This window comes from Candidatus Dormiibacterota bacterium, assembly GCA_035635555.1.
Taxonomy (GTDB): Bacteria; Acidobacteriota; Polarisedimenticolia; order Gp22-AA2; family Gp22-AA2; genus Gp22-AA3.
The window spans coordinates 113931-162632 of sequence record DASQAT010000006.1 but is presented as its reverse complement, the minus strand read 5'-3'; the positions used below and the strand labels follow the sequence as shown (position 1 = coordinate 162632).

Sequence of the window (48702 nt, the reverse complement as noted above, 5' to 3'; positions counted from 1 at the left end):
CTGACGCGGCCGATGTGGCACGCCGTCTTCCTTCGCGCCCGCGAACTGGTCGGGTCCGCGCCGGCGCGACCGCGGTAGAATGATCGACGATCGACGACGAGGTGACCCATGAATCCGGAAAGGATCGACGTGCGCCAGGCGCACGAATTGATGGACAAGGAGAAGGACGCCGTCTATCTCGACGTCCGCACCGAGGACGAGTTCGCCGAGGGGCACCCCGCGGGGGCGATCAACGTCCCGATCGGCACTCCCAACCCCGCGATGCAGCGGATCGACCCGAACCCCGACTTCCTGGACGTCGTGCGCGCCGCGGTGCCCGAGCACGTGCCACTCATCGTCGGATGCAAGACCGGCCCGCGCGCCGAGCTGGCCGCCAACCTCCTGTCCCAGAGCGGCTACCCGAAAGTCCGCTGGGTGCTCGGCGGCTTCCATGGAATGACCGACGCCCTGGGAAACATCGTCGCCCCCGGCTGGCGGCATCTCGGCTTCCCCGAGGGTCGCGGGCCCCGGGCGGACGCTTCGTACGGCGCGCTCAGGAAGAAGGCCGGCAAGACCTGAGGGGCGCGTGATCCTCGCGGGCGACATCGGGGCGACGAACACACGGCTGGCGCTGTTCGACGGCACACCCGAACGATCCTACCCGATCGCCGAGCAGATCTACGCCAGCCACGATTATCCCGGTCTCGAGGCGATCGCTTCGCAGTTCGTCCGGGGGGCGAACGCCTCGATCACCAGCGCCTGCTTCGGAGTGGCCGGTCCCGTCAAGGACGGGCGCTCCTCGACCACCAACCTGGCGTGGATCGTCGACTCCCGCGATCTGGCGCGGGATCTGCGCCTGTCCTTCGTGGCGCTCCTGAACGATCTGGAGGCGAGCGCTCACGGTCTTCCCTGGCTGCGCCCCGACGAGATCGTCGTCCTGCAGGAGGGGGCTCCCGACGCGGCCGGTCACAGGGCGCTCATCGCGGCCGGCACCGGTCTCGGCGAGGCCGGGCTCTACTGGGACGGCCGGCGCCACCGTCCCTTCGCGACAGAAGGGGAACACGCGAGCTTCGCCCCGTCTGACGAGATCGAGATCGACCTCCTGCGGCACCTCATCCGGCGCTACGAGCAGGTGAGCTGGGAGCGGGTCCTCTCGGGCCCCGGGCTCGTCAACATCTACTCGTTCCTGCGCGACTCGGGGCGGGGGGAGGAGCCGTCCTGGCTTGCGGATGAGATCTCGTCGGGCGAGCCGGCCGCGGTCATCTCGACCGTGGCGCTCGCCGGACGCTCGCGCCTCTGCTCGGACGCCCTCGATCTGTTCGTGACGCTCTACGGCGCCGAAACCGGCAATCTCGCCTTGAAGGTCATGGCGACCGGCGGCGTGTACGTCGGCGGCGGCATCGCCCCCAAGATCCTGACGAGGCTGCGCGGCCCGGCCTTCGTCAAGGCCTTCGTTGCGAAAGGCCGCATGCGGCCGCTCCTCGAGGCGATGCCGTTACGCGTCGTCCTCAACGATTCCCTCGCGCTGCTCGGAGCGGCGCGTTACGCGGCTTCGGAGGCGCCAGCCGACTGATCGGAGGGCGGTTCAGCCCTTGAGGTGCCCGGCGAGCGCGGCGCGCCAGGCGGCGCGCGCGGGGGGGATCTCGCAGTCGACGACGCGGCCGCCGCCGGCCTTGATGGTCAGGCGGTCGCCGCCGACCTTGCCGAGCAGGCGGATCGGCACCGAGGCCGTGTTCGCCATCTGCTCCAGCCGGGCGCGCGCATCCGGAGGAGCGGAGACGACGACGCGTGTCGGAGCCTCGCCGAACAGGAGCTCGTCGAGACGTCCCGGAGCCTCCAGCGCGAGGTCGGCGCCGACGGCGGAGACGGGCGAGGTGATGCAGCACTCCAGGAGGGCGAAGGCGAGCCCCCCCTCGGCGCAGTCGTGCGCGGAGAGGATCAATCCGGCGTCGCGCGCGGCGCGCAGCAGGTTGTGCAGCCTCTTCTCGCGTCCGAGATCGACCGGGTGCGGGCGGCCCGCCTCGCGGCCGTGCAGGAGCGCCAGGTACTCGCTCCCCGAAAGACTCCCCGCGGCGTCGCCGAGCAGGAACACCCGGTCCCCCTCCTTCTTGAACCACTGGGTGACCGCCCCCTTCACGTCGTCCAGGAACCCGACCATGGCGATGGTGGGCGTGGGGTGGATCCCCTTCCCCTCGGTCTCGTTGTAGAACGACACGTTGCCGCCGACGATCGGCGCCTCGAGCGCGCGGCAGGCGTCGGCGATCCCGTCGATCGCCTGCTCGAACTGCCACATCACCTCCGGCTTCTCCGGGTTGCCGAAGTTCAGGCAGTCGGTCGTGCCGATCGGCACGGCCCCCGAGCAGGCCAGGTTGCGCGCCGCCTCCGCCACCGCCAGACGCGCCCCTTCGGCCGGGTCGAGCCAGCAGTAGCGGGCGTTGCAGTCGACCGTCAGCGCCAGGGCGAACCGGGTCCCCTTCAGCCGGATGACCGCGGCGTCCGACCCTGGCCGGACGACCGTGTTGCTGCGCACCATGTGGTCGTACTCGGTATAGACGTCCTCCCGGCTGCAGAGATTGAGGGAGGTCGAGAGGGCCAGAAGCGCCTTCGTGCCGTCCGAGATGTCGGCCAAAGCGCTGGTCGCCAGGCTCGCGACGGCGTCCTGCCACGACGGCCTGGCGCTCGGACGGCGGTAACGGGGCGCGTCGTCGACCAGGGCCTTTGCGGGAACGTCGGCGACCTGCTTCCCCTTGAACGACACGCGCACCCGGCCGGTGTCGGTGACCCGGCCGACGATCGAGGCGTCGAGGTCCCACTTCTCGAACACCTCGCGCACGCGCCTCTGGCTCTGGGGCGTCGCGACCAGGAGCATCCGCTCCTGCGACTCCGACAGCATGATCTCGTAGGGGGTCATCCCCTCCTCGCGCAGCGGCACCTTGTCGAGATCGATCTCCATGCCGGTTCCGGCGCGCGCCGCCATCTCGACCGTCGAGCAGGTGAGACCGGCCGCCCCCATGTCCTGGATGCCGACGACGACGCCCGGCGACTTCATGACCTCGAGACACGCCTCGAGCAGCTGCTTCTCGGTGAACGGATCCCCCACCTGGACGGTCGGCCGTTTCGACTCCGAGGTGGCGTCGAATTCCGACGACGCCAGGAGCGACGCGCCGTGGATACCGTCGCGCCCCGTCTTCGACCCGACGTAGATCACCGGGTTTCCGGGCCCCGAGGCGGTCCCCTTGTGGATCTTGTCGAGCCGCGCGATCCCGAGGCTGAAGACGTTGACCAGGATGTTGCCGTTGTAGGAGGGATGGAAGTAGATCTCCCCGCCGACGGTCGGCACGCCGATGCTGTTGCCGTACGAGGCGATGCCGGAGACGACGCCCCCGACGAGGTACCGCATGCGCGGCTCCGCGAGCGATCCGAACCGCAGCGAGTTCAGCGAGGCGATGGGACGCGCCCCCATCGTGAAGATGTCGCGCAGAATGCCGCCGACCCCGGTCGCCGCCCCCTGGAACGGCTCGACGTAGGAGGGATGGTTGTGGCTCTCCATCTTGAAGACCGCGGCGATCCCCTCACCGATCTCGACGATCCCGGCGTTCTCGCCGGGCCCCTGCACCAGACGCGGCCCCTCGGTCGGGAGCCGCTTCAGATGGACGCGGCTGCTCTTGTAGGAGCAATGCTCGGACCACATCACGGAGACGATCCCGAGCTCCGTGTAGGTCGGCGGCCGGCCGAGGGCCTTGACCGCCAGGTCGTATTCCTCGGCGGTCATGCCGTGCTGCAGGGCCAGCTCGCGTGTGACTTGAGGCTCCATCTCACCCCTTGTTCGAGCCGAACAGCTTGGCGTCGCGGTCCGCCCGCGCCTTCTTCTCGGCCTTGTCGATGCAGCAGTTCTTGAACTTCTCGCCGCTCTTGCAGGGACACGGATCGTTCCGGCCCACGTTCGAGTAGTCGACGCGCGGTCCGCCCTGGATCAGCTTCTTCAGAGCCTTCAGCACCATGTCTCCCTCCTGGCCCGGCCGCCGCGGCCCTAGATCCGGTTGCGGCGCGCCAGCTCCCAGGCGTAGACGATCGAATCGAAGATGCGCCGTCCCTGGGCGTTCCCCAGGACGTCCTCGGCGCAGCGATCGGGATGGGGCATCATCCCGAGCACGTTCCCCCTGGCATTGCAGATCCCCGCGATGGCGCGCAGGGACCCGTTCGGGTTGGAGCCCGCCGTCACCTGCCCGCCCTCGTCGCAGTAGCGGAACACCACCTGCCGCTTCTCCTCCAGCTCCTTCAGGACCTCCTCCGGCGCGAAGTAGCACCCCTCGCCGTGGCCCACCGGGATCCTGAGGATCGTCCCCTGCTTGATGCGCGAGGTGTAGGCGGTGTCCTGGCGCTCGACCCGCAGATGCACGTCCCGGCAGATGTATTTCAGGCCGGCGTTGCGCATCAGCGCCCCCGGCAGGAGACCGGCCTCGGTCAGCACCTGGAAACCGTTGCAGATGCCGAACACGAGCCCGCCGCGCCCGGCGAACGCCTCCACCGCCTTCATGATCGGCGAGAACCGCGCGATGGCACCGGTCCTGAGATAATCGCCGTGGGCGAACCCGCCCGGCAGCACGACGCAGTCCACGCCAGCGAAGGTGGTGTCCTTGTGCCACAGGAAGGCCGCCTCGTGGCCGAGGACGTGCTTGGCCACGTGGTACACATCGTGGTCGCAATTGGAGCCCGGGAAGACGACGATGCCGAACTTCACCCGGTCCCCTCACTCCTCATAGATTTCGAAGCGATAGTCCTCGATCACGGTGTTCGCAAGGAGCTTTTCGCACATCAGTTTGAGGCGCTGCTCCGCCTCCCGGCGCGGCAGCCCTCCGAGCGTGACGTCCATGTACTTGCCGACCCGCACGTCGGTGACTTCCCGGTATCCCAGCTGGTGCAGCGACGCGCAGACCGTCTTGCCCTGGGGATCGAGCACGCCCCGCTTGAGGGTGACGAAGACGCGAGCCTTCAAGAAGTGGCCTCCGGGCTGCGGAATCCATTCGAAGAATATCACAACGCGCGCGGCGGCGCGGCATCAGCGTCGGCTTCGTGCTGAATACCAGCCCAACACTCGAATCGAGTGGACGAGACCCCTCGGGACCGCCGGGCTCATTGCATCGCCTCCAGGTAGGGCAGGACGATGCGCTCCACGCGGCAGAGCCGCGCCGCGCGCAGGACCGCGGCCGGCGTCAGCTTCCGCGTGGCGAGGCCGGTGCGCAGCGCCTCGAGCGCGACATCGATGCCGAGGCGGTTGCGGAACCGGAAACAGTCGGCCACCGTCTTCGCCGGCTCATAGACCCGCAGACGAATGCCGTCCCGGCCGTGGCTCTCGATGCCCGAAGTGAACATCGCGCCGGAGAACCAGTAGACGCGTAGCGGCGGCCAGTCGAGACGCGGGCGCGAGGTCCCCTGCGGAAGGGCGATGCTCACTTCGTGGGGGATTTCGGTCGTGAGCCCCTGATAATGCAGCGCCGATACGAGGGCGATCACGGCCTTCGGGATGCGCGCGGTGACCGTGAAGAGATCCGGGTCGGCGAGCGGCGGCAGATCGGCCAGGCGGTGGATCCCGCGGCTGACGCGTTCGAGGACACCGGCGTCGCGAAGGGCATACAGATCGCGAGGATGGACGCCGGCGCGGAGGGCCTCCGTCGTGCGGAGGACGCCTCCGGCGCGACGGAAGACACCGCGTACTCTCGTGTGCTGCTGGCGCTCACGCATGACGGATAACATCTACATTACTTACTGATAAGTGTCACGCTTATTATCCTGCGATGCTCCCCAAACCCACGAGAAATCTCGGGCGGGGCGCGCGGGGGGAGTCCGACCGGTGAGGCCGCGGGGGCCGGCCGGGGACACGGGACGTCGCGGCGGCTGCTCAACGATGCGTGATCACTCCCCTTCCACAAGGGCCATGAGCTTCGTCATCGTGGAAATATTCCGGGCGGTGCCCGAACGACCGAGCGCGCGGTCGACCGCCGACCAGAGGCGGCTGTCCGCGACGCCTCGCGCGCACCAGAGGTAGGCGGCGCGCCGGCCGATCGCCAGCCTCTCCGGCGCCCATCGCTCCTCGAGAAGCGGCCTCAGCCGCTCGCGATCCGACGGCTTCGCCGGCACGATGACGAGCAGCCATGACGGATTGACCGCGACGCCGGCCAGGGGATTGTCCTGCACCGCGGCGGCCACTTCCCTCCTGGACAGCACGATCACGCGCGAGTCGAGACCCAGTCGTGCGGCGAGCGCCTTCTCGATGCGGCCGCGCACGTCGCCCCGCCTGTTGTCCGGCACCGAGAAGACGACGTTGCCGCTGTTGAGCACCGTGCGCACATCACGGAATCCGAGACGCTCGAACAGGACCCGGAGGTCCGCCATCGCCACGCGGGTCGACTTTCCAGCGTTGTTGACGCCGCGCAGGAGCGCAACGTGTCTCGATGTCATCGGGCGTGCCGGGCTACGATGCTTTGCGGCGCTGTTGTCGGGCGATGATTGTCAGCGCCCGGAGCGCCTGGTTGACGGAGCGGGAGTCTCGGAAGACCTTGGCTACGTCCGGCTCCAAGACGACGATGTTAGTGCCGGCCGCATAACGCCGGGCATATTTCCCCCGAACGCCCCGCGAAGAGTCATACTCCTTGCGTACCGCTCGTTCCTCGTCCGTGAATCCGCTTTGCGTGCCCTTCTTTGGGCTCATAGAAGCCTCCCCCGCCGTCAGGTGCAGCGGATTGTCAGCCACCCACCCGGTGAACCTGCCCAGGCTTCACGCTCGGGAGTGCGAGGCGCAGTTCAGGGAGCAGACGTAGCAGGAACTCGATCTTGTTCCGGCGGGCGACAAGCACCACCAGAGCGATCGCGAATTTGGAAACGGCCTGCTGATAGCTGATGCGCTGGTCGGTGGTCAGAAAAACGTCGAACTTGCCTTCAGCCAGAGCCAGGAGAGCTCCGTTCTCCTGCGACGCCCAGCCCATCTCCGGAACCGTCCGAACCTCGTGCCCGACGAGCTCCTGGCCCAGCCGGGCCGGAACACACTCGTCAAGCAGAATTCGCATGCGCCAGCACCGACTCCTTGGCCAGCTCGAGAACAGCCACCGCGTGCTCACGACTGACCGTGGGGAAGTCCTTGAGAAAGCTATCGAGCGTATCGCCTTCCTCGAGATAGTCGAGGAGGGTCTGGACGGGCACCCGAGTGCCGGCGAAGACCACCGCCCCGCTCATCACCGCGTCGGACCGCGTGATCAGGGGCTTCGGAAGGGTCATGTCTGCCTCACTGTCAGAATGGGCACAGTATAGCGAAATGGCTTCTTGTGTGTCTAACGCTCCGCGCGCCGCCAGATGTTAAGCGTCTCGTCGACTTTGCCAGATTTCTGGATCGCGATGGCCGTGAATGCAGGCCAGCACAACGATGTCCTGACCGCCTCAGCGGCGGGCGTAAGGCGGAGAGTCACTTCTTGCGCGCCAGCGAGTCGCGGACCTGCGACCAGGGCCGCGCCGCCTGCGGATCCTTCAAGTGGTCAGCGAGGCGACGATCGAGCTCCTTGCGTTGAGCCTCGGTCACGGGGAGCGACTCGGGATGTTGAGCGATGCTATCCCATACGGCTTCAACGAGTTGAATGCGCTCCTCGACGCTCACACTGAGAATCTCTTCAAGCTGGGTTGGACTCATGGTTAAAAGTTTACGCCGGTACCCGTCCCGATGCAATCTGTACGCATAACGCTCAACATCAGCCGCGGCGTGAAGCGCCTTCGGCTGCATGCCGTTGTCGGGCGGCATGATGACGATCAGTGACCCAACGACCTCCTGAGACGAGCCTCCTGTTCGGCGCGGTATTCGGCGATTCGACTCCGGTCGGCTTCGGCGAGCGCGCGCCTGAGAGCAGCGGCTTCGAGATCGCGGCAGTAAGCCGGCGTTCCGGGCTGCTGGCGCCAGGAGTCGTCCAAAGCTCCACCGTCGACAGGGTCGAAGCCAAGATCGTCGACGAGGCGGAGCACTCCTGCCCTGGCGCCCGGCGAATCGCCGTAGACGGAGAGAGCAATCCGCCCGGTCGCTCCCCTCGAAACTCCCTTCTCGAGAAGGCTCCTGGCGAAGATGTTGTTGAACGCCTTGATCACGGGATGCCCGATCTGCTGCGCGACCCACTGGCTGTCAGGCATGCCCCGGTCTATCGCATCGACGCGGCCATCGCGAAGCTCGGGATGATAGTTGCCGATATCGATGACGACGACGCTGCCCGGCACGCCGGCAAACAGCCCCCGCGGAAGATCGGCGACGGCCTTCGTCGGGATCGCAAGGATGACGACTTCTGCGGCTTGGGCGGCGTCGACAACGGAAGCGGGCGTCGCGCCGAGCTCGGCCGCCAACGCGGTCAGGCTCTCAGGTCCTCTCGAGCTCGCAATCGAGACGCGATGGCCGAGCCTGGCGAGGTGGCGACCAAGTATTCCTCCCATGCTTCCAGCGCCTATGACTCCGATTCTCACGTCGACTCTCCTTGCGTGATCGTGACAGGCCCGCGCGCCGAGTCCTCGCGATCCTCACGTCTTCGTCTCTTCATATTGTGTTCTCTCGCGCCTCGTCGCTCGTGGCGCGCTGATGAGCTGGATGCGCTCTTTGCGCTCCGTGTGGACAAGCACCAGGATGTGCCCCCGATCGGACGTTGGGCCAGCCGCGATGTTGATGATGGAAGGCGTCGAGCATCCTCCAGGTTGTCCAGCCAACCCATCGCCTCCACGGAGTGGGAGGCGGAGGAGCATCGAACGTAATGAAAAGGGGACCACCAAACCCTGTCGGGCGGCGCGCCGACGTGTGCCGGCGCGCGGTTGACAGGCCCGCCACCGGGAGACGGGCCACCGAATACAGGCGTCGGCCAGGAGTGGCAGACGGCGCAGGCGTGAATGGAGCGATGACCAGTTGCGGGCTCGATGCGCCACCATGCTGACCGACATTCAAGGTATATCCCGTCGTAGGATGGAAGCATACTCACACGGCTCGCCTGGCCTGCTTTCTCTTTCCTCTGTGTACGACGATATTGATATAATGTAAGTTGTTGACTGGCTGAGTCTTGTGGATTTCATTTCTGTCCACTTAGATAAGGCTGTCTCCGGACCTATTAACATAGAGAGGCGTCTATGGAAGGAACGCGTGTTGAACGCACACTCCTACACAGGGCCTTTGGTGTCTTCAGGTACTCTGAGGAGCTGGACAAGAATGGAGTTTCGAGCCCATCAGAGCAGATCACAGCGATTGGCTTGTTCATAGAGAAGGTCCTGGCCCACGCTAGGTCGTTGCCTCCTCTCACTGACGAGCGACGAGTCACCGAGTGGATGCAAAGTGCAATCGCTAGCTTCGTTGCCAATTCTCGGGTTACACCCATCAAACCAGAGACGCTGCAGTCCCTTCTGCTACGGACTACCCCTCTGGTGGTTTGGGATCCTTACGAGGACTTTGCAGAGCTGTTGAACATCAAGTGCGGAGTGACTGCCTACTCCTTGGCTGCACAACACCTCAGGCGGCGCGGATTCACTGTGGACCTCTCTGCGTTGCACGGTTTGGCCGATCACTTCCTCAACGCTCGTTTGCCCGCGGCCGTTCGCAGCTTTGACCCTGTTCGCGGGTTCGGTCACGAAGTCGGGTGGCTTTCCAGAGTCTTCTATCGCTTTGCTCTCAACGTCATTGTTTCCGATGAGATCAATCGAAATCACATCGAAGCTCTCGGCCTCGAAAGACCAGTCCGTGCAACACCCGAGGACGCTCTCGTCGATAGCTCGCGTGCGGAGCTCTTGGAATCATTGCCCGAGGCGATCGAGAGTCTTGACCCAGGTCCGCGTCAAGCCCTGGAGCTTTATTTCGGTGTCGGACAAAGGGAGCACACTCTGGGTGAAGTCGCCAGGTCCCTTCACGTGAGTGAGTTTCGCGCCCGCGGACTTGTCATTCGGGCGCTCCAGGAATTGACGGTCGGTCTCGGCGTGCAAGGACTGCTCGAGAGCACTGAGTATGAACTCCTGCGCCTGGCCTTTGGCGAGGGGGTGCCCGTAGGGGCGGCAGCCAATAAGCTCGGAATCAGCCAGAAGGAAGCACGAGGGCTGATGAGACGTATCGGGTCCAAGTTCGAACAAAGCCTGCGACCCCGTACTGTCGTCCCTCCGCACGTTCGACAAGGAACAGATCCTTTGGAGGTTGACATGGTTAAGAACTTGAGGCCCGACAGCATCTCGATTCTGGAGTCAATCAAGCGTCTACGTGATGAACCGGTACTGCGGCGCGATCCATTAACCAGGAGGCTCCACGTAGAGCTTCCATCTGGTCGTGTGCCGCTCAGTCGAGTACGTGCGATCGTCACCGACCCTGATGTGTACCCGATCCTGGAGGCGGAGGGTGTGTCACTTGACTGGGTGGCGATTCCTGAGGATGAGAGAGCCGACTTGCCGGAGGACGCACCTGAAATTGATCAGGCGGTCCAAGAGCTCAGCTCGCGTGCGTGGGTTATTGCCGAGGCTCTCTACCACCATTGGCAAGAAGCGGCTGATGAACAGCACATCGATCTGCTCAACGAACGAAAAGAACACACGGTTGAACGCATCCGAAGGTCCCTCGCTGGAGCAACCCATATCATTGAGAGTCAGCTTCCGCGGGCTCTTCGTAGGAATGGAATGGCAATCTTCGAGATCGACAGCGAGCGCGGCCTGGGCAAGTGGGAAGGAGACCCCGCAGGCGTCTCGTTCGATATCCGTATCCTCGTTGCAGACCGCGCGGTGGCACTTGGAGAGATTCAATCCGATCATGCCGAGCTCCTCGGAGCCGTATTCCTTGAAGAGCTCGTTGCTGAAGGCGTGACGTTTCCAGGCTTCCACCCGGAGGAGCACTCCACTCCCAAGACAATTCGACTTCGATGGATCAGTCCCACTCTGGAGGCGGAGCTTTCCGAGGCGACTCGCTCTCGCTAGCCTACCTTGAATTGAAGGCATGGCTGGTTTGCCTTTCGCACGAAACGCGACCCGTTCCAGATGTATCGCCAGGTGGACCACAACGCCACCGATCCATCGACGACAACACGATGAACGAGGAATCCGTTCTTTCCCTGAGCAGCCGGCCCCTGGAAGGTCGAGGCCGACCGCAACTCGTGCACTTCGGCGTGCGGAAGGCTCTGGTCACGACGCGTAAAGAGCTGGAAATCAAAGTCGTGCGTATGTCCGGTGAGCACAGCGCCAATGCTGTGGTCCCACGCAAAGGTAATAAGGTCAGCCCTCGATTGCGAGTCAAGTTCTGTGGCGTGCGTTAGCTTCGAGCCGACGTACGACAATGAGTGATGGATGACCATTGCCCGGACACGAATGCATCCTGCTGGAGGCGCCTTCCGATCACTTTCATCGACGAGCGCTTCGAGCTGCTGCATCTCCTGAGACGACACTCTCCCCTTTGCCCGAAGATTCGAAAGCTGATTCTGCAGACCGGAGTTTGAATCCACGCCGTAAAGCTCCAGCTCGAGTGTCCCTCCCGGGCTCCGCCACACCTTTCTCCACGGACAGGGACGGAACTGCAGTGGAAACACGCGCGGATTGTATGCAGGTGGTGGCCGTCTCCTCCCGTCCCAGTGATCGTGATTCCCCGGTATGCAGGCCACCCTCTCGCTTTCCGCCCCAAGACCGACCAGATACAAATGTGGGCTCTTGCCTGCCCAAACAATCCCGGGAAGCTCTCTCCCGAGACACCATCGCGATCTGACGTATGAGTGGGCAACTCCGTACTCCTTCGGAGTGCCCGATGTGGTGAGATCGCCACTAATGATGATGCGGTACTCCTCTTGATCTTCGAGATGCAGGTGGGCTCTGACATCCTCGGTGGCTGTCATCAGTGCTTGACAGAGCATGGATTCATGCGCCGCGAAGCCCCGGAGTGGCCGAAATGGAAATTGATTGTTCAGGAGAACCTCACCGAAGTGGAGGTCCGAGAGATGCAGCAGCACTGCCTGATCGGCCATTCCCCCCTCCCCCGGCATGCCTGGTCCACCCTCTCAGATGGCCAACCGCGCCGGGCACCCTGGACACTGCGAATGGCGGCTCGGTTGGCCTCGTCTAGCCTGAACCGAGATAGAGAAACCCAGCCACACACACCTCGGAAGGGTACAGACGTACACAATTTCCCCTCTCTGTACCCTCAAACGGCTGTCCGGTCAATAGAGGTCCGTACCTCAATTTGCGGAGAGGGTAGACCCTGCGACTCGTAGTGAAGAGAATCCCTGTCACACTCGAGGCTGTGCCAACCCAGCGTGACGACCTCGAGCCGCTCGCCGCCCATGGACTTCACGGGATACCGGAAGATCACCTCCACGTGTCCGATTTCTGTGGGCATGCTCGTTACAACGACCTCCTGAGACGAGCCTCCTGTTCGGCGCGGCATTCGGCGATTCGGCTCCGGTCGGCTTCGGCGAGCGCGCGACGGAGAGCAGCGGCTTCGAGATCGCGGCAGTACGGGGATGCCCGATCTGCTGCGCGACCCACTGGCTGTCAGGCATGCCCCGGTCTATCGCATCGATGTGGCCATCGCGAAGCTCGGGATGATAGTTGCCGATATCGATGACGACGACGCTGCCCGGCACGCCGGCAAACAGCCCCCGCGGAAGATCGGTGACAGCCTTCGTCGGGATCGCAAGGATGACGACTTCTGCGCCTTTGGCGGCGCCGACAACGGAAGCGGGCGTCGCGCCGAGCTCGGCCGCCAACGCGGTCAGGCTCTCAGGTCCTCTCGAGCTCGGAATCGAGACGTGATGGCCGAGCCTGGCGAGGTGGCGCGCAAGTATCCCTCCCATGCTTCCAGCGCCTATGACGCCGATTCTCACGTCGACTCCCCTTTCGTGATCGTGACAGGCCCGCGTCTCGCGATCCCCAGGTGCCTGACGCTCCGGCGGGCTGTCATGTGGCGCAACTCTATTGGGTAGCCTGCCGGTTCCCCTTTACGGTCTGTTCAAGCGGTCCCTAATTGGCTCGTATCACAAGTTGAGCACCAAGCATCTTCTGGCTTAGCTCGACGACACTGCCTTCCTGTACAACAATCGAGGGAATGACTTCATGTTCCGCGACACCATTCTCCGGCTCATCAAGGCCAATTCGGTTAGTTATCAAAAGCTCATTGCCTGATTTCACTCTCTCTGGTTAGGCACTTCTCTCTTACAGCCTTTAGCGCCGCAACAGTCCTGGCGATTATTTCCATTGTTGTTGGTTGAGATAGACAGGCATCAAGGGCCATGGTCTCGAATTGCAACTCCTTGGCCTTGTCTCTCAAGACAATGATGTTGGGTAGGCGGTCATCCGAAAAGGACTTGACAATTTGCGGCTCAGTGAGCGGCGGGCTTTCCCTCAACTCTTGAGTCCGCATAATATCCGCAATGCTTCTTCTGCGCTCAATTGTTGGCGCGGGTTTCGCGTTGAGCCTATGGACCAATTTGCCGACGTCCTCTACCTCGACTTCTATTTGTCTGGCCAATAGCCGAAACGGCTCTGCCGCAACATCCTTGGCGTTCCACTGTTGCATGCTCGCATGCCATTCGATAGCTTCAGCATGGTCCGCACAGCGCTTATCTGCGTAAGCGGCATACTCGTTCAACTCATTGCGCTCCTTTTTCAGCAAGTCTAGTTCACTGACGATGGCACCCTCGACAACCCTATTGGTTCTTCGCTGAATTGGTGAAGCAAACTGAAAACGACTTCTTCTCCATAATTTCTTGACCCACAGAACTATGGGTCGCACAAGCAGGAGTAACCCGATACAGAAGCCAACGTAGGCGATATCAATTACCCACGGCGTGTCCTTCCAGATGAAGTAGGCCGCGCCTGAGATCAACTCGACTCCCAACCCGATTCCGGCCGTGCCTCGATGATCTTCCATACGCTCAGGCTACGCCACTTTGCATCAAGTCTACAATCCCGGAACTCTCTTCGAGAAGTTGTGATGCGAGGCGACGATCACGGTGATGCTCAAACCATAAGAGGTGCTTCGCAGAGTTGCATCACAAGACACAGTCTTAGCTCACGTATCTATCGGAGCAAGTGGTCCTGACGAAGTTGCTGGCAGTGCACAGGCGCCGCCTTCTACAACCCTGAAGCGCGTATCGGCGCGATCTGCTATCGTTCCTGGTATAGATCCAGGATGCGCTCGATGACAGCCACCTGACCTCCCCGAACGAGGACCCCCAGCTCGAGGTTGCGACCCGCGAGGCCTGCCCCTGTGATGTTTGCGCTCCCGATATATGCGGCCTGTCCATCAACGACCATCACTTTGAGATGCGAGAATGGAGCGTTTCGCAGCGCTCGAACCAAGCGTAATCTCGCAGGGTCTCCGTTTTCTGCGACGGTCTCCTTCAGTCTCCTGAACGCCGCTCGTGCCGGATCGCTCGACACCGGATCCAATAGATCGACAAGGACCCCTCGGCTGGTTGCGGCCGTAATCGAGTCCGCCAAGAAACCGATCCCGGGTTCGTCCACGTACGGGGCTACCAATCGAATCCGCTGCCGCGCTGTCGAGGTCAGTCCAATCATCGTCTCGCCGGTTGTCCGACGAAGTCCCTGAGGGAGAGTACCCCCTTTTGCTGGAAGACTTGCGACCACCTCCCAAGTTTCCTCAATTCGAGTGGACCGTCGACCCAAGACCCAGGCCGCGCCGCTTGCACACGCAATTTCGATCGCGCGCCGATCAGCTGGAAGCTTGCGCTTCAGCGATTCGACCAGTACCGGCTCAAACCCAGTGGCGCGAGCTCGTGCCGGGTCGAGACGATCGGAGGTGAGTAGCTCGAGGAGAGCCCTACCCGCCGTTACGGGATCGTCCACGTCGAAAAGGACGCCGCCAACGAGCTCAGACTCGTGCACGGTTGGGTCTCAGGAAACCGCGGGGGCCGAAGATTACCGCTCTGTCGAGGAACCTGTTGAACCAGCGGCACGACGGCTCACCGAGATGCAGACAGGCCATGCAGGCGCCGCCACCGGTTCGGCATCCCGGATCGAGTGGACATCGTGCCTCGCCGTACACGAAATCATCGAGGAGACTATTGAGCCTCGTCTCGAACATCGCTTGCAGCGCGCCAAGCACGAACTGACCGCGGGCAGACGCGTATACGACGATCGAGAGGTGATGCGGCAGGAGGTACTCCGCCAGTCCGTCACGCTCCACACCAGCCGTGACTGCAAGCAAGCGAATGAGCCGGTGTGCATAAGAGTGCAACAGCGTGAGAGCGACCGCTCCCATGCGATGAGGCTGCTGCTCGGTGGGCCGTGGGATCTCGATCGCGCGCAGTATCGACAATCTCGCTTCGCGAGCCTCAGTGGTCTCCGGAAGATCGAAGCCCTCCTGGCGCAACCACCGTAGCACGGCGACTGGATCTAGCTGAAAAAGGATCGCTTCCGTCTTGGTCAGCATCCCATAGGCACGCAGGCCACCTCGCTCGCGGAAGGCACGCAGCGTAGTGTCGACGGGGTCCGAGCCGCCGCGGGTGAAGCCGAAGGCGAGTGTCGCGACCGGAAAGCTCGTTAGAAGCTCGACGTTGGTCATTGCCGCGTTGGCGATGCCGTCGCGATACGATGTCTCGTAAAGCGTGCGCAGCGGCGGGGTCGTGTTCTCGACCATTTCGTCGATCCGTACTCGACCCTGGTCAAGCGCCGAGGCCAAACTGAGGGCCTCTTCTTGGGCACGATCTCGCACAGCTCGGGGCAGGTCAATCCCGCCCTGGACGACGCCTCGCGCAACCTCTCCGCGTGCATGCGCTTGGTTCGCCAACTCGCGAGCTGTTTCCAACGTGAGCCCCGATTGCAAGAGCGTCTCGATCAAGCCTTCGACGGTCTGCGCGCCTTCGCCGGGCATCGTCGGCCCCAATCCAGCGAGAACCCATTCCAAAGCTCGTGCGCCGCCTCCGCCGGCCCGCAACCGAGCCGCGGCGGCCGGGTCCGGAGGATTCACCAGCACGGCGAATTGTGGGGAGAACACCGTGCCAGCTCTGTGCACGTTGCGCATCATCCCCTCTCGAGCACCGCAAGCGCAGGGCTGGAATGGGAAGCCGTGTGGCGAGAGCGGCCGCCGACACTCCGGGCAGAAGAAGTACATTTCCCTCGCGGCCGCCGTCCCAGGGAGCCGGACCGCAACGCTGTGGTGCGTCTGGCATCGCGGAAGCTGTGGCTCCTGGAGAGCACCACAGGAGTGGTACGCGACGTGCTGCATCTGCGCAATGCTAGACGACCCGCATCGGCAATTCTGGACTCGGTCTGTCGTCAATCGACCGCAGATCCTGCATCGCCACTGCTTGGGGAATGTCTCCACGACCACTCCACGATCTTCATTGACGGCGACCACCTCCACGGGCGTCTGTCCGCGCAATTCGGCGTCTAGACCGCCATCGTGCCCGTGGATCGCCCACGGGGCGACTGCCTCCAGAAGAGCGGTCCGCACCGAAGTCTGGTCGAGTGGTAGGCGTACGGGGTCTCCCCAATGCGTAACGCGCCACACGGCCCCCTCAAGGTCAACCGTTTGGGTCGGAAGCATGCCGAATAGAACCTGCGATGCACCCCGCTCGACTCTCATTGACCGCCTCGCGAATAGACAGGGACCTGGACCTCGACATCCCTTAGTGACCGCATCGGCTCGCCCGTGGGGAAGAGATCCGAGACCCATTGCGCGGTGCTTGCCGTATCGTTTAGCGCGAGGTAGAACCGTCGTACATATTCGGTCAGGTCCCGGCGCAAGTTCTCGTCGAGAGGACCGATGAAGCCCAAGAGTTCGATGATGGCATGGAGCTCGTCTGGCTCCAGGACGGGAAGCCTCGTAAACGCCCGCTGCACAGCCCGAGGGAGGGTAAGCTGCCGCAGCCCTTGGGAGAGCGCCGCGGGCTCGTGGATCCCATACAACCGACCCTGCTCGATGCCTGCGTATGTCAACTCCAGCACGCGGCGACTCTTTGCCGTGATCGGCACAGGGTCGACGAGCCTGTCCATGTGCTCGATGAAAGAGGGAAAGACGCGAAAGACGGCGGCATCGCGCTCCCGGCCGATCTTGTGTAGAACGATTACCAGTCCCGGATATCGTCGGCCGACTCGCGCGGTCGTCTGGATGAATTCCGAGGTGGACAGTGGCAAGCCGAGCATCACCATGATATTCAGGCGATCGATGTCGACTCCGTGCGACAGCATGGATGAAGCTGCGATCAGGTGAATACGGTCGACGAAGTCGCGTTCCGGGTTGGTGAGCCGCTCTAGTGTCGATCGCACCTCCTCGAGCGGCGTCCTGCCGGTGAGTGTTCCCGAGTTCAGAGGCTCGATCGGGACTTGAGAATCCGCCGACCGGGCTGCTGCCTCGACGTCCTTCAGCGTCGATCCGTACACGACATCGACGCCGTAGGCCCAGATAAGGTCCGACAGCACGTCCTCAGGTACCCCAACCTCCGTAGCCACCGCGCCAGGCTCGACGAGCGCTCGGCGGACTGACTTCTGGAGCACCTCGGTTAGTTGATCGTTCGCGTACTCAAGCGTGAGCCCGCGGGGTGACAGCGCCACGTACCGTCGCGCGAGCCGCTCGGAGTCCCGTGACCAAAATGACCGGCCTGCCCAAGGCCCCGGCACTGGGAACATCCGTCCTTCCCGTCGGTACAAGGCTCGCACCTGTTGGTCGTGTCCTGCCAGAGTTGCCGACGAGGCGATAAGCTTCGGTTCGCTTCCCCAGTGACGCTGCAGCGCATCGAGAAGCGCTTCGTAATGAGCATCGACTGATCCCAGCGTATCCCGCAGCAGGTGCAGCTCGTCCTGCATCCGAATCGTAGGTCCGAACAATGAAGCGTCTTGGCCCAAGGGCCCCACCTGGGCGGTGCAACGAGGGAAGAGGCAACCATTCGGGTTTCGGTTACGGTCAGGATTGTTGCGCGGCGCGTAGGTGAACCCGTGGCCGCGGGTTGAACAGGTGGCCGACGGCGGCCCGTAGAACCCACGCATAGCCGCCTGCAACGAAATGCTCGCTGCCTTGTCCAACGTCCCGAGGACCACCGTCGGCAAGAAGCGATAGATTTCATCGTCGACAATACGGAACGGGAGTGGCCGACCCCGCCAGGGGCACGCTGCGGCGTCGCACACGTGATCGAGTGCCCATCGCTGCTGGTCGAATCGCATGTGCAGATCGGTCGAACGGCAGAAAGGACACCGGATCAAGATTCGGTATCGGGCCGGCATCTGTGGCTCGCGGTGATCAGGCTGGCCTGGTCTGGGAGCGATCGGGATTACGTTAGGGCTCCCAGCCTCCCCTACGAGGAATCCGAGCGCGAACTCATCTCCCTCGATCCTTTCCCGACTACGAATTAGCTCCGCGGCCGCGAGAACGTCCGCGAACCGCTGAGTTTGCTGGAGTGACAGCATCCGTAAGGGGAAGCGGCCCCACGACGTGATGCCGTGGTGCTTGCCGCGCATCCGGTCGTAGAACGCCGCGGTCAACGTGAATAGGAGGTAGGTCTCCGTCTTCCCTCCGCCAGTGGCGAACCACAGCGTGTCCACGATGGCTCGCTCGCCATCTCGTGCGCCGTCAGGCAATGAAGGAAGGTTCGCCAAGATGAATCCAAGCTGGAACGCGCGCCAAGTGGCATGGCCGATACCCGGCGACTCGGCAAAGGAGCGATTCGCGAGGGCGAAGGCTCGTCGCAGTTGTCGATCCTGGTCAAGCAGCCCAACACCTCGGTTCACGCGTTCCACCTCACCCCGGGCAACCTGGGCCTCGTTCCGAGCATGGTTGAGCATGGCGTCATCCCAACCCTCCGCTGCCTGGCGGCGTGCGAGCGCCTCCTCCGACCAGAAGGTATCGGTCCATTCGCGAAGCCGTCTTGCCAGTTCTCCAACTGCTCTGCCTGGATCCTCGGCGAGCGCGGCGATTGACAGGTTGGGCAGAGCGCCGGCTCCCTCCTCATCCCAATAGTCCGGTCGTAGTCTGTCGAAACTCGCGAAGTCCGTGGTTACGAAAACATCCCTGCCCTGCAGGTTAACCCCGCCATTGATGCCATATGCAGGGACGTCTCGCTTGTATCTGAACGAGTCCGGAAGGTTATCCAGAAGGAAGGGGCCGGTAGGCCCAATCTCGGCCTCTAGCTCAGTTTCGTACAAGTTCCTGTCGAGATTCGGCACTTCATCGGGCGACACATTCACCAGAGTGAGCGCGAGTTGTGGTCCATCCTTACCGGACTCGATTTCTGCATGAACCTCTGCGGCTAGCCCGTGAGCACCGACGGCACTGAGCGCCTGTGCGATCTCGTTACGCCCGGCGGCTGTCAAGTCTCCCACTTGGCGTGGCATGTCAACGACGACGATCACGTCGATTTTCTCCGTCTTCTGCCACTTCTCGGCGTCAGGGTCGTCGCTCGCGTTCGCGATCTGGCGCCAGGCCGCCAATCGCACGCGGCACGCAATGCGCCGACCATCTAACGCACTGGGTCGAACTCGGAAGCCCACCTCGCAAGGTTCGAGGCGTTCCGCGCGTTCGCCAAGGCGGCTCGCCTGGACCCGCACCTCTGGCGCGAGCCGCCCGAGCCAGAAGCGCCCCTCGGGCGCGACCTTGAGGCGTTGCTCCCGAGTGCCCCGTGCCTCAGCGACTGCTTGCTCGAGTAGCCACGCGACGAAACGTTCGGAATGCTCCTGATCGATCTCCACTTTCTCCCCCTCAGCCCTCGCGGAGGTAACCAATCTCGGACAACGGAACGGGTTTTGGGCACTCTCGCACGTCGAGCACCTCGGCTTCTAGCACCAGCTCTTGGAGGTCGGCAATGGAAAGGCCCGTCTCTTGGTCGACGCGCGTTGCTTCGGATGCGACGATAGAACCCCGCGACGCCGCCACGAGTGCCTTCCCTGTGGCACGCCTGAAAGCGCGCCAGCGGCGAACGCCAGCAAACGCTTCTCGAATGCGCTGATCCGATATCCCCAGCCTCAAGGCTTCGTTCAGGCGCTGCAAATCCACCAAGTCACGCGGCGCTAACGGGCCGTCGTCGTCGACATAGCTTCGTGCGGCGTAGTAAGTCTTCTCGAATCCGAGAGAACAAAGACGCTTGTACAATTCCATGGGCGTCATCCGCGACGCGACGAACCCGCGTCTCACCGTTCGCTGCAGGTCTGCGATCAACAGGTTCGCGGCAAGGAGATCCGGCCTCTCTTTCTTGAGGCGGTCGGCAACCGCTTCTAGGAGGCCGATCCGACCGCCGCGTCGATCGACCAATAAGACCATCCCAGGGCGAAGCGCGGCAGCGCGGCACTCGATGATTTCTTCGTCCGCTCTCACGTCGACGAAGCGATCTCGGGCGAGTAGGAAGGCCCCGCCATCCGTCACAACCTCCACGGCCTCGACGGCGCCGCGCCACTCGCCATCGGCCAACTCTTCGCCAACTGCGTCCTCTACACCTTCGTCGCCCACTGCGAGTGGCACTGAAGACAGGAGCGGTTGGAATGCGTCGAACGGATCCACCTGTGGCTCCGATTCCAACGCATCGACGACGACAATCTCCGCGCGAACCTCTGGCAAGATCCTCGCCGGCGGCGGTTCACGCCCTATGAGCTCCCGCCAGGCTCGCTGCCGAGTCTCAGGGCTTCCCCAGCGAGATCTTGCACGGTGGAGTGCGTCAACGGCCGCTCGTCCGAGGCGGGCATCCAGATCGCCAAGGACCAGGACATGAACGTCGGGGCTGAGGCCCGAATCGAGCCGATGCCAATCCCATCGCGCTGGGGTCCCGACCACAAAAGCCTTTGGGGACATTCCTTCCCGGTGCAGTCTCCGCATCGGAACGACGCGCGCGCGACCGACCATGCCCGAGCCTGGGTCGCCACCCATGGCGTCGATGAGTGCACGCGCCGCCGTCTGGGTTCGCACCACGATGAGTGCATCTTCGCCACCAGAGACGGCTGCGGTCAGGTCCCGCCCGAACGGATCGGCGTCTTCGAGGAATCGTCTGAGATCGCCGAGATCGCTCGCCACCACCTCGGCCACTTCTCGGAGATCCCCGGAAAGGGTCTTCGACCAGGCCGCGATCTCTGGCTCGAAAGTCCTCGTTGCGCGTGCCGCCACCGGTGGGATCCCCGCGAAGCGATCGAACTGAGACGGCCGGCAAGGGAGTGATGTCAATGTCGAAACGTGATGCCAAGCGACCCGAATGCCCCTCATGATGCTCGCCGGTAGACTTGGAGCGGCGAGGTCTCCCAGAGTGTGTAGGTCATCCCGCAGCCGGCGGACTGTTTGCTCTGCCTCCGCATGGTGCGCCACGTGAATCGTCGTCTTGACGCCAGCCGCCATTGTCTTGAGCCGTTCCGCGGCGACGGAAAATGGGACCGCGCTATGTCGGTCCCGCTTACTCTCAGCCAGCACCGCGAGATCGGCCTCGGTCCACCCCCACACCAGCTCGCCATTGCCGGCGATACGGTCCAGCTCGGGATCGAGTGGATCGGCGAATACCCGAACGGTCGGCACGATGGGGTCCCCGCTCACAGGACCAGACAGGTGATCGACGACAGCTACGTCGACTGGCCATCCACGGAATCGGCGACCGATTATCGCGCCGCGAAAGGTCTGACCGACCAGAGGGCAATCGCCATCGGGACGAGCGCGAATGACAGGAAACACTTCGTTGATCGGGACCCTCGACCCGCCCGATGAGATCGCAAGTTCCTTCCAAGTGTTCGTCGCCGTGATCGTGTCTGAAGTCACGATGCCAACCGACTGCGAGCGCTCCTGATCCAAGAAGCGCCGGAGCAGAATCTGCCCAGCGAGCAGAACAGAGACCTCACCTGCTGGTGCGGGGTAGACGATCGTAATGCTCCTGCGTCGCCGCAACGCGAGATCGACAAGAGCCAAGACAGTCTCGTCGACGGCAGCCATCTCGACACGGACACACCCCGTGTTGGTCTGTCGCGCCAATCTCCCCTCGCGACCGATCGCCACTAGACTTCCCGGGCCTTCAAGCGCCACGAGAGCGAGGTCGAGAGACTCGGAGGCCAGAGGGGCGTCCGGGGGGCTGTTCCCGGCAAGGGCATTCACTGGAACAACACCGGAGTGCGTCCGTGCGCACACGCCTTGTTGTTCAACACTGCCTGGCGTGCGGCCACAGCCGCCGCCACGCTGAGAGCCGAGCGCTTGGGATCGTCGTGTTCCCAGAAGCGGAAGACCAGCCACCCGATCTCATGGAGCCGACGTTCAGTTGCCTCGTCGCGGCGGCGATTGGCCGCGAGCTTCTCCTTCCACCACCCGGCATTGGCCTTCGCGGACGTGCCATGGATCGGACATGCATGCCAAAAGCACCCATCCACCATCACCACTACGCCCGCGCGCTCGAAGAGCAGGTCGACACGACACCGCGTCCCAGGGACTCGTTCATCGACCCGGTACTTCAAGCCCAGGCTGTCGATGATGGCGCGTAGTGCGAGCTCCGGTGCGGTTCCGGTCTGTCGAACCGCCCTCATGCGATTACGCACTTGCATTGATGACGCTTGGGGGATGTCATCCCGCCGCACGGACTTGGCCTTCTTGGCTCCAATCTGTGAGGATCTATTAGTCATACCTCGCCTGTCGATGCGCGTAGTTGGAAACGGAACTAGTGATTTGAAGTCGAGGGAGCGGAGCGTCGGTTCCAACAATGCTGATGCGAGTACCGGCGGCACCGCGTTCCCGATCAGCTGGGCCAGCTCCCCGCGCTTGGTCACGGCGGAGAAGCTGAAGAAGTCTGGCAGCATCTGGAGCCGCGCAGCCTCGTGCGGAGTGATCGTCCGAAGTCTCGAAGGATGGACATATCTCCCTTGACCCATCGATCCGAAGCCCGTCGTGACCGTCTGTGCTGGATCTTTCCACCTCAACCGCCCATACATCGAGTTGTAGCTGTGTTTCGATCGGTGGCACTTTGGCCGCCGGCGGTTGGGTAGGTCGTATTGCTGCTCCTCGAACATCCATCTGATCCGTTTCATGTTCTTCTTGCTCGGCACACTCGCCGAGTCCAACATGCCGTTAGCTTTTAACCTGACGAGGTCACCGATCGCCCAGCGCACCGAGCGCACTGGATGATCCGGGCACCGGGCAGCGAGATTGCCCACGATGGCATCGACGTCGGCCCTCGCATCTCGTGTTGCAAGCACGACATGTCGCCGGCGTCGTTGTGGTGCTCCAAGCCGTGAGATGTCGACCACTGCCTCGGCCACCGTGTAGTCGCACGTTCGAAGCCGATCAATCGTTGCGTCGACTACCTTCTCCACGTCGTGCGTCACTGTCGGCACGTTCTCAATCAGCACGATTGTAGGCTTCAGTACTTCTGCCGCTCGAGCCATCCGCGCATACAACGCGTTACGCGGATCGTCTCGCCGCGTGTGGTTATTGAGATCCGAATGGCCCTGGCAGGGCGGGCCACCTACCAAGACATCCACAGGCCCTACGGCGGCCTTTACCTTGCGCTCGGCTTCAGTCAGCTTGTTACCCGCTCTCCCATCGAACAGCTCCTCGACGCGTCCATGGCGGACGCGAGCGCCCGGAAAGTTGGCCTCATACACCAACCTCGCCGTCATGTCTGCGTCGATTGCTAACCGGACGTCCAGCCCAAGCGCGAGATGTCGAGCCGCTTCGGCGACGCCCAACGTCAGCCCTCCGCAACCGGCAAAGAGATCCACGACGCGTATGCGCGGCCGCAGGGCCTCGTATGAGGGCCGCCGACCACAAAGGAAGGCCGCATCGGCGTTGCAGGCCCCACATTCAGGTCTTGCCTGGGGCCTCCCCGACCTCGAGCGACTTCCCGCTACCAATCCGGTCGCACCCTGCGCGAATCGCACCGTAGTAGTAGGTCCCCCCGGTACCTCCGGAGCCAATGCCGTGCGCCGTCACTGGAGCTCAGGTCTTCCGCTCCTCGGCCGGGTCCCCGCGCCGCTCACGTTTCGGCGGGCTCCCTGGGACGGCGCATAACGCCCATCGTGCCCACCGGGATAAGAACATGAGCACCGCCAAGCCACGACCTTGATCAGACTTGGCTGCAACCGACGATCGTCCTGACAACGTTATGGTTGCGAGGGTATCCGTCAATCGCCGAACCATGTCTCCCAGCGGATGTTGGCTGAGGCCAACTATACCGCCTGAAAGGAGCGGGTCGCAAGCTTGCGTGAAATCGATTATGGCCAGTTCAGCCCGCTCGTCTGCCCCTCCGGCGCCTCGATCGACGAGACGACGCCGCCCCGCAGCATCACGATCGCGCGCACTCGGGTCGAGAGGTAATCGTCGAAGGTGGCGGGGCGACGGCCGCGCTCGCGGGACTCGTTGTAGAGGCGCAGCTCGGAGGAACGGGGGCGGTGGCCGACCTTCCAGGCTACGGCGCCGGCCTCGCCAGCCACCGGCTCGCGGGACAGGACGAGCGGGCCGACCGCCTCTTCGGCCTGCGCCTCCGTCATGCCGACGAACGGCTGGCCGAGGAAGATCCGCAGGGCCTGGCCGGGTGTGAGGTCGGGCCAGCGGTCGAGCAGTCGGTGGACGCCGGTCTCGCGCGCCTTCTCCCAGGCGGGCCGGGGAAGGTAATCGGCGGCGATCTGCGACGGTGTGGCGACGTAGCGGGGGGGCTTGCGGACTCCGTAGGCGCGCAGCAGCGAGGCGTCGGACGGGCCGGGCGCGAGGAGGGCGCGATCGGCGCTCAGGTCAACGAGGACGACCACTTGGCCGCGCGGCAGGTCGACGCCGAGGCTGCTGCCGCGGGTGCGGACAGTGGTGGGATTGAGAACGTACAGGACCTGGCCGACGAGCTCGCGGGAAGGCGAGGCCGCGGCGGCCAGTGTCGGGGCAAGAAGCAGGACGACCGCGAAGGCGGGGAGGAGAAGGGCCGTGGGCCTCACGCCCGCCCGAACGTCCTCTTGAACAGGTCGTCGACGTGGCGCAGGTGGTGCTGGACGTCGAAGCAACGGTCGATCTCCTGGGCGGAAAGACGGGAGGTGATGTTCTTGTCCTTGAGGAGGAGGGCCTTGAAATCCCCCTGGCCGGCCTGCGCGTCCATGGCCGCCTTCTGCACCCATCCGTAGGCCTCGTCGCGCGACACTCCCTTCTTGGCCAGCTCCAGGAGGATTGTGCCGGAGAAGATCAGACCGCGGCTCATGTCCAGGTTGCGGCGCATCGCCTCGGGGTGCACGACCATGCCGGAGACGATCCGTGTGAAGCGGTGGATCATGTAGTCGAGCAGGATGGTGGCGTCGGGCAGGATGACCCTCTCGGCGGAGGAGTGGGAGATGTCCCGCTCGTGCCACAGTGGGATGTTCTCGAGCGCCACTTGGAGATATCCACGGATCAGCCGGGCCTGGCCGCTCATCTGCTCGGAGGTGATCGGGTTCTTCTTGTGCGGCATCGCCGACGAGCCCTTCTGGCCGGCGCCGAACGGCTCCTCGACCTCCCCGACTTCGGTGCGCTGCAGGTGCCGCACCTCGATGGCGAAGCGCTCGATGGAGGTGGCGGCGATCGCGAGGGCGGCGAGGAACTCCGCGTGCCGGTCGCGCTGCACCACCTGCGTGGCGATCGGCACGGGCGAGAGACCGAGCGAGCCGAGGGCCGCCGCCTCGACGTCCGGGTCGAGGTGGGCGAACGTGCCGACCGCCCCGGAGAGCTTGCCCACGGCGACGTGCCGGCGTGCCACGCTCAGGCGGTCGATGGTGCGCCGCACCTCGCTGTGCCACACCGCCATCTTCAGGCCGAACGTCATCGGCTCGGCGTGCACGCCGTGCGTTCGGCCGGCCATGACCGTGTTCTTGTGCTCGAACGCCCGCTTCTCGACGGCGTTCGCGAGCCCCTCGAGATCCTTCATCAGAAGCTCGGACGCTTCGATCATGAGAAGCGCCGTGGCGGTGTCGACCACGTCGTTGCTGGTCAGACCCAGATGGATGTAACGCGCGTCGGGACCGACGTGCTCGGCGAGGTTGGTGATGAATGCGATGACGTCGTGCTGCACGGTCGCCTCGATCTCGCGCACGCGCTGGACCTCGAAGCGCGCCTTGGCCCGGATGTTCGCGGCCGCCTGCTTCGGGATCTGGCCGCGGTCGGCGAGCGCGTCGCACACCGCGAGCTCGACGTCCAGCCATTTCTGGAACTTGTGCTCGTCGTCCCAGATGCGCGACATCTCCGGACGGGAATAGCGGGGAATCATCTCAGACCTCGAACCATTCCGACGGGGCGGCCTGCCGCGCCGGGTGAAGGACGGGCGCCCTGCGGCCGCGGCGCTCGAACTCCCCGCGCGCCGCCAGCAGGGCCAGATCGGGCCGGTTGTTCGTCCGGCTCAGGTGCGCCAGGATGACCCGGCGCGTCCTCTCGGTCGCCACGTCGCACAGAAGCGCCGCCGCCGTGCGGTTGTCCAGGTGGCCGTGCCGCCCCAGGACGCGATCCTTGATCACCTGGGGGTAGGGTCCCTGCCTCAGCATCTCCACGTCGTGGTTCGACTCGAGCATCACCACATCGCAGTCCATGAGCGCCTCGCGCACGGGGGCTGGGTCGTGCCCCAGGTCGGTCGCGTAGCCGAAGCGCTCGCCCTCGCACTCGACCGCGTATCCCACCGTCTCCACGGCGTCGTGCGGCACCGAGAACGGCCGCAGGCGCAGCCCTCCCACATCGAACGGTGTTCCCGCCTCGACCGCGACGTGCGCGAACACGCCGTGCCCGTGCACCCCGGCGCGCTGCAGGCCGGCCGCCCTGAAGGTCGCGGCGGTGCAGTAGACGGGCACCTTGTGCTTCTGCGAGAACAGGGCGGCGCCGCTGATGTGATCGGCGTGCTCGTGGGTGATCACGATCGCGTCCAGACGGTGCGGCTCGACGCCCACCGACTGCAGCCGGACGCCGAGCTCCCGGCAGGAGAATCCGGCGTCGAGCAGGACGCGGGCTCCGCCCCCCTCGATGCAGGTCGCGTTCCCCCCGCTGCCGCTTCCCAGGACCGCAAGCCTCAGGGGCGTCCTCCTCCGCGAGGGAGAGCTGCGAGCGTTCGGGCGGATTGTAACCGATATTGCCGCTCCCGCTTCATGGCCGCGCGGCCGCTTTCGGTTTCGACGCTCTTGCCATCTGCCTGAGCATGAACTGCGGGGCGATCCGGCTCATGACCTTCAGCATGTTGCTGAGGCCCGGCCGGATCTCCAGCCTGCCCGCCTCGATGCCGGCGATGGCGCGCTCGGCGAGCACCTTCGGGTCCATGCCTTTCAGACTCTTCGTCTCCTCCGCGAACTCGCCTCGGAGCAGCGGCGTCTCGACGGCGGGCGGAGCCAGCTCGACCACGGTCACGTCCGTGCCTTCGAGCTGCACGCGCAGGGACTGGGTGAAGGAGTGCAGCGCGGCCTTCGTGGCGCAGTAGACCGGTGCAACCGGGAATGGGACGAACGCCAGGCCGGACGAGACGTTTACGATCAGCGCCCCCTTTCGCGCTTTGAGATGGGGCAGGAACTGCCGGACCATCCGCACCGGTCCGCACAGGTTGATGTCGATCTCGCGCGTAACGTTGTCCAGGTTGCGCTCCCGGTTGAAGTCCAGGTTGCGCATGATGCCGGCGTTGTTGACGAGCGTGTCGAGCGCCGGGAACGCTGCGAGGACGCTCTCGTGCAGCGCCGCGATCGCAGCCTGATCGCTGACGTCGCTCTTGAACGCCTGCAGGCCGGGCAGTTCCCGCCTGACGGCGTCGAGTCTTCCCTGATCGCGGCCGGTGACGATCACGTTGTTCCCCCGCCGAAGCAGTTGCCTCGCCAGTTCGAGACCGATTCCGCTGGTGCCGCCGGTGATCAGGACGGTTCGCTTCTCCAGTTTCATGGATGGACTTACCACACCCGGCAGGCGTTGTCGCGGACCATCGGAGCGCCGGCCGGGCAGGAGAACGCCTTCTGGAACTCGGGCATGTTCGAGACGACACCGTTCACCCGGTACTTCGCCGGCGAGTGCGGGTCGGTCTGGGCGCGCAGGCGGGCCATCTCGTCGGAGTAGTTGGCGCACCAAGCCTGGGCGTTCCCCAGGAAGAAGCGCTGCTCGGCGGTGAAGCCGTCGACCGGCGCCTGCGAGGACCCCGTCTGGGTGTCCTGCAGCGCCATCAAGGCGATGCGCAGGCCGCCGTTGTCCGCGGTATTCTCCCCCAGCGTCAGCCGGCCGTTCAGGTGCACGTCCTCGACCGCCACGAAACCGGAGTACTCGTCCGCCAGGCAGGTGGCGCGCTTCTCGAACTCGCGGGCGTCGTCGCCAGTCCACCAGTCGCGCAGGTTCCCCTGCGCGTCGAACTTGCGCCCCTGGTCGTCGAAGCCGTGCGTCAGCTCGTGGCCGATGACCGAGCCGATGCCGCCGAAGTTCATGGCGTCGTCGGCCGAGTTGTCGAAGTACGGCGGCTGCAGGATCCCCGCGGGGAAGTTGATGTCGTTCAGCTGCGCATCGTAGTAGGCGTTCACGGTCGGTGGCGTCATCGCCCACTCGCCACGATCGAGAGGCTTGCCGATCTTCGCGATCCGACGCGCCACCTCGAAGGCGCGCGCCCTCGACACGTTGCCGGCGAAGTCGGTCCGCGCCACGCGGACCTTGCTGTAGTCGCGCCACGCGTCGGGGTAGCCGATCTTGTTCTTGATCCCGTCCAGCTTGACGAGCGCCGCCTTCTTGGTCGCGTCGGTCATCCAGGGGAGCCCCTCGATGTCCCGGCGCAGCGCCTTCTCGAGCGCCGCGACCATAGCCAGCGTGCGCGCCTTCCCCTGCGCCCCGAAGGCGCGCTCGACGTACGGCTGCCCGAGCGCCTCTCCCAGGAGACCGTCGGTCATCTGGACGCAGCGCTTCCAGCGCGGGCTCAGCTCCTTCGCCCCGGCGAGGGTCCTGTTGAAGAAGTCGAAGTCGGCCTCGACGAAGGCCTTGCCGAGGAGCGGAGAGGCCGCGCGCGCCACCTGCCAGCGCAGGTAATCCTTCCAGTCCCCGAGCGGCTGCGACTTGATGAGGGCGTCCATCCCCTTCATGAAGTCGGGGACCGACACATCGAGCGACGTGATCGTTCCGGCCCCCATCGTCGCGAAGTAGGAGCCCCAGTCGAACGACGGGGCCAGCGCCGCGAGGTCCTTGCGGGCCATCTTGTGGTAGATGTTCAGGGGGTCGCGTCGTGCGACGCGATCCATGGAGTTTTTCGCCAATGCGGTCTCGACGGCCAGCACGTGGTCCGCCGCCTTCGCCGCCTTGTCGGGCGCGTCGCCGAGAAGCCCGAACGTCTTGCGCACGTGGTCGCGGTAGCGGTCGCGCGTCTCCGTCGACTTGGGGTCGTCCTTGAGATAGTAGTCGCGGTCGGGAAGGGCGATCCCCCCCTGGTCGACGACCGCGATCACCGAAGTGGCGTCCTTGAAATCCTGCTCGGAGCCGAAGCGGAACAAGAGGCTCGGCCCGGCGGAGAATCCAGACAGGGGCTGGTTGACCCCGGCCACGTGCAGGCCTGCGATCGCGGCCGCGAGCTTCTTCGTCGAGTCGATCGCCTGGATGCGCGACAGGTCGGCCTTCAGAGGCTGGATGTCGAGCTTCTCGATCCCCGGCTCGTCCATGCAGGCGGCGTAGAAGTCGCCGATTTGCGTCTCGACCGGCGTGCGCGACGCCGTCTGGGCGGAGAGCTTCTCGAGGATGTCGTGCAGCACGGCCAGGTTGCGCTCGTCGAGCTGGCTGCCGCGCCCCCAGGAGCCGCGGTCCGGCGGGATCGGGTTCGTTTTCTTCCAGCCGCCGCAGGCGAACTGGTAGAAGTCGGCGCAGGGGTCGACGCTCTTGTCCATGGCGGCGATGTCGCCGGCGGCTGGACCGGCCCCGAGAAGCGGGAGAGCGAACGCTGCGACGACGAGACTCTGGATCTTGAGGCGCATGGACATCTCCCCAGACCGATGAGAGCGGTTCAGGTGGTTCCGGTGTGCCCGAAGCCGCCCGCGGCGCGGGCGCTCGGTGGAAGCTCGTCCACGGCCACGAGGCGCGGCCGGGCCACCGGTGCTATGACGAGCTGGGCGATCCGGTCTCCGCGGCTGATCGTGACCGGCTCCTGGCCCAGGTTGACGGCGATGACGCCGATCTCCCCCCGGTAGTCCGCGTCGATCGTCCCGGGAGTGTTCAGCATGCTCAGCCCCTGCCGCAGCGCCAGGCCGCTGCGCGGCCGCACCTGTCCTTCGTACCCCTCCGGCAGGGCGATGCAGAAGCCGGTCGGAATCAGCATGCGGCGTCCCGGCTCCAGGACCACAGGGCGCGGCACGCAGGCGCGCAGGTCCAGCCCGGCGCTCCCGGGCGTGGCCGCCTCCGGCAACGGCAGGTCCGGATTCTCCCGCGTGCGGACGATCAGGACTTCGGCCGGGTGGCTCGGCATCAGAACCGCAGCTCGACCTTGTCGATTCCCAGCCCGGCGGTCTGACCGAGGACCGCCAGGGTGCAGGAGGACGGGTCGAAGATCTCGCGCGACAGGTCCAGGAGCTCTTCACCCGTCACGGCGTCGATCCCCTGCAGGATCTCGTTCACCGAGAACTGGCGGCCGTAGTAGAACTCCTGGCGCGCCAGGTTCGACATCCGGCTGCTGCTGCTCTCGAGAGACAGCATGAGGCTGCCCTTCAGGTGATCCTTGGCCATCTTCAGCTCGCCGGCGCCGACCGAAGCTTTCTTCAGCTTGCTGAACTCCTGCAGGATGAGCTCGACGACCTCCTTCCCCGACTCGGGGGACGTCGCCGCGTACACCAGCAGGTTGCCGCTGTCGAGGAACGAGTTGACGGAGGAGAAGACCGAGTAGGCGAGGCCGCGCTCCTCGCGGATGTGCTGGAACAGGCGCGACGACATGGTGCCGCCGAGGAGAGTGTTCAGGACGTACTCCCGGTAGCGTCTCTCGGGGGGAAGACCGAAGCACGGCACGCCGAGGCAGAGGTGCAGCTGCCCGAGCTCCTTCTTCTCGCGCACGACCACGGCACCCGTGGTGCCGGGGGCCGCGATCGGGATCGGCGTCGTGCTGTTCCTGATCGGCTCGAACGCCCGGCGCATGGCGTCGGCCAGCCGGCCGTGGTCCAGGTTGCCCGCCGCGGTGATCATGATGTTCGACGGCTGGTACGAATCGCGGAAGAACCGGATGAGCATGTCGAGGTCCATGCGCGACACCGAGCGCTTGGTTCCCTGGATCGGCCGGCCGAGCGGATGGTTCTTCCAGAACGATTCGCTGAAGATGTCGTACACCAGCTCGTCCGGCGTGTCGTCGACCATCTTGATCTCTTCGTAGATGACCTTGCGCTCCTTCTCGACCTCGTCCGGGATGAACTTGGGATGGCGCACGATGTCCGACAGGAGGTCCACGGCGATGTCGACGTGCTCGTCGAGGACCTTGAAGTAGAAGCAGGTGTACTCCTTCGTGGTGAAGGCGTCCATCTGCCCCCCCACCGAGTCGACGATGAGGGCGATGTCCTGGGCGCTGCGGGTCTCGGTCCCCTTGAACAGCAGGTGCTCGATGAAGTGGGAGATGCCGTTCTGCTCCGGCGACTCGTGACGCGAGCCGCGCTTCATCCAGACGCCCAGAGCCACCGAGCGCAGGGTGCGCATGGGCTCGGTGATCAGGACCAGGCCGTTGCCGAACACCTCCTTGCGGATCTCTTCGGTCACGACGCTCATGGCGCTCATGTTAACACCGGGGGACCCGGGCGCCGGCTTATTTCCTGGGGGCCTCGACGTACTTGCCGTCGGAAAGACGATAGACGGTGGTGGAGTAGGCAGGAGGCTGGCCCGGCCCTTCGTCGTAGGTGCGGCTCGTGATCCAGAACTCGACGCGTCCGGCCGAGTCGTAGCGTTTCTCGACCTGCCGGCCGGCGTTCTGAAAAATGGATCGGTAGTCATGATCCGCCCCCCGGGCGAGGACGTCGATGACCTCCAGGTGCCCCCCCTCCCAGGTCGTCACGATCTCGTCCTTCCCGTCGCCGTCCACGTCCTCCACGCTCAGGTTCTTGAACGAGTCCCCCTCCTGGACGGTGTGCGCCAGGGCGTATTTCCCCGGGCCCCTCTGCTCGTAGAAGCGCAGCTCCGGCTTGCCCGCCGGCGTATCGATCACGACCGCGACGCTCGCGGCCTGGGGGTCTAGCGCGCGCACCAGGACGACGCGGTCGCCGCGCTTCAGGGTCGTCCGGAGCAGCGCGAGGACGGAATCGTTGGGGCGGGCGCAGGCGCCGGGCCCGAGCGCCCCCAGGAGCAGAACGGCGACGAGGGCCGCGCGCCGTGTGGCGGATGGCGCGGGATTCATATCTTGATCTTGCCTTCAAGGACGGCGCGGCACAGGTCCATGGACGAGACCAGGCCGGTGACCCTGCCCCTCTTCAGAATCGGCACGCGGTGAATCCTGAGGCTCCACATGATCCGGCAGAGTTCGATCACGAGCGTGTCCTCTTCGGCGGAGATGGCGGGGCTCGTCATGATGGTGCTGACCGGCATCTCCATCGGGTCGGGAGCCCTTTGTTCGGCCCAGAACGGCTTCTCCCCCCGGCGGAGCCGCGCCGGCGGCGCCTCCTGCAGGTGCCTGCCGCGCAGCATGGCGACGACCCGTTTCGAAGGTCTGCCGGCAGGGGCCGGAGCGCCCGCGGCGGAGAAGTCGCCGTCTTCCGGCAACGGGTGCCCCATGGCGCCGTAGATGATGTCCTCCTGCGTGACCACGCCGACCAGCCGGCCCTCCTCGTCCACCACGGGCGCTCCGTTGATGTTCTTCTCCTGCAGGAGATCGCACAGTGCCCCGACCTTCATGTCGGCCGGCACCGTGACCGGCGTCCGCGTCATCAAATCCAGGGCGCACAGAGCCGCACCGCGCCGGGCGACCGGCTTCAGATGCCGGGCGATCCGGGACCTCGCCTTCGGGGCTCTCCTGGGCCTGGTCATTCGCCGTCCTTCCGGGAAGAGGCTTCCGCGTCCACCGACGCCAGAAGACGCTCCAGGGCCGCCGCGTCCGCGGCGACCTCGACCACCCGGTTCGCGAGGCGCGGCTCGACACCCGGCAGGCGCCCTCCATGGTAATCGATCGTGGCCTGGCTGAACTTGCAGCCATGGGCGGTGGCGACGATGACGACGCTCTCGTCGGGGAGGATGGTCCCCTCCTGCCGGGCCTTGAGGAACCCGGCCACGGCCGTCGCGGAGTTCGGGCAGATGTAGACTCCCGTGGCATCGACCAGCGCCTTGGCGTCCATGATCTCCTGCTCGCTCGAGGAGATGAACGCCCCTCCCGACCGGCGCACGGCGTTCACCGCCTTGTCGTACGACACCGGATCGCCGATGCGGATAGCGGTCGCCACGGTGTCGGCCGCCTTCACGCGGACGTGCTCCCTGTACCCCTCGCGATGCGCCCGCGCCAGGGGGGCCGCGGCGTCCGCCTGCGCTCCGAGAAGCCTCGGCACGCGGTCGATGACCCCGAGTGTCTTCAGATCGACGAGCCCCTTGCCGATGGCCGCGATGTTCCCGGCGTTGCCGACCGGCACGACGACCCAGTCGGGCGGCCGCCAGTCGAGATCCTGCAGCGTTTCGTAGGCGATCGTCTTCTGTCCCTCGATGCGTACCGGGTTGATCGAGTTCAGGAGATAGATCGGCCGGCTCCGGCAGATCTCGCGAAGCAGGCGGATGCACGTGTCGAAGTCCGCCGGCAGCGACACCGTCAGGCAGCCGGACGCGATCGGCTGCGACAGCTGCTCCACGCTGATCTTCCCCTTCGGCAGGACGACCACGCCGCGCATCCCGTCGACCTGCGCGGCGTAGGCCGCCATGGCGGCCGAGGTGTCGCCGGTCGAGGCGCACGCGACCTGCCGCACCCGCAGGTGACGCGCCCAGGACACCCCCGCGGTCATGCCGCGGTCCTTGAAGGACAGGGTGGGATTCTCCCCTTCGTGCTTCAGGCGCACCTCGGAGGTGCCCGACGCCTCCTCGAGACGCTTCGAGCGGTACAGGTTGGTGTTCCCTTCCGGCTTGCTGACGATCATCTCCGCGGGAAGGTCCGGCAGCACGAGCTCGTGATAGCGCCAGACGCCGCTCCGGTGAACGCCGGTCCTGGCGCCCAGGCGCGAGTCGAACAGAAGGCGCCATCCGGCGCCGTCGTGGTCGCTCCTCAGGCGGTCGAAATCGTGCGTCACCTCAAGGATGTTGGAGCAGGCGTCGCACTCGTAGCGGATCTCGTCCAGGGGATAGACGCGGCCGCAGCCGATGCAGCGCAGCCCGGAGTACGGCGGCCGGGTCGAAGTCATCGTCAGTCGAGCCGGCGCGCGCCGCGGTTGTCGGGCGGGCAGACGAAGTGCCGGCTCGGAAGTCCGTGGCGCTGGAAGGCGGCTTGCATCGCCAGGGCCACCCTCTCGGCCGCGTCCGGGGGCACCACGGCGAACAGGGCCGGCCCGGCGCCCGAGATCGAGCAGCCGTAGGCCCCGGCGTCGAGCGCCGCGTGCTTCACGTCTGCGAATCCCGGGATCAGTCTCGATCGCACCGGCTCGACGACCCGGTCGACCACGGCGCGGCCGAAATCGCCGATCCTCCCCTGCGCCACCGCGGCGACGAGGGCCGCGGTGTTCGCCCAGTTGCAGGCGGCATCCTTGAGCGCGATCATCTCGGGCAGGACCGAGCGGGCGAAGCGTGTCTCGATCTCCATCCCCGGCAGGACGACGACGAAGCGCATGGCGGAGGGCAGCTCCAGCCTGATGACGTCCAGGGGCTCGTAGCTCCTCACGATGGTGAACCCGCCGAGGAGCGAGGCCGCCAGGTTGTCGGCGTGCCGGCCGCCGCTCGCCAGGACCTCCCCCTCCAGGGCGGCCTCGAGGAGCATGTTGCTTCCGAGCGCAGAGCCGAACAGGAGGTGCGCCGCGACCGCTCCGCCCACGGCGCTTGCGGCGCTCGAGCCGAGACCGCTCCCCTGCGGCAGCCCCTTGTGGAGCTTCATCTCCATCCCGGCTTCCTTCGCCGCTTTTCCCTTGAGCTGCTTCAGGACCGTCTCGGCGGCGCGGCCGGCGCAGTTCTTGTCCGGATCGGTGGGGATGTGCTCCTTCTCGCCGGTCATCTCGATGATCCGCACGCCGGGCGTCTCGCTGCGGCGCGCCTCGATCGTGTCCCCCAGCCCCTCCAGCGCGACCCCCAGGGAGTCGAAGCCGGGCCCCAGGTTGGCGATCGAGGCCGGCGCGAACACCTTGACCCAGCCCGGCTGCTGCGGATCGGTCACAGGAGCCCCCTCGCCTTCAGGAGCTCGGCGTTCAGGATCGCGGCGCCGGCGGCGCCCCTGATCGTGTTGTGGACCAGGGCGACGTATTTGAGTCCGAGCACGGGGCAGGGGCGCACGCGCCCCACGCTGATCGTCATCCCCTTGCCCGCCATCCGGTCGTGTTTCGGCTGGGGGCGGTCCGGCTCGTCGCGCACCTCGATGGGGCGCTCCGGCAGGCTCGGCAGGCCGAGCGGCACCAGGGGCGAGCGGAACTCACCCAGGACGCGCGTCGCCTCCTCGGCCGTCGTGCGCTGCTCCGTCTCGACCGAGACGGCGAGCGTGTGCCCGTCGGAGACGTGCACGCGATGGCAGTGGGCGCTGACACCGAAAGCCGCCGGCCCCTTCGGCGTTCCGAAGATCTTGAGCGTCTCGGACTCCATCTTCTCCTCTTCGTTGCCGATGTACGGGATGATGTTGTCCAGGATGTCGAGCGAGGCGACCCCCGGGTACCCGGCTCCTGAAATCGCCTGCAGCGTCGCCACAACCAGGCGCTTGATGCCGAAGGCGCGATGCAGCGGGGCGACCGACAACGCCAGGCCGATGGTCGAACAGTTCGGGTTCGTGACGATGAACCCGCCGCCGCGCCACCTGCGCTTCTGCGTCTCGACGAGCTCGAGGTGGTCGGCGTTGACCTCCGGGACCAGGAGCGGCACCTCGGGGTCCATACGGTGGTTCCTGGAATTGCTGACGACCGCGCAGCCGGCGCGCGCGAACTCCTCTTCGATCCCGCCCGCGACCGAAGCGTCGAGACCCGAGAAGGCGAGACGCGCGTCGATCCCCGGGCGGCAGGGGACGACCTCCATGGTGCGCGCCCACTCCGGAATCGGCTCCGGCAGGAACCAGCGGGCCGCCTTGCCGTACGCCTGCCCGGCCGAGCGCTCCGAGGCGGCCAGGCCCGCCACCCGGAACCAGGGATGGCCGTCGAGCAGCTGGACGAACCTCTGCCCGACCGCCCCGGTCGCGCCGAGGATCACGACCGGTATCCGTCTGTCAGCCCCCACACCCGCCTCCCGTCTCCACCTGCCGTCTCACGCCGTCCCGACGATCGATCGCGCCACCGTGATGACGTCGGCGAACGCCCCGGCCGCCGTCACCTGGGGCCCCGCGCCGGGCCCCGAGACCACCAGCGGATTCTGCGCGTACCGTTCCGTGCGGAACACGAAAATATTCTCCGGACCGGACAGACGGCCGAGCGCCGAGTCGGCCGGGACCTCCCTGAGGGAAGCCGCGCAGCCGCCGTCGATGGTCGCCACGTAGCGCAGGCGGGCTCCCTTCGCCTCCGCCGCCTTCCACCTGCGCGCCATCTCGGCGTCGAGCGCCGTCGATTCCGCGATGAACCGGGACGCCTCGCCACGCCGATCGACGGCACAGAACGGCTCGAGCCGGACGTCCTTTGCCTCGAGGTCGCGCCCGGCCTCGCGCGCCAGGATCAGCCCCTTCCGGGCGACGTCCATCCCACCCAGGTCGTCCCTGGGGTCCGGTTCCGTGTACCCCAATTCAGAGGCGCGCGCAAGGACTTCCGAGAACTTTTCTCCCGCATCGAGCCCGGCGCACAGGTAATTGAGCGTGCCGGAGAAGCACCCTTCGACCGACTCCAGCCGGTCGCCGCTGTCCAGGAGGTTCCGCAGCGTCCCGAGCACCGGGAGACCCGCTCCGACCGACACCTCGTACAGCCAGAAGCGCCGCTTCCTGCGCGCCGCCTCCTTGACGGCGCGGTACTCCTCGAGCGGTCCCGCCAGCGGCTTCTTGTTGCAGGAGACCACGTGCAGGCCGGCCGACAGCGCCTCGAGGTACGGCGCCGTCATTCCCTCCTCGGCGGTCGCGTCGATGAGCACCGCCGGGCCGGACAGGACCCCCAGCGCCCCTTTCAGGATGGTGCGTCCGTCGGTGCCACCCGTCTCGACCCGCTTCTCCCAGCGGTCGAGGTCGAGCCCGTCCGGCTCGAACGCCCCCGAGCGCCGGCCCGCGATCCCCGCGTACACCAGCTCGACGCCGAGCCGCTTCGCGAGAGCCTCGCGCTGCTCTCTCACCTGCCCGATGAGCGCCCGGCCGACCGTCCCCTTGCCGAGCTGGACGAGAGACAGCCTCACCGCACGGCCTCAGCGGCCCCGGCCCGAGACCAGCCGGAGCGGGGGACGCCGGGGGCGCCGTGCGGCGGCGCGGCCGACGTTCAGCCGGTCGTGGATCGCCCGCACGCCCTGTTTCATGTCGCGCCCCTTGATGATGACGGTGATGTTGTACTCGGACGATCCCTGGGCGATCGCCACGACGTTCACGTTCGAATCTCCCAGCGCGCTGAACACCCGGCCGGCGATGCCGTGCTGCCCCTTCATCCCGGCGCCGACCACCGCGATGGCGCACATGTCGCGCTCGACCGTGATGCGCGCCACCTGCTCGCCCAGAAGACCCCGGTCGCGGAAGTCCTTCTCCAGCGCCTTGAGGGTCTTGTCGAGGTCGTGCTGCAGGATGGCGAACGAGATGTTGTACTCGGAGGACGACATCGAGATCATGTAGATGTTCGTTCCGGCGTTCGCGACGGGCGTCAGGAGCCTCAGGATCATCCCGGGCTGGCCGAAGATCCCGGTCCCCTCGACCGTGACCAGCGCCATTCCGTCGATGCTGCTGACCAGGAGCGGGGCGGCGCCGCGCGCGCCGGGGCGCGCCGTGATCAGGGTGCCCGGGGCGTCCGGCTTGAAGGTGTTCTTGATCCGGATCGGGATGCGGTTGCGCCGCGCCGGCATCATGGTCTTCGGGTGGATGACCTCCGCGCCGTAATGCGCCATCTCCGCCGCCTCCTGGTAGGAGATCCGCGCCACGACGCGGGCGCTCTTGACCAGATTCGGGTCGGCCGTGCACACGCCGTCCACTTCCTTCCAGATCCAGACCTCATTCGCGCGCAGGGCCCCGCCCAGGATCGAGGCGGTGTAGTCCGAGCCGCTCCGCCCCAGGGTCGTCGTCGCGCCGCTGCGCGTGCGGCCGATGAAGCCGGTGACGACCGGGATCTCCCCTCTTCGCACGACCGGCAGGATCCCCTTTCGAAGCCCGCGGTTCGTCGCGTCGAAGTCGACGACGGCGGCGCCGTGGCTCTCGTCCGTGACGATGTGGTCGCGCGCGTCCGCGTATTGCGCCTTCAGGCCGATCGCGCGCAGGTGATCCGTGACCAGGAGGGCCGACAGCCTCTCGCCGAACGAGGAGATGAGATCGAGCGATCTCCGGCTCAGCTCGCGCAGCAGGAGAACGCCGTGGCAGACCCCCTCCAGCTCGCTGAACAGCGCCTCGAACTCCCTCTCCAGCCGGCTGCCGGAGCCGTCGCTCAGGCCGAGGAGGCGCGCCTCGCGCCGGTGGCGCCGTTGCAGGCGATCGAGCCTCGCGCTGACGTCGCGCGGCAGCCCCGCGACCGAGGTCTCGGCGAGGAGGATCAGGTCGTCGGTGACGCCCGCCATGGCCGAGACCACGACCACGGGCTTCGAGCGCGCGAACCGCCTGACGATCGACCCGACCTGTCTTATCTGCGCGGCCCCCGCCAGCGAGGTGCCGCCGAATTTCATGACGATCATGGTCCCGATTCCGTCCCAAAAAAAAATCGAGGGGAGGATCGCTCCCTCCCCTTCAAGAGGCGCGCTTTGACCCGGAGCATTCAGGAGAAAAGGATTAGACCAGCGAAGCGCATTCCCTGTCAACGCCCGGATCGCCCATGTCGCGGCGCGTAAAACATCGTCCGGCGGCTGCTTGTCACGGCGGGTTGTTATTGTTGTTGCCACCCTGGTCCTGCCGGGTGGGTGTGGTCCGGCCCGGCGGCCAATTATTTGGCTGGCCCCATCCTGGCTGGGCGCCAGGTCCGCCCATGCCCATCGGCCCGCGCCGGTTCTGGTCGCCCATGATTCCCTGGATTGGATACTTCCCGCCGTACCCGGGACCCGCACCCACCGGTGCGGGGCGGGCCGCCGGGTTGCCGGGCTGCTGGATCTGCTCACCGCGGTCGAAGACCTGGAACTGCCACTCATCCACGTGCTCGTGCCCCTTGTAGATCTTGTAAGTGTCCTCGGACGCCTTGCCGATGGCGCGGCTGATCACCCCGATGATCGGCCAGCCTATCGTCGGCTCGCTGACCGACTCCTTGCCGTTCTCGATGCCCCCCTGGGGAGCCGTCGGGATCGACGGCAGACCGCCCTGGATGGCGGGTGGCGGCAGCGAGCCGGCCGGCATTCCGCCGGTCCCGGGGATTCCCGATCCGTTCGGATTCATCCCGATCGGCGTCACACCCGGCATCTGCCCCTGCACCTGTCCCTGCGCCAGATCCCCAGTCCCGGCGCTCTCCCAGCCGGAGCCCCAGTCCTTCGACGCCTTGGCCTTCGCCTTCTCGGCCGCCTTCGGGTCGTACACCCCCTGTCCGCCCGGCATCAGGTACAGGAGCCCCCACTTGCCGTCCGGGACGATCGGATCCTTGTAGAGCCTGCGGATGTACCGCAGGCGGCGCGGCCCCGGCTTGAAGAGATCCTCCAGCGTGAGCGGGAATTGTCCGCCGTGCTCCTTGCGGTAGGCGATGATCCCGTCCACATACTGGTTGCCGCGGAAGATCAGCTCTTCTTCGTTCTCCCGCCTCCAGGTCGTGGACCAGGCCTGCACCGCCGCGCCGAGCGCGATCGCGGCGACCGCGAGCGTCACCATGAAGACGATCAGGATGGCGCCGGACTCGTTACTTGGACGGGCGGCCATTGTCGCTGACTCTCCTCTTTACTGAATTCCGATATTCAATTGCAGCGTGTTACTTTGGAACGTTCCTCCCTGTGTCGTGCAGACGATCTCCCCAACGCAACTCTTGCCGCCGTTCTGGCTCTGGCTGCACTGGGCCGAGCACGTGTTATCCGGCGTGAACTGGGCGAAAGCGTCGCCGTTGGTATTCGTCGTCGTGGAAGAATTGGTAAAGGTCACGTTGAACGTCTTCCCATCGGACGAAGTGTTGTTCTGAAGCTTGAAAACGAGTGGAACCCCCTGAATGCCCTTGCCGGTGGAATCCACAGCCGTCGCCTTAAAGCAGACTATCTGGCCGCAGCTATCGATGCTGAGACCCTTTGTGGAACATCCGCTGGTGCTAATGTCGATATTCAGCAGGATCGAACTGAGGTTGCCGGATACCGTGTTGATCGTCAGAGTCCCGGAGGCCGCTCCGGACTTGGCGGTCACCGTGGCCGTTGTTGACGTAGTCAGACTGACATTCGCGTTACCGAATCTGTCGGTCCGAATCGGAATGTTGGCGGCGTTCACGGGGCTCAATGCGGAGCCGGTGTAAAGGAAGCCGGCTGTGCTGCTGAAGCGGACATCCTGGCCGGGAAGCGGGACGCCCAACTCGCTTGCGACCGTGGCGACGATGTCGGCTGTCCCGCAGGTCGTCACGCCTAGAAGACTGCCACACTCCGCGGCGGTTGCCAGCGGGATGGTCGCGGGGTTTGCCGCCACCGTGACCGTCGATCCCTTGGGCGGGAGCTTGTCGCTGGATTGACACGCGGCGACGGCGGCCACCGCGATGAAGGCCGCGACCCGCGCCGGGTAACGTTTCAGAATTGTCGTCATCACTCTGGACTCCTTCGTCGGAATATACGCCCCGCGAGAGGCCTCCACAACGTCGTTCTCCCTCACCAGTCGCTGTATCTCGTTCCGTCGAGGGCCGAACCCTCGGCGCCGCTCTTCACGTCGATGATGCCGGCGGTCGCGGAGGGGTCCGTCGAGTCCTCGTCGTCGGCCTCGGCGTGCACGACCTGCCAGCTCTCGGACGACCCGGTGATCGGATCGGCCGGCAGCTTGCGCAGGTAGTTCTCCTCGACGAGCGTCTCGAGCGATTCCGGGTACTTCCCCTTGTCCGCGAAGTACTGGTCGATGCAGTCGCGCAGGGCGTACAGGTCCTCCTTGAGGACCGACTCGCGCGCCTTCTTCGGGGCGTTCTGCAGCTGCACCACCGCGATGCCGGCGATGATGCCGATGATCGCGACGACGATCAGAAGCTCGATGAGGGTGAATCCCTTCTCGTCCCGCATCTCACCAGTCCTTGTACTGCGTCTTGCCGTCCAGCGCCTTCCCCTGCGACGTGGTGTACACGTCGTAGACGTTCTCGTGCCCCCATGAGGTCGAGTCCGCCTCGTCCTGGAACGACCGCATCCCCCAGTCCTTCGTGCTGGTCATCGGGTCGATCGGGACGCGGCGCAGGAACTTGATCTTCTGCCCCAGCGCCCCCGTCTTCTCGACGCCGTCGACCAGCGTGTCGAGATCGGGCGGGTAGCACTCCGAATCGACGCCGCTCTTCTGGATGACACCGGTGTCGCAGAACTTTTTGTACAAGTCGATGGCCGTGCGCATGGTCCTCAGGTCGCGCCGCAGCTCGAGCTCCTTCTGGCGCTTCACGGCGAACTTGGCGATCGGCACCAGCGCCCCGGCGATGATCGACAGCACGGCGATGGTCACCACCAGCTCGACGAGGGTGACGCCCGCAGCCGACTTCGAACCATGCAACCGCATCTCCCGCCTCGGCATTCCTTTCTACTGGACGTTCACCGTCATTCCCATCTTGTCGAACCGCAGCCGCTGGGCCGACGGGTCGAGGACCGTGATGTCGGTGAAGCTCAGCGTCGTCGTCCCGGTCTTCGCTCCGGTGGCCCGGAAGGTCAGGGCGATCAGCTCCCCCGATCCACTCACGCCCGGCTTGCTCCCCTCGCGCGACAGCCCGACGATCACCTCGTTCCCTCCGGCCCCCTTGGTCGCCAGGACGAAGGGCTGGACGCCGTCCTGAGACAGGAAGGAGGACCCGCTGGAGGCGTTGATGAATTCGAGATACTGCGGGTCGTACCGGAGATGGAACGGCACGCTGCCGACGCCGGTCGCCGATCGGATGGCCACGCTGACGGTGAAGTATTGCCCCTTCGGCACGTTGAGAAATGCCGGGTTGAGATACACCGTGGCCGGACCGGTCGCGTCGCCCGGCCTGGGCTCCGGCGTTACGGCCGTGGCCGACGACGGAGGGGGGGTCGGCTGTGGCGCGGGTTGCGGCGTCGGGGCAGCCTGGGCCGGTGTGGGAGCCGGGGCGGAGGCGGGAGCGACCACGGTAGCCGCCCCCTCCTGCGGCGTCTCCTCATCGCCCGCGGGCGGCGCCTCCTCGACGGGGAGATCCGGGAGCGGCGGGAGCGGCGCGGTTTCCTCCTCCTCCCCCTTCCCCTCGAACGGCGTCGTGCCGAACGGACTGGTCTTGCTCCCGCCGCGCAGCGCGATGTCGCTCTCGGTGCCGATCCACAGCGGCAGCAGGTCCTCCTCGGTCACGTCCGGAATGCGGATGATGTGGGGCGTCAGGGTCAGGACGATGTCGGTCTGCTGGATGTTGGTCTCGTTTTCCCCGAAGATCCGCCGGATCACCGGGATGTCGGACAGGCCCGGGACACCGCTCATCGACTTGCGCTCCTCCTCGCGGATGAGACCCGCGAGCAGGTTGGTCTCCTGGTCCTTCAGACGGATGGTGGTGTCGATCTCGCGCGTGCCGATGATCGGCTGCGTCAGTCCGCCGCCGGCGGAGACCTGCCCGGCCAGCGACGAGATCTCCACCTTGAGCTTCAGGGTGATCTCCTTGTTATGGTGCACGCGCGGCTCGATGTCGATGTTGATCCCGACGTTCTGGTAGGTGAACGAGGTGATCGGCACGCCGACCGTCCCGCCGACCGTCGGTGCGGCGTTGAACGTCGTCGTCGGGATCGGGATCCGGTCACCGATGCGCACCGTGGCCTTCTCACCCTCGGTCACCCGGACCTGGGGCTTGGCGATCACCTGGGCGTCCGCGTCGGTTTTCAGGAAGTTCACCACGACACCGGGGATTGGCCCCAGCAGCCACGAGCCGGCCTGCTTCAGGAGATCGAGATTGTTGAGCGGCACGGGGTTCGAGGAGCCGTAGGTCAGGTTGAGCTGCTTGCCGCTGCCGCCGCCCGGTCCGAACAGGTCGATGCCGAGGTTCTGCAGCAGGGTCCGGTTGATCTCCAGCAGCTCGATGTCGACGATCAGCTCGGACTTGGCCTTGTCGTTCGATTCGATGATCTTCTGGGCCACCTGCACGCGTTCGGGGGTGTCGCGGATGGTGATGGCGTTGAGCCGGTCGTTCTGGGCGAGCTGGCGCGCGTCGAGGAGGGTCCTCAACAGGACTTGCACGTCCTTGACGTCGGCGTTGCTCAGGTAGAACGTCTGGATGACGAGGTCGTCGTACTCCTTGTGCTTCTGCTGGTTGTCGTCGGCGATCAGGATGGTGTTCTCGTCCCAGATCTTGAAGAAGTGCTTGTTCATAGTCATGAGCGTGTCGAGCGCCTGCCCGAACGTCACGTCGGCGAGATCGATCGAGATCTTCTTGTTGAGATCGAGCCTCTCGTCGTAGATGAAGTTGATGCCGGACGCCTTGGAGACCGCGTCGTAGATTTTCTTGACCGTCTCGTCCTTGAAGCGCAGGACGATGGGAATGTTCGAGGCCGGGTTCAGGCGGGGGGCGACGCGGCCGGGCGCGGCCTCCTTCGCCTGCCTCTTCAGCTTCTCCATGTCCGACTCGTCCTGTTTCTGCTGCTTCTGCCATTCGGCGAGCGCTTTGGACAGCTCGTTGGCGGCGTACTGGTGCGAGGGATCGAGGTAGACCGCCTGCTGGAACTCGGCGATGGCCCCTTCGACCCGGCCCGCCTTGACGTACGCCTGCCCCTTGGCGAAATGGTCCTGCGCCGCCTTCATCTTGGCGCGTGACAGCGCCACCTTGTAGCGCGTGCTCTCGGGGTTGGTGGAGACCGCCTTGGAGAACAGCAGCACGGCCCGGTCGTAGTTCTGGGCGGACATCTCCTTCTCGCCCTGCTGGTACGCCCGGCCCGTGGCGCAGCCGCCGAGAACGAGCGCCGCGACGAGCGCCGCCGCGCAGGCGGTACTCTCCCGGCGCGTCGACGTTCGGGTCAGAGTCGTGACGTTCGCTGTCCCCACTGTCTCACCTCCCCTCAAGGCGAGCTGCTCATCGGCAGCGTCGTCGTCTCTCCCTTGAACTTCGGATCCATGTAGCCGAATTTCACCGATTCGTAGCCGATCTCGAGGATCTTGAACTGGCCGCCGAGCTTTTCGCCCTGGCGCACGAAGATCAGGTCCGTGCCGTCGTTCAGGATCGCGATCTTATTCTCGGACGGCCCGAAGTAGCCGATGAACTTGTAGTTGATCGCAGGCGGCTGCGGCTTCGGCGGCGGCGGGGGGGGCTGGTTGGCCAGGATGGTCGCCTGCTCCTGGGCCTTCTGGGCCTGGTCCTGCGCGGCCTTGGCGGCCGCCTCCTCCGCCGCCTTGCGGGCCGCCTCCGCGTCGTGCTGCGCCTTCTCGAGCGCCGCCTTCTCCTGCGGCGTCATCGGTGGAGGCGGAGGCGGGATGATGACCCCCCAGGTGAAGATGTTCCGCCCGTTCGGGTCGTACACCGGGCGCGGGGCCGAGAGCGCCGCCCAGTTCACGTTCGGGAGCTTGATGTCGTCGATCTTGACGCGCGCGACCGTCCCCCCGGGCCGCGCCGGTCCCGCGGTGCGCGCCGCGTCCTCCCCTCCGCCGAGATTGTGCCAGACGGCGAAGGCGATCGCGACCAGCAGCGCCCCGAGAATGATTTCCTTCTTCTTGCCTTTCACGCCTTCCCCTTCACGCCGGCGCCGGTGGCGGCGCGGGCGCCGGCAGCGGCGGGGAATGGAACACGGTCGAGATCTTGATCGTCAGGCTGAGCATGGCGCCCCCCTCGCGGGCGCCGGTCAGCTCCACGCTGTCCACGATGAGCAGGTGCTTCGAGGACTCGATCCGGTTGATGAATTGCCTCAAATTGGGGTAGCCGCCGACCAGGGGGATGGTGATCTGGAACAGGGTCATCCCCCCGCCCTCCGTCTCCTGCGAGGAATAGTCGATCGACTCCGGGTCGATGTGGAACTCCGTGGCGATGCTGCGCACTTCCTTCTGGATCGTCGTCATGCGATCGACCTGGGTCCCGAGGACGTTGCCGTAGAAGTCATCGAGTCTCTTCGTCTCCGCGTCGAACTGCAAAAGCTTCTCACGCATCCGGTCGCAGCGTGTCTGTGTGCCGCGCAGGTCGCTGGCCGCCGAGTTGCGACGCTCCTCGAGGCCCCGGAGCGAGCGCAGACGGGGCAGGTCGAACAACAGATAGAAGCCGAGGTCGAGGAGGAGCACGACGCCGAGGACGGCGGCGATGCGCCAGAGGTTCTCGCGCAGATCGAACCGTCCTTTCGACCGCGGGAGCTTCAAGGTCACTTTCACGGCTTCACCTCGTTCGCGGGCAGCGCTTCCTCCTGGACGGGGCGGTCGGCCAGCGGCTCCCCCCCCGCCAGCGGGACGACGCGGTACACCCCGTCCTGGACGCGCAGCACCCTGTGCCCGGCGAGCTTGGAGAGGACGGCGATCGCGTCCTTCAGGTTCTTCCCCCCCAGGTCGGCCGATACGGGCGCGCGCGTGTCCACGGTCGGATCGATGTCGAAGCGCACTCCGTGGGCTCGGGACAGCGCGGCGTACACATCCCCCACCGGCCGGGCGGCGAAACTGAGCCGCTCGTCGAGCCGCGTCGCGGGGACCGGCTGCGCGGGGCGCGCGGGCGCGAACTTCGGCTTCTTCGCCGCGGGCGGCGGACCGAGGTTCGGGTCGCGCCGCGGCGGCAGCCCCGCGACGAGAGGCGGTCGGGCCAGGTTTCTGATCGCACCGTCCTGCCAGGCGGCCGCGGACACGCCGGAGTCGGGCGGTCGTCCATCCGACGTCCGTGCCGCGGGGTCCGCTGCGCCCGCACCACCGCCGCGGACGGGAGCCGGCGCGGCCCCCTGCGTCCCCGAAGTCACCGGGGCGCCCGCCGGAGCGGCCGGCGCGGGGGCCGCTTTCGCATCGGGTGACTTGCCTCGCGGCTTCTTCACCGGTGTCTTCGGCTCCGGCGGCGACGGCGGAGGAGTATCGGGATAGAAGCCGCCCGGAGCCGCCAGCATGCGGGCCACGAGCTCCGACGTGCGCGGCCGCCCGTCCCGTCCCACCGTCCCGAGCACGCGGATCGGCTGCCCTTCCGTCGCGCCCGCTGGAGCGGCGGCCGTCGGCGCGCCGGGGGTCGACGCGGCCACGGTGGCGGCCGCCGGGGCCGGCGTCGCGACGGCGGCCGCCACCGTCCCGGGAGGTGTCGTGGACGGCCCGGGCTCCGCGGCCTCTCCGGGGACGGCGCCGGAGGCGACGGCGTCCGGCCCGGGCACGGCCTTCGAAGCCAGGTAATCGAACTGCATGACGAAGGAGATCTCGGGACGGCTGGGGTTGAGTCGTCGCTCGCTGATGGGGGAGACCTTGGCGAATACCGTGGTCTTCTGGAGCGACTCCTCCAGGGAGATCAGAGCACCGTGATTCTTGGCGATCCCCTCGACGCGGATGACGATCCCTTCGTTCGAGATGTGCGGGCGGATGGCGGTCATCATCACTTCCGCCGGCATGACGCTCTCGAGCTTGTTGAACAGGAGCGTCCAGGAGAACGCCCGCTTCAGGATCAGGTCGCCCGCGAACTGGCCCCGGCCGAACAGACGCTTGAAGTCGCGCGTGGCGATCTCTTTCGACAGCGTCCGCTCGTCCGATTCGAGCGCCGCGAGACGCTCGCGGTGGCGCGTCTCCTCCTCGCGCAGATGTCTGTCCTGGCCCCCGTAGTTCGTGTAGACGTAAAGGTTGAAGACCGTGGCGCCGACCGCGACCGCGACCACCGCCGCCAGGACCGACCCGACGACGGTGTTGTTCCGGAACGGCCGGCTCGCCAGGTTCAGCGTGACGCGGTTCACGCCATCCTCCCGGCCACGGCGCCGATGGCGGGCGCCACGATCGCCGCCTGCTCCGGCGGGACGGGCGGGCCGCCGTTCTGCGGGATCACCGAGAAGGGGTCGAGGATCTCGACCTCACCGCCCGTCTCGGCGCCGGCCGCCTCGCGGATCGGCTCGAGCGGCAGGCCGGCGCAGCGCAGGAAGACCCGGCCGATACCGCGTCCCAGGAGCTTTTCCTGGTAGAACGCCAGCGAGGTGTAGAGCTCGCGGCGCACGTCGGTTACGGAGTCGCCGTCGGCCGTCGTCAGGTGCGGCTTGCAGCGGTAGAAGATGATGTCGGCGTCGCGCAGGATCACGACCGACAGGTAGTGGCCGGTCACATTGAGGATCAGCGAGTCCCGGTCGGCCACCCTCTTTCCCGCGAACAATGGACGGAACAGGTTGAACAGCTCGAACGTGGACAGGCCGACGAGACCGGGCCAGTAGCCGCACGCGGCGAGGAACGACTCGTACTGTTCGAGAACCGCGCGGTGCACGAAGGCGGCCAGGACCGACGACGACGACCCCCCGGGGCGCGGCCCGCTGCCCGCCAGGACCATCAGGTCGACGACCGCCTCCTCCGGCTTGAAAGGAAGCGACTTGGCCATGCGGAATCGGACCAGCTCCACAAGCTCCCTGCGGGTCTTCGGGAGCGTCGTGAAACCGAGGAGGGACACGCGCGCCACGTCGTCCGGAAGGAGGAGCGACACGCGGTGGTCCCGCGGCGAGACCTTGACGAAGACGTCGTGGAGGGCCTGCATGACGGCCGACTGGTCGAGAATGTTCGGCTTGGTGAGGGACACGTCGATCGCTCCCTCCGGCAGCGGACGCGACTCGGCGGCCGCCAGCCGCATCCGTCCGCCCTTCCGATCGACGGCCAGGCGGACGGCGGCGACGCGGTCGGCGGTGATCTCCACCGCCACGCTCGGGTAGCGCGGCCGCAGCGACTCGCCGCCCAGCCTGTCGAACAGGTCCGTGAACTTCTGCATCAGGTCCAACGCGTCACCCCGTCCGGTCGTCCTATTCGACGAACGTCACCTTGTTGATCTCGCGCAGCGTCGTCTTCCCTTCGAGGACGCGCTTGACCGCCGACTCGCGCATGAGGGTCATGCCCTCCTCGCGCGCCGCCCGTTTGATCTCGGCCGCCGACTTGCGGTCGAGGATCAGCTCGCGGATCCGGTCGCTCATGTCGAGGATCTCGGCGATGGCCATGCGACCCATGTAGCCGGTGCCGTTGCAGTCGACGCACCCCTTGCCTTCGTAGAAGACATGGTCCGCCCATTTCTTCGGGTCGATGCCCGACTCCTCGAGCTGCTTCGCCGTGTAGCGCACCTCCACCCTGCAGCGCGGGCAGATCATCCGGACCAGCCGCTGCGCCACCACGCAGTTGAGCGCCGAGACGAAGTTGTACGGCTCGACCTTCATGTTGAGGAATCGCCCGAGCACGTCCACGACGTTGTTGGCGTGCACCGTCGTGAACACGAGGTGACCGGTGAGCGCCGACTGGATGGCGATCTGCGCCGTCTCCTCGTCGCGGATCTCCCCGACCATGATCTTGTCCGGGTCGTGACGCAGGATGGACCGCAGGCCGCGGGCGAACGTCAGCCCCTTCTTCTCGTTCACCGGGATCTGGGTGATGCCGGGGAGCTGGTACTCGACCGGGTCCTCGATGGTCACGATCTTGTCCTCGTTGG

46 protein-coding genes (1 of these 46 cut by a window edge) are annotated in these 48702 nt (G+C 65.8%); 3 read left to right on the top strand and 43 right to left on the bottom strand.

All coding sequences use genetic code 11. The features are described 5' to 3' along the window. The first annotated feature begins 108 nt into the window (after nucleotides 1–108). Entirely contained in the window at nucleotides 109–558 is a 450-nt protein-coding gene (locus VEW47_02455; protein ID HYS04030.1) for a rhodanese-like domain-containing protein, read from the top strand. A gap of 7 nt (nucleotides 559–565) precedes the next feature. Beyond that, the gene (gene glk / locus VEW47_02450; protein HYS04029.1) at nucleotides 566–1552 is read left to right on the top strand and encodes a glucokinase; all 987 of its coding nucleotides are present in this window, start codon (nucleotides 566–568) and stop codon (nucleotides 1550–1552) included. Between the two features lie 12 nt (nucleotides 1553–1564). On the opposite strand, the gene purL is transcribed toward glk, so the two are convergent. The 11 genes from purL to VEW47_02395 all read right to left on the bottom strand — a co-directional run bounded on the left by purL (nucleotide 1565) and on the right by VEW47_02395 (nucleotide 8469). Further along, a complete protein-coding gene (gene purL, locus VEW47_02445) occupies nucleotides 1565–3793 on the bottom strand; it encodes a phosphoribosylformylglycinamidine synthase subunit PurL (protein HYS04028.1) in 2229 nt (742 codons plus the stop codon). Nucleotide 3794: 1 nt separating this feature from the next. Further along, nucleotides 3795–3980 carry an SEC-C metal-binding domain-containing protein gene (locus VEW47_02440; protein ID HYS04027.1) on the bottom strand — a complete coding sequence of 62 codons (186 nt, stop codon included), beginning with the start codon at nucleotides 3978–3980 and terminating at the stop codon, nucleotides 3795–3797. 29 nt (nucleotides 3981–4009) lie between these two features. After that, nucleotides 4010–4720, bottom strand: a complete 711-nt coding sequence (purQ, locus tag VEW47_02435; GenBank protein ID HYS04026.1) for a phosphoribosylformylglycinamidine synthase subunit PurQ — start codon at nucleotides 4718–4720, stop codon at nucleotides 4010–4012. A gap of 9 nt (nucleotides 4721–4729) precedes the next feature. Next, nucleotides 4730–4975 (bottom strand): phosphoribosylformylglycinamidine synthase subunit PurS, encoded by a 246-nt coding sequence (gene purS / locus VEW47_02430; GenBank protein HYS04025.1) that lies wholly within the window; start codon nucleotides 4973–4975, stop codon nucleotides 4730–4732. 137 nt (nucleotides 4976–5112) lie between these two features. After that, nucleotides 5113–5721 (bottom strand): type IV toxin-antitoxin system AbiEi family antitoxin domain-containing protein, encoded by a 609-nt coding sequence (locus VEW47_02425; protein HYS04024.1) that lies wholly within the window; start codon nucleotides 5719–5721, stop codon nucleotides 5113–5115. A gap of 171 nt (nucleotides 5722–5892) precedes the next feature. Next, complete coding sequence (locus VEW47_02420) at nucleotides 5893–6438, bottom strand: DUF1697 domain-containing protein (protein ID HYS04023.1); 546 nt, start codon at nucleotides 6436–6438, stop codon at nucleotides 5893–5895. Between the two features lie 13 nt (nucleotides 6439–6451). After that, nucleotides 6452–6688, bottom strand: coding sequence for a hypothetical protein (locus VEW47_02415; GenBank protein HYS04022.1), 237 nt, complete (start codon nucleotides 6686–6688; stop codon nucleotides 6452–6454). Between the two features lie 34 nt (nucleotides 6689–6722). Further along, on the bottom strand, nucleotides 6723–7043 hold the full coding sequence (locus VEW47_02410; GenBank protein HYS04021.1) for a DUF5615 family PIN-like protein: 321 nt from the start codon (nucleotides 7041–7043) through the stop codon (nucleotides 6723–6725). Beyond that, nucleotides 7027–7251, bottom strand: coding sequence for a DUF433 domain-containing protein (locus VEW47_02405; protein HYS04020.1), 225 nt, complete (start codon nucleotides 7249–7251; stop codon nucleotides 7027–7029). The genes VEW47_02410 and VEW47_02405 overlap by 17 nt, the downstream gene beginning before the upstream one ends. A gap of 184 nt (nucleotides 7252–7435) precedes the next feature. Beyond that, nucleotides 7436–7765, bottom strand: a complete 330-nt coding sequence (locus VEW47_02400) for an addiction module protein (protein HYS04019.1) — start codon at nucleotides 7763–7765, stop codon at nucleotides 7436–7438. A gap of 8 nt (nucleotides 7766–7773) precedes the next feature. Continuing rightward, a complete protein-coding gene (locus VEW47_02395; protein ID HYS04018.1) occupies nucleotides 7774–8469 on the bottom strand; it encodes an NAD(P)-binding domain-containing protein in 696 nt (231 codons plus the stop codon). 648 nt (nucleotides 8470–9117) lie between these two features. Between VEW47_02395 and VEW47_02390 the strand changes: the two genes are divergently transcribed. Beyond that, the gene (locus VEW47_02390; GenBank protein HYS04017.1) at nucleotides 9118–10932 is read left to right on the top strand and encodes a sigma factor-like helix-turn-helix DNA-binding protein; all 1815 of its coding nucleotides are present in this window, start codon (nucleotides 9118–9120) and stop codon (nucleotides 10930–10932) included. Here the strand turns inward: VEW47_02390 and VEW47_02385 are convergent. The 32 genes from VEW47_02385 to VEW47_02230 form a co-directional block, all read right to left on the bottom strand. Then, the gene (locus VEW47_02385; protein ID HYS04016.1) at nucleotides 10929–11966 is read right to left on the bottom strand and encodes a metallophosphoesterase; all 1038 of its coding nucleotides are present in this window, start codon (nucleotides 11964–11966) and stop codon (nucleotides 10929–10931) included. The genes VEW47_02390 and VEW47_02385 overlap by 4 nt on opposite strands. A gap of 261 nt (nucleotides 11967–12227) precedes the next feature. Further along, complete coding sequence (locus VEW47_02380) at nucleotides 12228–12794, bottom strand: NAD(P)-binding domain-containing protein (GenBank protein ID HYS04015.1); 567 nt, start codon at nucleotides 12792–12794, stop codon at nucleotides 12228–12230. Nucleotides 12795–13111: 317 nt separating this feature from the next. Continuing rightward, nucleotides 13112–13825 carry a hypothetical protein gene (locus VEW47_02375; GenBank protein HYS04014.1) on the bottom strand — a complete coding sequence of 238 codons (714 nt, stop codon included), beginning with the start codon at nucleotides 13823–13825 and terminating at the stop codon, nucleotides 13112–13114. Nucleotides 13826–14106: 281 nt separating this feature from the next. Then, a complete protein-coding gene (locus VEW47_02370; GenBank protein ID HYS04013.1) occupies nucleotides 14107–14520 on the bottom strand; it encodes a phospholipase D-like domain-containing protein in 414 nt (137 codons plus the stop codon). Between the two features lie 313 nt (nucleotides 14521–14833). Further along, a complete protein-coding gene (locus VEW47_02365; GenBank protein ID HYS04012.1) occupies nucleotides 14834–15988 on the bottom strand; it encodes a hypothetical protein in 1155 nt (384 codons plus the stop codon). Nucleotides 15989–16545: 557 nt separating this feature from the next. Continuing rightward, complete coding sequence (locus tag VEW47_02360; GenBank protein ID HYS04011.1) at nucleotides 16546–19644, bottom strand: helicase-related protein; 3099 nt, start codon at nucleotides 19642–19644, stop codon at nucleotides 16546–16548. A gap of 10 nt (nucleotides 19645–19654) precedes the next feature. Further along, complete coding sequence (locus tag VEW47_02355) at nucleotides 19655–21853, bottom strand: hypothetical protein (protein HYS04010.1); 2199 nt, start codon at nucleotides 21851–21853, stop codon at nucleotides 19655–19657. A 155-nt stretch (nucleotides 21854–22008) separates the two neighbouring features. Beyond that, on the bottom strand, nucleotides 22009–23625 hold the full coding sequence (gene vsr / locus VEW47_02350) for a DNA mismatch endonuclease Vsr (protein HYS04009.1): 1617 nt from the start codon (nucleotides 23623–23625) through the stop codon (nucleotides 22009–22011). Nucleotides 23626–24117: 492 nt separating this feature from the next. Continuing rightward, on the bottom strand, nucleotides 24118–24828 hold the full coding sequence (locus VEW47_02345) for a hypothetical protein (GenBank protein ID HYS04008.1): 711 nt from the start codon (nucleotides 24826–24828) through the stop codon (nucleotides 24118–24120). After that, nucleotides 24825–26123 (bottom strand): adenylosuccinate lyase, encoded by a 1299-nt coding sequence (purB, locus tag VEW47_02340; GenBank protein HYS04007.1) that lies wholly within the window; start codon nucleotides 26121–26123, stop codon nucleotides 24825–24827. Before purB ends, VEW47_02345 begins: the two co-directional genes overlap by 4 nt. 1 nt (nucleotide 26124) lies before the next feature. Beyond that, nucleotides 26125–26898 (bottom strand): MBL fold metallo-hydrolase, encoded by a 774-nt coding sequence (locus tag VEW47_02335; GenBank protein HYS04006.1) that lies wholly within the window; start codon nucleotides 26896–26898, stop codon nucleotides 26125–26127. 85 nt (nucleotides 26899–26983) lie between these two features. Further along, nucleotides 26984–27760, bottom strand: coding sequence for an SDR family NAD(P)-dependent oxidoreductase (locus VEW47_02330; protein HYS04005.1), 777 nt, complete (start codon nucleotides 27758–27760; stop codon nucleotides 26984–26986). 8 nt (nucleotides 27761–27768) lie between these two features. Further along, nucleotides 27769–29811 (bottom strand): M13 family metallopeptidase, encoded by a 2043-nt coding sequence (locus VEW47_02325; protein ID HYS04004.1) that lies wholly within the window; start codon nucleotides 29809–29811, stop codon nucleotides 27769–27771. A gap of 29 nt (nucleotides 29812–29840) precedes the next feature. Beyond that, nucleotides 29841–30299, bottom strand: a complete 459-nt coding sequence (dut, locus tag VEW47_02320) for a dUTP diphosphatase (GenBank protein ID HYS04003.1) — start codon at nucleotides 30297–30299, stop codon at nucleotides 29841–29843. Next, complete coding sequence (locus VEW47_02315; protein ID HYS04002.1) at nucleotides 30299–31576, bottom strand: pitrilysin family protein; 1278 nt, start codon at nucleotides 31574–31576, stop codon at nucleotides 30299–30301. Before VEW47_02315 ends, dut begins: the two co-directional genes overlap by 1 nt. A 37-nt stretch (nucleotides 31577–31613) precedes the next feature. Beyond that, nucleotides 31614–32198, bottom strand: coding sequence for a hypothetical protein (locus VEW47_02310; protein ID HYS04001.1), 585 nt, complete (start codon nucleotides 32196–32198; stop codon nucleotides 31614–31616). After that, nucleotides 32195–32824 (bottom strand): CBS domain-containing protein, encoded by a 630-nt coding sequence (locus VEW47_02305; protein HYS04000.1) that lies wholly within the window; start codon nucleotides 32822–32824, stop codon nucleotides 32195–32197. The genes VEW47_02310 and VEW47_02305 overlap by 4 nt, the downstream gene beginning before the upstream one ends. Continuing rightward, nucleotides 32821–34173 (bottom strand): threonine synthase, encoded by a 1353-nt coding sequence (gene thrC / locus VEW47_02300; protein ID HYS03999.1) that lies wholly within the window; start codon nucleotides 34171–34173, stop codon nucleotides 32821–32823. Before thrC ends, VEW47_02305 begins: the two co-directional genes overlap by 4 nt. 2 nt (nucleotides 34174–34175) lie before the next feature. Next, entirely contained in the window at nucleotides 34176–35132 is a 957-nt protein-coding gene (locus tag VEW47_02295) for a homoserine kinase (GenBank protein HYS03998.1), read from the bottom strand. Then, complete coding sequence (asd, locus tag VEW47_02290; protein HYS03997.1) at nucleotides 35129–36145, bottom strand: aspartate-semialdehyde dehydrogenase; 1017 nt, start codon at nucleotides 36143–36145, stop codon at nucleotides 35129–35131. Before asd ends, VEW47_02295 begins: the two co-directional genes overlap by 4 nt. Nucleotides 36146–36199: 54 nt before the next feature. Next, nucleotides 36200–37261 carry a hypothetical protein gene (locus tag VEW47_02285; GenBank protein HYS03996.1) on the bottom strand — a complete coding sequence of 354 codons (1062 nt, stop codon included), beginning with the start codon at nucleotides 37259–37261 and terminating at the stop codon, nucleotides 36200–36202. 9 nt (nucleotides 37262–37270) lie between these two features. Further along, nucleotides 37271–38728, bottom strand: a complete 1458-nt coding sequence (locus tag VEW47_02280) for an aspartate kinase (GenBank protein ID HYS03995.1) — start codon at nucleotides 38726–38728, stop codon at nucleotides 37271–37273. Nucleotides 38729–38903: 175 nt separating this feature from the next. Beyond that, the gene (locus tag VEW47_02275; GenBank protein HYS03994.1) at nucleotides 38904–39887 is read right to left on the bottom strand and encodes a hypothetical protein; all 984 of its coding nucleotides are present in this window, start codon (nucleotides 39885–39887) and stop codon (nucleotides 38904–38906) included. An 18-nt stretch (nucleotides 39888–39905) separates the two neighbouring features. Beyond that, entirely contained in the window at nucleotides 39906–40742 is an 837-nt protein-coding gene (locus tag VEW47_02270; GenBank protein ID HYS03993.1) for a hypothetical protein, read from the bottom strand. A 62-nt stretch (nucleotides 40743–40804) separates the two neighbouring features. Continuing rightward, nucleotides 40805–41203, bottom strand: coding sequence for a prepilin-type N-terminal cleavage/methylation domain-containing protein (locus tag VEW47_02265; protein ID HYS03992.1), 399 nt, complete (start codon nucleotides 41201–41203; stop codon nucleotides 40805–40807). A 1-nt stretch (nucleotide 41204) separates the two neighbouring features. Further along, nucleotides 41205–41696, bottom strand: coding sequence for a type II secretion system protein (locus tag VEW47_02260; GenBank protein ID HYS03991.1), 492 nt, complete (start codon nucleotides 41694–41696; stop codon nucleotides 41205–41207). Nucleotides 41697–41702: 6 nt separating this feature from the next. Next, the gene (locus tag VEW47_02255) at nucleotides 41703–44150 is read right to left on the bottom strand and encodes a cohesin domain-containing protein (GenBank protein HYS03990.1); all 2448 of its coding nucleotides are present in this window, start codon (nucleotides 44148–44150) and stop codon (nucleotides 41703–41705) included. Nucleotides 44151–44164: 14 nt separating this feature from the next. After that, on the bottom strand, nucleotides 44165–44824 hold the full coding sequence (locus VEW47_02250; GenBank protein HYS03989.1) for a hypothetical protein: 660 nt from the start codon (nucleotides 44822–44824) through the stop codon (nucleotides 44165–44167). Between the two features lie 10 nt (nucleotides 44825–44834). Continuing rightward, nucleotides 44835–45458 (bottom strand): GspMb/PilO family protein, encoded by a 624-nt coding sequence (locus VEW47_02245; GenBank protein ID HYS03988.1) that lies wholly within the window; start codon nucleotides 45456–45458, stop codon nucleotides 44835–44837. Then, nucleotides 45455–46990, bottom strand: a complete 1536-nt coding sequence (locus VEW47_02240; protein HYS03987.1) for a PilN domain-containing protein — start codon at nucleotides 46988–46990, stop codon at nucleotides 45455–45457. The genes VEW47_02245 and VEW47_02240 overlap by 4 nt, the downstream gene beginning before the upstream one ends. Further along, nucleotides 46987–47997: a hypothetical protein gene (locus VEW47_02235; protein HYS03986.1), complete on the bottom strand. Its 1011-nt coding sequence runs from the start codon at nucleotides 47995–47997 to the stop codon at nucleotides 46987–46989. The genes VEW47_02240 and VEW47_02235 overlap by 4 nt, the downstream gene beginning before the upstream one ends. Nucleotides 47998–48028: 31 nt before the next feature. Next, nucleotides 48029–48702: the end of a GspE/PulE family protein gene (locus VEW47_02230; GenBank protein HYS03985.1), read on the bottom strand. It continues 1030 nt past the right edge of the window; the window shows 674 of its 1704 coding nt (coding positions 1031–1704); its start codon lies beyond the right edge, outside the window; it ends in the stop codon at nucleotides 48029–48031.

Bases quoted from the DNA above. Each gene is read 5' to 3' on its own strand.
- VEW47_02415 (HYS04022.1), bottom strand. From the start codon at position 6,688: ATGAGCCCAAAGAAGGGCACGCAAAGCGGATTCACGGACGAGGAACGA.
- VEW47_02405 (HYS04020.1), bottom strand. From the start codon at position 7,251: ATGACCCTTCCGAAGCCCCTGATCACGCGGTCCGACGCGGTGATGAGC.
- VEW47_02265 (HYS03992.1), bottom strand. From the start codon at position 41,203: ATGCGGGACGAGAAGGGATTCACCCTCATCGAGCTTCTGATCGTCGTC.
- VEW47_02370 (HYS04013.1), bottom strand. From the start codon at position 14,520: ATGATTGGACTGACCTCGACAGCGCGGCAGCGGATTCGATTGGTAGCC.
- VEW47_02425 (HYS04024.1), bottom strand. From the start codon at position 5,721: ATGCGTGAGCGCCAGCAGCACACGAGAGTACGCGGTGTCTTCCGTCGC.
- VEW47_02260 (HYS03991.1), bottom strand. From the start codon at position 41,696: ATGCCGAGGCGGGAGATGCGGTTGCATGGTTCGAAGTCGGCTGCGGGC.
- VEW47_02275 (HYS03994.1), bottom strand. From the start codon at position 39,887: ATGGCCGCCCGTCCAAGTAACGAGTCCGGCGCCATCCTGATCGTCTTC.
- VEW47_02355 (HYS04010.1), bottom strand. From the start codon at position 21,853: ATGGCTGCCGTCGACGAGACTGTCTTGGCTCTTGTCGATCTCGCGTTG.
- VEW47_02235 (HYS03986.1), bottom strand. From the start codon at position 47,997: ATGCAGAAGTTCACGGACCTGTTCGACAGGCTGGGCGGCGAGTCGCTG.
- purB (HYS04007.1), bottom strand. From the start codon at position 26,123: ATGATTCCCCGCTATTCCCGTCCGGAGATGTCGCGCATCTGGGACGAC.
- VEW47_02330 (HYS04005.1), bottom strand. From the start codon at position 27,760: ATGAAACTGGAGAAGCGAACCGTCCTGATCACCGGCGGCACCAGCGGA.
- VEW47_02420 (HYS04023.1), bottom strand. From the start codon at position 6,438: ATGACATCGAGACACGTTGCGCTCCTGCGCGGCGTCAACAACGCTGGA.
- dut (HYS04003.1), bottom strand. From the start codon at position 30,299: ATGCCGAGCCACCCGGCCGAAGTCCTGATCGTCCGCACGCGGGAGAAT.
- VEW47_02385 (HYS04016.1), bottom strand. From the start codon at position 11,966: ATGGCCGATCAGGCAGTGCTGCTGCATCTCTCGGACCTCCACTTCGGT.
- VEW47_02400 (HYS04019.1), bottom strand. From the start codon at position 7,765: ATGCCGCCCGACAACGGCATGCAGCCGAAGGCGCTTCACGCCGCGGCT.
- thrC (HYS03999.1), bottom strand. From the start codon at position 34,173: ATGACTTCGACCCGGCCGCCGTACTCCGGGCTGCGCTGCATCGGCTGC.
- VEW47_02270 (HYS03993.1), bottom strand. From the start codon at position 40,742: ATGACGACAATTCTGAAACGTTACCCGGCGCGGGTCGCGGCCTTCATC.
- VEW47_02280 (HYS03995.1), bottom strand. From the start codon at position 38,728: ATGATCGTCATGAAATTCGGCGGCACCTCGCTGGCGGGGGCCGCGCAG.
- VEW47_02310 (HYS04001.1), bottom strand. From the start codon at position 32,198: ATGAATCCCGCGCCATCCGCCACACGGCGCGCGGCCCTCGTCGCCGTT.
- VEW47_02390 (HYS04017.1), top strand. From the start codon at position 9,118: ATGGAAGGAACGCGTGTTGAACGCACACTCCTACACAGGGCCTTTGGT.
- VEW47_02455 (HYS04030.1), top strand. From the start codon at position 109: ATGAATCCGGAAAGGATCGACGTGCGCCAGGCGCACGAATTGATGGAC.
- VEW47_02325 (HYS04004.1), bottom strand. From the start codon at position 29,811: ATGCGCCTCAAGATCCAGAGTCTCGTCGTCGCAGCGTTCGCTCTCCCG.
- VEW47_02440 (HYS04027.1), bottom strand. From the start codon at position 3,980: ATGGTGCTGAAGGCTCTGAAGAAGCTGATCCAGGGCGGACCGCGCGTC.
- VEW47_02380 (HYS04015.1), bottom strand. From the start codon at position 12,794: ATGGGAGGGATACTTGCGCGCCACCTCGCCAGGCTCGGCCATCACGTC.
- VEW47_02315 (HYS04002.1), bottom strand. From the start codon at position 31,576: ATGAGCGTCGTGACCGAAGAGATCCGCAAGGAGGTGTTCGGCAACGGC.
- VEW47_02365 (HYS04012.1), bottom strand. From the start codon at position 15,988: ATGATGCGCAACGTGCACAGAGCTGGCACGGTGTTCTCCCCACAATTC.
- VEW47_02305 (HYS04000.1), bottom strand. From the start codon at position 32,824: ATGACCAGGCCCAGGAGAGCCCCGAAGGCGAGGTCCCGGATCGCCCGG.
- purL (HYS04028.1), bottom strand. From the start codon at position 3,793: ATGGAGCCTCAAGTCACACGCGAGCTGGCCCTGCAGCACGGCATGACC.
- VEW47_02410 (HYS04021.1), bottom strand. From the start codon at position 7,043: ATGCGAATTCTGCTTGACGAGTGTGTTCCGGCCCGGCTGGGCCAGGAG.